This is a genomic window from Orlajensenia leifsoniae, from assembly GCF_004570845.1.
Lineage (GTDB): Bacteria > Actinomycetota > Actinomycetes > Actinomycetales > Microbacteriaceae > Orlajensenia > Orlajensenia leifsoniae.
Genome location: NZ_SPQZ01000002.1, coordinates 739,409 through 796,308, shown reverse-complemented (window position 1 = coordinate 796,308; position 56,900 = coordinate 739,409). Strand labels below are relative to the sequence as shown.

Genomic DNA, 56,900 nt, shown 5'->3' with positions numbered 1-56,900 from the left:
CCGCTGGTCGCCATGGGCTACGTGCTCGTGCGACGGATGCGGGTGCACGTGACCCGCTCCTTCTCCCCGGTGATCGTGCCTGCCGGGTCGGAGGCCGTCGTCTCGCTGGTCGTCCAGAACCTCTCGGTGCGCCCGAGCTACGGCGCGCGCTGGCGCGACCAGGCTGAATCCGGCATCTCGGTGCCGGCGAGCGCCCTCATGCCGAGCCTCGGGCGCCACGGGCGGGTCGACGAGGGCGACACCGCTCGCCTGGAGTACACCCTGACCCCACGCCGCCGCGGAGTGTTCGGCATCGGGCCGCTCATCCTCGACCGGGCCGATCCATTCGGGCTCGCGTCGGGCGAGCAGACGGCCGGGGTTCCGCACGACCTCGTCGTGACACCGCGCGTGAGCCCGCTGCCGGGCAACGCGCTGTCGCTCACCAACGGCGACGGCAGCATGCACGAACTGCTGCGTCATTCGAACCCGAACTCGGACGAGCTGATCGCCCGCGAGTACCGCCCCGGCGACCCGCTGCGCCGCATGAACTGGCCGGCCACGGCACGCCACGGCGAGCTCATGGTGCGTCAGGAGGAGCAGCGCAGCAACCCCGAGGCCCGGCTCATCATCGACACCACCCACTCGGTCGGCGTGCGCGGCGGCTCCACCATCACCCGACCCCGCCTCGACGGCGCCTTCGAGCTCTCGCTCGAGATGGCGGCATCCATCGGCATCCACCTGCTCGATGCGGGGTTCAGGCTCGACGTCATCGAGACCGGGGCGAGCCAGCTCTCGCCCGCCACGGACCGCGTGCGCGGTGGCCTGCGCGGGGACACCCCGACGCCGTACCGGCTTCCTGCCGGCGATCGCGACCTGCTCGAGGGCCTCGCGAACCTCGTGCTGCCTGCCAATGGGGGCGGCCACGACACCCGCGCCGATTCCCCGGGCAGCGCCATCCGGAACCCGGGCAACAGGTTGCCGACCTTCGCCGTCCTGATCGACGTCGACGTGAGGGAGGCGCAGGAGCTCGCGGCGCTCCGGCCCTACTCCGAGCCCGCCATCGCCTTCGTGGTCGACACCGTCGCCCCGGTGGTCGTCGAACAGCTCGAGGACGCCGGCTGGCGGTGCGTGCAGCTCCGCAATGCCCGCGGTATCGCCCAGGCCTGGGAACAGACCGGACGCGAGCGGAGGCCCGTCGATGAGCCGGTCTGAGACCACGCCCCGCTTCGCCGAACGTGGCCGCAACTACTGGCCTCTCACCGGCGCCCTCGTCGTGCTCCTCCTGGTCGCGTCGATGGCGCTCGGCCCGGTTCTGCGTGCATCGAGCTGGTGGTGGGTCATGGCCGCGGTCTCGACCATCACCCTCGTCTCAGCCGGCGCCTTCAGGCACCTGGGCTGGGCGCGGTCGGTCGTGCCGCTCGCCGCAGGCGGGGTGCTGCTGGTCACGCTCACCCTGTTCTTCGGCAACGGCTCGGGTCTGCTCTGGCTCGTACCGACGCCGGGGACCGTCGAGCAGTGGGGCGGACTGGCCGAGGCGGGCATGCTGTCCATCCAGCAACAGGCCGTTCCGGCCGTCGTCTATCCGGGCATCCTGTTCCTGCTCGCCGTCGGTGCCGGCCTGCTCGCGATCGCCCTCGACACCGTCGCGATCACGCTGCGGTTCCCCGCCATCGCCGGTGCCCTCATCCTCATCCCTGTCTCGGTTCCCGCCCTCATCACCAAGTCGGGAACCGACCTCGCGGCCCTCGTCCTCACGGCCTGCGCCTACCTGCTCCTGCTGCGCGTCGACGTGCGCATCCGTCGCCGTAGCGAGGCGGCCACCCGCGACCGCGGTCGCGCAGCTCCCCGCAGCAGCGGTCCGGAACGACGCGGCCCCGGGCCGGTCTGGGGCTCGCTGGGGGTCGGGTCCATCGCCATAGTCTCGGCGCTCGTGCTCTCGGCCGCCACCCCGGCCCTGTCGGATTCCTCGGTCATCTCCAACAAGCAGACCGGAGTGCTGTTCGGGTCGGGAGTGAGCCCGCTGATCGACCTCGGCCAGGACCTGCGCCGGCCCGAGGCGTCCCTGGCGATGCACTACGGCACGACGGCAGAGGACCAGCCCTACTTCAAGCTGCTCACCCTCGACTCGTTCTCGGAGGACCTCGAGTGGGTGGCCGGGCGAGGCGCGACCGACATCACGAACACGATGGACGAGTTCGGAGACCCGGAGGGGCTGACGAATGCCGTCGAGCGCGACGAGATCAGTACCACGGTGCAGATCGACACCGTCATCAGCTCGTGGCTTCCGGTGCCGTACCCGGCGACGAGCATCGATGGGCTCGACGGCGACTGGCAGTGGGACGACGGCGCCCTCACGGTGTCGAGCGACAAGTCGACGACGCAGGGGCAGAGCTACAAGGTCGCCGGCCTCGAGCTGAAGCCGACGGCCGAACAACTGCGGGCCAGCGGCACCGATTACCCCGAAGCCATCAGGCAGTACCTCGAGCTGCCGGAGAACGCTCCGGCCATCATCGGCGAGTTGGCGGCGGAGGAGACCGCGAACGTCGCGAACCCCTATGACGCCGCGATCGCGCTGCAGCGCTACTTCCGGAGCAGCGCCTACGCCTACTCGACCGAGGCCCCGGTCGACGAGGGATACGACGGCGGCAGCCTCGACGTCATCGCGCGCTTCCTCGACGTGAAGAAGGGCTATTGCATCCACTTCGCCTCTGCGATGGCCGTCATGGCGCGCACCCTCGGCATCCCGTCGCGCATCGCCCTCGGCTACCTTCCCGGTGACAGCACCCGCGACACCATGGAGGGCCTGCCGCGCTGGAACGTGACGACCCACGACCTGCACACCTGGCCCGAGCTCTACTTCCCCGGCGTGGGGTGGGTGCCCTTCGAGCCGACGACGGGTCGCGGGTCGATTCCCGACTACGCGCGTGGCGTCGGACAGGCCTCGACGGCCCCGCTCGCGCCGTCGACGAACGACCAGGCGAACCGTGATGCCGCTCTGCAGGACCGGGAGCAGAACTCGGGCGGGGTCGCCACGGCGGCGCAGGTGTCCCTGCTCTGGCTCCAGGTGTCGCTCGTCGTGCTGGGTGCGGTGCTGATCCTGCTGCTCCCGTTCCTCATCCGCACGGTGGGACGCCTGCAGCGCCGCCGACGAGTCGCATCCGGCCGGGCGTCACCGTCATTGCTCTGGCGCGAACTCGTCGACTCCGCCGTCGACCTGGGCCTCGGCGTGCCCGATACCGAGACCGCGCGGCATCTTGCCAGCCGGCTGTCAGCATCCGGTGGTCTGACGGATGCCGTTGCCGCCGCGCTCGAGCGCCTGCGCGACGCCGTCGAACACGAGCGGTACGCCCGGCCCGGCGCGGAGGCCCGGCACCGCAACGAGGCCCTCGTCGACGACCTCGATGTCGTGCTGGCGTCCTTGCGCTCCGGTGTCGACGTGCGAGCTCGTCTGCGGGCAGCGCTCCTGCCACGGTCGCTGCGTCCCGAGGCGTTCGGCCCCGGCCGCGGAAGAAGCGCCGCCGCCGCGTAGAATCGATCCTCGTGAGCAAGTTCGAGAAGACCCCGTACATGGTCAACGTCCGTGACCTCCTGCACCGCCCGGGCGAGATGCGCGAGCACGACCTGACCATCCCACTGACCGAGAACATGGGGGAGGGGCTGGTGGCGGTGCGCGCCGGTCAATCCGTCGATGTCGACGTGCGTCTGGAGTCGGTGCACGAGGGCGTTCTGGTCTCCGCCGACGTGTCCGCGACGGCCGATGGAGAGTGCGGCCGATGCCTCACAGACATCTCCCTGCCTGTCGAAGTCGAGTTTCAGGAGCTTTTCGCGTATTCTTCTGGAGAAGCTTTCGAGTATGAGGTTCAAGACGACCACGTGGATCTTGAATCACTCATCAGGGATGCGGTGGTGCTAGCACTTCCGTTCCAGCCGGTGTGTCGGCCTGATTGCCCCGGTCTCGATCCCGAGACAGGGCTGCGGATCGAAGAACACCCGGAACTCGGTGAACGAGTGCAGCATGACCCGCGATGGGCCGCGCTTGCAGGCCTGGGAGCTTCCTCAGACATCAGCGACAGCTCTCAGGAGCGCGCTGAACAGCAGAAAGAGAGTTGAATCATGGCTGTTCCCAAGCGGAAGAAGTCTCGCAGCAACACCCACTCGCGTCGTTCGCAGTGGAAGGCCGAGGTCCCCACGCTCGTCAAGACCGTCGAGAACGGCAAGGTCACCTACAGCCTTCCGCACCGCGCCAAGGTCGTCGAGGACTCCGCAGGCACCGCCCTGTTCCTCGAGTACAAGGGCCGCAAGGTCGCCGACGTCTGAATCGATCGTCAGGATCGCGGGCTGACGGCAACGTCGGCCCGCGCCTTTCGTTTCGGACTGCGGACATCGCACTCGTGAGTACCTCGGGCAACCCTCCAGAGGACCTGCTCGCTCAGCTCGGCATCGAACTCGATGCCGAGCTCTTCGAGCTTGCCCTGACGCATCGCTCGTATGCCTACGAGCACGGCGGCATCCCGACGAACGAGCGACTCGAATTCCTGGGCGACTCGATCCTCGGGCAGGCCGTCACGGTGATGCTCTACCGCGAGTACCCCACGCTCGAGGAGGGTGAACTCGCCAAGCGGCGAGCGAGTCTCGTGAGCAGCGCCGCCCTCGCCGAGATCGCGCGTCAGAACGACATCGGCAGCTACGTGCGGCTCGGTCGCGGGGAGACCCGGACCGGCGGGCGCGACAAGGCGTCGATCCTCGCCGACACGGTCGAGGCCATCATCGGCGCCGTGTATCTCGATCGCGGCGGCGACGCCGCGACGGCCTTCGTGCTGCGCATGATCGATCCACTGCTCACCGACCCCGATCGGTTCGGTGCGTCGATGGATCCGAAGACGAGCCTGCAGGAGAGCGCCGCCCGCCACGGCAAGTCGGCGCCCGCGTACTCCATCAGCGAGAGCGGCCCGGATCACTCCAAGGTCTTCGTCGCGACCGTCACCGTCGGCGACGTCACGGCGACCGGCGAGGGCACCAGCAAGAAGCACGCCGAGATGGCTGCGGCCCTCGAGGCCTGGGCGTTGCTCGACGGTGTCGCCGCGAAGTCGTCCACTTCGGCGAAGTAGCGCCCGGCGTGCCTGAACTCCCCGAGGTCGAGGTCGTCAGGGCCGGCCTCGAACCCGCTGTGACGGGCGCCGTCATCGCAGGCGTCGAGGTGTTCGAGCCCCGTTCCCTGAAGCGGCACGTCGTCACCAGAGGCCCCTTCGTCGACCTCGTCGAGGGACGACGGATGCTGGCCGCGGTGCGCCGCGGCAAGTTCCTGTGGCTTCCGCTCGACTCGGGCGACGCTCTCGTCACCCACCTCGGCATGAGCGGTCAGGTGCTGTTGCGCGCTCCGGGGTACGAGGAGGCCGGGCTCCTGCGGATCCGTCTGCACCTGGATCATCCGGACCACGGCGAGCTCTGGGTGAACTTCGTCGACCAGCGCATCTTCGGCTCGATGGCCGTCGACGCCATGGTTCCCACCGCCGACGGTGCCGTCGCAGGCTACGGGGGAGCGGCATCCGGAGACTGGGACCGATCCATCCCGAGCCAGGTCGCGCACATCGCGCGGGACCCGCTCGATCCGGCGTTCTCCGACATGGCGTTCCTTGCGGCGCTCGCCCGAACACGTACGGGCATCAAGCGCTCGCTGCTCAACCAGAACCTGGTGAGCGGCATCGGCAACATCTACGCCGACGAGGCCCTCTGGGCCGCGAAGGTGCACTACGACACCCCGTCGGCCGGCCTGTCACGGGTGAAGGCGCGACTGCTGCTGAGCGAGGTGCGGCACGTCCTGGAGAAGGCCCTGGCCGAGGGCGGCACGAGCTTCGACGCGCAGTACGTGAACGTGAACGGCGCGTCGGGTTACTTCTCGCACTCGCTGAACGCCTACGGTCAGCAGGGCAAGCCGTGCCCGCGCTGCGGAACAGCGATCGTGCGCGAGACCTTCATGAACCGCGGCTCGCACTTCTGCCCGCGGTGCCAGCGGAGGCCGCGCGGGGCGGGCTAGCCGGTTCTCATGGTCCATCGGCCGTCTGAGAGAGGGTGGCCGGGGATAGCAGTCGTGTTCGCGGGATTTCCTTGGTTCGGGCTTCCGCCTTTCGCCTGTGCGTCGAGACGCTACGCGTCTCGGCGCCAGGCGCCCTCATACCCGATCGGCACGAACCCCATCGCCTCGTTGACGTCGAGCATGGGCCGGTTCTCCTCGGCGTTGAAGGTGATGATCGACGGACGCCCCGGAAAGGCGACCTCGACGGCCCTCAGATTCGCCAGCTTCACGAGGGTCCCCAGCCGGTGCCCGCGGTGCTCGCGCAGCACGAGCGTGTCGTCCTGAGTGATCGCGCGTGCGCTGTCCGGCGAGACGAACGTGGTCGAGAACGCCACGAGGGCTCCGCTCACCCGGTGCACGGCAGCGGCGGTGACCGGAACGAGATCGGCGGAAGCCCGCGTCGCGTCCTCCGCGTCGATGCGCTCCACGGTCCAGACGTCCTCCGGCTCCTCGAGTCCGGCGGTCGGCGCGTCGGTGCTCATCCGGGTGTGCAGGTGCGCCATGTCGGCGCGGAACTGCGCCGGCGTCGAACCGATCCAGGTGACGGCGTCGTAGTCGGATGCCGCATGCGCGGCCGTGTCCGCCTCGAGACGACTGAGCGCTTCGGGGTCGGCCGGCAGCGCCAGTCGACTGCCGCGATTCAGCTGTTCGAGCCTGTAGCCGCGGGCGAGGAGGAAGCGCACCTCGGTGTTCTCCAGCGGCACCGAACCGAATCCCGTGGGCGCATCGAGGCGCGGGCCCGGCGCATCGGGTGAGGCCGCGTAGACGATGAACGTCGAGCGGCCGTCGTCGTGGGCGAGTTGCTCGATGGCGTCGGCGAGGACAGCGCCGATTCCGAGTCCGCGCGCCTCGGGACGCACGAGCACCTCCAACCAGGCGTGCTTCGACGCCGGGTCGGCGAGGGTGTCGACGACCGCTCGGCCGACGACGGCGTCGTCCATCCGGGCGATGAGGCCGTGCCGCGGCTCGAACTCGGTGTTGATCCACATCGGGAGCCGTTCCTCGGCACGGAGGGCCAGGTCGTCGGTGCCGTAGGCCGCGGCCTCGCAGACATTGCGCACGGCGTTGGCGGCCTCGAAGTCCGACCAGCCGGCGGCACCGGGTGCCTCGGGGATCACGAGCGGTTCGATGGTGAATCGCGTGGGCATGCGATGCCCTCCTTCCGCGCTGCGTTTCCGGGTCGAGAACGGGCAGCCGACCAGCCTAGCCACCTGCCGGGCTGAAGGCCATGTGTCCGGTACCGTTGTGGCAAGCATCCGCCCGGTGGAAAGAGGCACGCGTTGTACCTGAAGAGCCTGACCCTGAAGGGGTTCAAGTCCTTCGCGCAGCCGACCACCTTCGCCTTCGAACCCGGCGTCACCTGCGTGGTCGGCCCGAACGGCTCCGGCAAGTCGAACGTCGTCGACGCCCTCGCCTGGGTGATGGGCGAACAGGGCGCCAAGACCCTCCGCGGCGGCAAGATGGAGGACGTCATCTTCGCGGGCACCTCGACCCGCGGGCCGCTCGGCCGCGCCGAGGTCACACTCACCATCGACAACTCGGACGGCGCGCTGCCGATCGAGTACACCGAGGTCACGATCAGCCGCACGCTGTTCCGCAACGGATCGAGCGAGTACGCGATCAACGGACAGGGTTGCCGCCTGCTCGACGTGCAGGAGCTGCTGAGCGACTCCGGCCTCGGCCGGGAGATGCACGTGATCGTCGGTCAGGGCCAGCTCGACGCCGTGCTGCGCGCCAGCCCCGAGGAGCGCCGCGGCTTCATCGAGGAGGCCGCCGGAATCCTCAAGCACCGTCGCCGCAAAGAGAAGACCGTGCGCAAGCTCGAGGCGATGCAGACCAACCTCACCCGTCTGTCCGACCTCGCCGGCGAGATCCGGCGCCAGCTGAAGCCCCTCGGTCGCCAGGCCGAGATCGCCCGCGAGGCGCAGTCGATCGCGGCCATCGTGCGCGACGCCCGCGCCAGGCTGCTCGCCGACGAGGTGCTCACCCTGCGCACCGCGCTCGACGGCTACACCCGCAGCGAGCACGAACGGCACAGCGAACGCATCGTGCTGCAGGCGCAGCTCGACCAGAAGCAGTTGCGCATCCAGCGCATCGAGCAGGAGCAGGTCGGCGACGCGGTCGACGGCGCACGCCGCACCGCCTTCGGCCTGGAGTCGGTGCAGGAGCGGCTCCGTGGCCTGTACACCCTCGCCAACCAGCGCATCGCCCTGCTCGGAGGCGAGTCCGAGGCTCCGGATGCCGGTCCGTCGGTCAGCTCGCAGATGCTCGACGATGCCGCGGCCGAGATCGTGCGCCTGCAGGAGGTCGTGGTGCTCGCCGAGGCCGCGCTGCAACACGCCCAGCTCGCCACGGCTGCTGCCCGTCACTCGCTCGACGGCGTCGACGAGGAGATCGCCTCCCAGAGTGCTCTCGTGTCCCGGCACGATCTCGAGATCACCAAGCTCACCGGGCAGTCGGATGCCGCGGCCTCCCGCCTCGCCGCCGTGCGCGGCGAGGTGCTGCGCCAGGAGGACGCGCTCGAGGCCGCGCGCGAACGTCACAGCGCCGTCCGGGCCGAGTTCGCCCTGCTCGAGGCTGAGGCCGCGACGGCGGATGTCGGCGAGACCGACCTCGACGAGGCCTACGAACTCGCCCAGGGAGCGCTGTTCGAGGCCGAGGCCGAGATCGAGCGCATCCGCGACGAACTGCACGGCCACGAACGCGAACGCGACGCCCTCGCCGCCAAGACCGGCGCCCTGTCGTCGGCGCTCGACCAGAAGGACGGCTCGGCCGCCCTCGTCGCGGCCAGGCTCGCCGGCGTCCTCGGACTCGTCGCGGAGCATGTGCAGGTGCACCCCGGCTACGAGGCGGCCATCGCCGCAGCCCTCGGAACCCTCGCCGACGCCGTCCTGGCCGACGATCTCGACGCCGCCACGGTCGCCGTCGAGTACGCGATCGCCGAGGAGCTCGGCCGGGTGGAGGTCGTCGTTGCCCGACCAGATCGCGCCGTGACGGCCGCAGCCCCCGGCGACGGCTACGTCGCGGCATCCGGAGTCGTCAACGCCCCCGACGGCGTTCTCAGCCTGCTGGCCAACACCGTGATCGTCGACGACCTCTCCGCCGCTCGTGCGGCCTGGCGCAGCGGCCTCGCGGATGCCGCGACCCCCGTCACCGTCATCACCCGGGCTGGCGACGTTCTCACCACCTTCGTGCTGCGCGGCGGCAGCGGTGCCAAGCGTTCGCGTCTCGAGCTCGTCGCCGAGCGTGACGCCGCGGCGGAGCGCCTGAACGACGTGACCTCGATCATCGAGCGGTCGCGGTTCACGCTCGCGGAGCAGCGAGGCATCCTGCAGGTGTCGAAGGAGCAGTCGGCGTCGGCCCTTGCGGCCCTCCGCGAGTTCGACTCGCAGTTGGCAGCAGCGGCCGAGAAGCTGAACCGTGCGAGAGTGCAGTCCGAGGCGGCCGGCGCCGAGCAGGCCCGCCTCCACGCCGCACTGCAGCTCGCTGCGGAGCGTGTGGCGGAGGCCGAGAGCACCGCCACGGCAGCGCGATCGGCCCTGGACGCAGCCACCTCGAAGCCGCGTCCCATCCTCGACGTCTCGGCCCGCGACAGTCTGCTCGTCGAGCTCGAGTCGGCTCGCGAGCGCGAGGTCGAGGCGCGCCTGTCGCTCGAGACCGCGCGTGAGAGGGTGCGCGCCGAGCAGGCCAGGTCGGCTGCGCTGGTGCGCCAGCGCGAGTCGGAGCGCGCGGCCGCCGAGGAGGCAGCGCGACGTGCCGTCATCCGGCGTCGCCAGGTGGAATCCGCCACGGCCGTGACCGAGGCGCTGCCTGCCGTGCTCACGTCGGTCGACGCATCCGTCGCCCAGGCCAGGCTCGAACTCGCGACGGCCGAGGCCCAGCGCGCCAGCCAGAACGAGGAGCTCGTCGCGCTTCGCCGCGATGAGGCGGCCACCCGGGAACGGTTGAACGCCATCACCGAGAACGTGCACGGGCTCGAGCTGCAGATCTACGAGAAGAAGCTGCACCTGTCGAGCCTGCTGGAGCGGGCAGGATCCGAGCTGGGGCTCGTGGAAGACGTGCTGGTCGCCGAGTACGGCCCAGAGGAGCCGGTGCCTGCCGAGGTCGAGGGTGGAGAGCCGACGGTCTTCGATCGCGCCGAGCAGAAGAAGCGCCTCGAGAAGGCCGAGCGCACCTTCGCCCAGCTCGGTCGGGTGAACCCGCTCGCCCTCGAGGAGTTCGCCGCGTTGGAGCAGCGGCATAAGTTCCTCACGGAGCAGCTCACCGACCTCACGAACACCCGCAAGGATCTGATCACGATCATCGAGGAGATCGACGAGAAGATGCAGGTCATCTTCGCCGCGGCCTTCGACGACACCCAGGCGGCGTTCGGCGAGGTGTTCCCGATCCTGTTCCCGGGCGGAGTCGGCAGCATCACCCTCACGGACCCCGAGAACATGCTCACCACCGGCATCGAGGTGGCGGTGAAGCCGGCCGGCAAGAAGATCGAGCGTCTGTCGCTGCTGTCGGGCGGTGAGCGTTCGCTCGCCGCCGTCGCGCTGCTGATCGCGATCTTCAAGGCGCGGCCCAGCCCGTTCTACATCATGGACGAGGTCGAGGCCGCCCTCGACGACGCCAACCTCGGACGCCTGCTCACGATCTTCCAGGACCTGCGCGAGTCGAGCCAGTTGATCGTGATCACGCACCAGAAGCGCACGATGGAGATCGCGGATGCGCTCTACGGCGTCTCGATGCGCCAGGACGGCGTCTCGGCCGTCGTGGGTCAGCGGGTGGCTGAGGAGCGCGCGAGCGCCTAGCCCTGACCGATCCGGGCTACTCCGGCAGCGCCCGATTGCTGCGGATGAGGCCGCCCGGGTCGACGCGATCCTTCACGGCACGCAGCCGATCGAGCGCGCCCGCGTCGAAGGCATCGGCCAGCCCCGTGCCACTGCCGAGGAAGGTCGGCACCATGCCGGTCGTGGGGTGGGCGGCTGCGAATCGGCGGAGCGGTTCGAGGGCGGCATCCGCCCCGGCAGCCATCTCGGGGGTGAAGGCGAGCACTCCCGAACTGATCAGCGCCTGTGCATCTAGCGCACCGATCGCGGCGTCGTCGACATCGGGATCCGCCGCGATGGCGCCTCCGAGCGGTCGCACGCTCACACGGCTGAGCCCGCCCTCCACGCCCGCGAGGAACGCTCCGACGAACTCCGTGGCCGTGGCGCGATCGAACCCGTCGACGGCTCCGCCCCAGTCGACCGTCGGCATCGGGTCCGTCGGTTCGGCGGCCACCGCGGCAAGTCCGCCGATCGTGAACGAGGTGAGGCCGTCGAGCAGGGGAGTCCCGATGGACCGCAGCCTGTCCACGATCGGAGCGGCGGATGCAGCATCCCCGATGTGCACGAACGCCACCGAGGCTATGGTCTGGCCGCGGAGGGGTGGCGGGAGCTGGGGCATGTCGGGGAACCGGGCCAAGGAGATGTCGAGGCCGAGCGTCGGGTCGACTGCGGCCAGGTCGAAACCGGTGACGATGGCGTCGATGCCGACAGTGATCGGGAAGACGATGCTGCCTCCGAAGAGAGTGTCTGCGGGGTGGAGGGCGAACTCGATCGCAGTGATCACGCCGAACAGTCCACCCCCGCCGCGCAGGGCCCAGAACAGCTCCGGATCACTCGAAGCCGTGACCCGGCGCGCTTCGCCGCCGGCGTCGACCAGCTCGACGGCGGTCACCGACCGCGAGGCGAGCCCGTAGGCGCGGCTGAACATGGAGTGCCCACCGCCGATCGAGTAGCCGACGGTGTTGACCTCGGGATTGCTGCCGGCCAGCGCCACGAGTCCGGTGCCGTCGAGGGCCGTGAGCACGCGCCCCCAGTTCACCCCGGCGCCGACGCGTGCCGTGCGGGTCTCCTGGTCGAGGGTGATCTCGTCGAAGGCCGTCGGCCGGATCAGCACGACCCCCTCCAGCGAGCCGTTGGCCCCGTGTCCGTTGGGCTGCACGGTGACTCCGAGCCCGGATGCCGCGGCCGCAGCGAGCACGGCACGTACCTCGTCGACGTCGGCCGGCGTCACGACGGCGACAGGGCGTTGATCGACGGTGAGGTTCCAGGCCGAGCGGGCGGCGTCGTAGCCGGAGTCGGCCGGGAGGACGACGGCACCGGAGAGGGTGCGCTGCAGATCGGTGATGGCGGGCGGGGTCGACGATGACACAGGGCTACTCCAGACGACGATGGGGTGGAATCTGAGGATGCCTCGAACGATAGCGCCGCCGACCGACACGGGGAAGACCCCGCACGCCAGTACGCTGGACGCATGGCAGAACGCAGTTCCTGGTCGCTCTCCGGCGCCCTCCGCGGCATGTTCGCGAAGAAGACGATCGACGACGAGACCTGGGACGACCTCGAGGACGCCCTCATCACGGCCGACTTCGGTCCCGACCTCACCGAGGCGATCGTCGCCGACCTCCGCACGAAGGTCGCCCGCTACAACACCACCGACCCGAAGGACCTGCAGCGGATGCTCCGCGAGGGCATCGAGGAGAGGCTCGCGCGTTTCGACACCACGTTGAAGCTCAGCGACAGGCCGGCCGTCGTGCTCGTCGTCGGCGTCAACGGCGTCGGAAAGACGACCACGATCGGCAAGTTCGCCAAGTTCCTCGGCAACTACGGCCGCAGCGTGCTCGTCGGAGCTGCCGACACCTTCCGTGCCGCGGCCGTCGACCAGCTCGCGACCTGGGCGGAGCGGGCCGGTGCCTCGATCGTGCGTCCGCAGCAGCAGGGCCAGGATCCGGCATCCGTCGCCTTCCAGACCATCGAACGCGCCAAGCTCGAGGGATTCGAGATCGTGCTGATCGACACCGCGGGGCGGTTGCAGACGAAGGGCGGGCTCATGGACGAGCTCACCAAGATCCGTCGCGTCATCGAGAAGCAGGCTCCGATCGCCGAGGTGCTGCTCGTTCTCGACGCGACCACCGGCCAGAACGGGCTCGCGCAGGCCGAGGCCTTCGTCGAGCACGCGGGCGTCACCGGACTCGTGCTGACCAAGCTCGACGGCTCCGCCAAGGGCGGTTTCGTGCTCAGCGTGCAGGACAAGACCGGCATCCCGATCAAGCTCGTCGGCCAGGGCGAGGGCATCGGCGACCTCACCGGATTCACGCCGCACGTCTTCGCGCAGCAGCTCGTCGGCTGAGGCACGGCACGGCACGGACCCCCGCGCGGCCGGCCTTCCCACCGCACAACGAAAGGATCGCCTGATGTCGATCGAGCACGACTTCTTCGGACTCCTCGACGGCGACGACGGCGAGCTGCACTGGTCTGAGGGCGTCGACGCCGGCGACCAGTACGTCGACGTCGACCTGCGCGCCCCGAGCGAGCAGTCGGTGACGGATGAGGCCCTCGACGTGGCCGCCGCCATGGTGAACTCGCTGGAACAGCTCGATTCTCGCGCCAGGGAGGCCTTCGTCGCCGAGATCGGCCAGGAGGGCTCCAATGCGATGCTCTACCTGACCTCGCAGTTCTCCGAGCTCGATCCCGAGATCCTCGCGGAGTCGCTCGACTACGACTCGGGTGACCGCGACATCGACGTGCTGCGTTCGCTGAAGCTGCTGCGGGTTGGCTTCCACCCACACCACTCGGGCTCCGAGGAGCAGTTCGCCGTCTTCGAGTACGCCCTCGCTCCCGACGAGTCGGACAGCATCCTCAGCGCCTCGTTCGACATGCGGGGCGATGTGGTCTCGACCGACGTCGACGCCTGACCTGGAGAGCTGCGGCGCACCGGTAAACTGGTAGCACCATGGCTACATTCGGAACCCTCTCTGATCGGCTCGCCGATACCTTCAAGAACCTCCGCACGAAGGGCAAGCTCTCGGCGGCCGACGTCGACGGCACCGTGCGCGAGATCCGGCGCGCCCTGCTCGACGCCGACGTCGCGCTCGACGTCGTCAAGGAGTTCACGGGCAAGGTGCGCGAGCGGGCCCTCGGCGACGAGGTCAACAAGGCGCTGAACCCGGCCCAGCAGGTCGTGCAGATTGTCAACGAGGAGCTCGTGCAGATCCTCGGTGGCCAGCAGCGCCGCCTCGAGTTCGCGAAGAAGCCACCGACCGTCATCATGCTGGCCGGCCTCCAGGGTGCCGGTAAGACCACGCTCGCGGGCAAGCTCGCCAAGTGGCTCGTGAAGGACGGCCACACGCCGCTCCTGGTCGCGAGCGACCTGCAGCGCCCCAACGCCGTCACGCAGCTCCAGGTCGTCGGTGAGCAGGCCGGCGTTCCCGTCTTCGCCCCCGAACCCGGCAACGGCGTCGGCAACCCCGTCAAGGTCGCCAAGGACGGCGTGAAGTTCGCCGTCCAGAAGCAGTACGACACCGTCATCGTCGACACCGCTGGTCGTCTCGGCGTCGATGCCGAGCTCATGAAGCAGGCCGGCGACATCCGCAAGGCGATCGACCCCGACGAGGTGCTGTTCGTCATCGACGCGATGATCGGCCAGGACGCCGTCGCCACGGCGAAGGCGTTCCAGGACGGCGTCGACTTCACCGGCGTCGTGCTCTCGAAGCTCGACGGTGACGCGCGCGGTGGTGCTGCGCTCTCGGTCGCCTCCGTCACAGGACGACCCATCATCTTCGCGTCCACGGGTGAGGGCCTCGACGACTTCGAGCCGTTCCACCCCGACCGCATGGCGAGCCGAATCCTCGACCTCGGTGACATCCTCACGCTCATCGAGCAGGCGCAGGGCGCCTTCGACGAGGAGGAGGCCCGCAAGGTCGCCGAGAAGTTCGCGACAGACACCTTCACGCTCGACGACTTCCTCAGCCAGATGCAGCAGCTGCGCAACATGGGCTCCATCAAGAAGATGATGGGCATGCTGCCGGGTGCCGGCGCCATGAAGCAGCAGCTCGACAACTTCGACGAGAAGGAGATCGTGCGCACCGAGGCGATCATCCAGTCGATGACCAAGAAGGAGCGGGTCAACCCCAAGCTCCTCAACGGCTCGCGGCGTCTGCGCATCGCCAAGGGCTCCGGCATGACCGTGACCGACGTCAACCAGCTCGTCAGCCGCTTCGAGCAGGCGGCGAAGATGATGAAGACCGTGGCCAAGGGTGGCGTTCCGAACGTTCCCGGCATGGGTCCGATCCCCGGCGCCGGCTTCACGGGCGGCCGCGGCAAGCAGCAGCCCAAGAAGAAGGGCTCGAAGTCGGGCAACCCGGCCAAGCGGGCCGCAGAGAACGCTGCGCTCGCCTCGGGGACCAAGTCGGCGACGGATGCCGCGGCATCCGGAGGCTCGGGCTTCGGCCTCGGCGGCGGCAAGACGCCTGCCGCCGCTCCGACCGCCGAGGAGATGGCGGCGCTCACCAAGTTCCTGCGCTAGCCGTTCCGGCTGCGGATCTCCCGACGCCCCATCAGGCCGGAAGGCCTGGTGGGGCGTCGTCGTCCTCGCGCACGCGTACGGTGCGGTGGGTGTCGAGGGCGATCACGCCGCCGAGGATCGCCACGGCGAGCGAGATGGAACCCAGGGCATCCGTCGGCCAGTGATACCCGAGGTAGATGCGGCTGATGGACAGCACGGCGATCACCGCCGCCGCGACGACGAAGGCGATCTCGGTGGTCCGGCGGCTTTTCCGACGCGAGAACACCAGATAGGTGGTCAGCAGCACGAAGTCTGCCGCCCCGAGCACGTGGCCCGATGGGAACGAGAACGTGTGGTCGGGGCCGAACAGCATCTCCTCGACCGGCGGTCTAGGTCGCTCGACCAGCGGGGCGATGATCAGCGCGAGGATCACGCCGGTCAACATGCCCCCGGCGAGCAGCAGGGGGCGCCAGGCATGCTTCGCGAGGATGCCCCAGGTGACAGTGGTGATCAGGATGATGATGGGCATGGCGACGGGCCCGAAAGCGACGGCGAGCACGATCATCACCTGCGTCAGGACCGGCGAGCGCTCACCCTTGGCCCACTGGGCGAACGGTTCGTCGATCACGGAGACTCCGCCGCGCAGTTTCACGCTGAGCAGGATGATCGTGAACAGGGCCAGTCCCACGATCACCAGGAGCAGCGCCGTGCGCATCAGTGCGTGGCGGTCGCGAGCCTCGACGTAGCGGACCTCGACGATGAACCTCTCGTGCAGGTCGCGCAGGCGGTTCCGCTGCTTCTCGACCCGCGTGCTCACGGCTGTCCGCCGTCGGGCTCGCGCATGTCCTGTGTGCTCATCATGGTCCTTGCTGCCGGGTGCTGAATCCCACACTGTATCCGCCCGCGAGCGTTGCGCCAGCCCCCTTGCCGACCCGACGCGCCCCCTAGGCTGGTCTGATGACAGCAGCCACAGATGCCAGAGATCGTTCCGTCCGTATCGGTGTCCAGGTGCAGCCGCAGCACGCCCACTACGCGAAGATCCGCGACACCGTGTCGGAGCTCGAGGATCTCGGCGTCGACATCCTGTTCAACTGGGATCACTTCTACCCGCTGAGCGGTGCGGCCGACGGCGAGCACTACGAATCGTGGACCATGCTCGCCGCCTGGGCCGAGCAGACCAGCCGCGTCGAGATCGGCGCCCTCGTCAACTGCAACAGCTACCGCAACGCCGACCTGCAGGCCGACATGGCCCGCACCATCGACAACATCAGCGACGGTCGCTTCATCTTCGGCACGGGCGCCGGCTGGTTCGAGCGCGACTACGACGAGTACGGCTACGAGTTCGGCACCCCGGGCACCCGCATCAAGGCGCTCGGAGAGGCACTCCCTCGCATCGAGGAGCGCTGGACCAAGCTCAACCCGGCGCCGGTGCGCGACATCCCCATCCTGATCGGCGGCGGGGGAGAGAAGAAGACCCTCCGCATCGTCGCCCAGCACGCCGACGTCTGGCACAGCTTCTCCGACCCGGCGACCCTCGAGCACAAACTCGGCGTGCTCGACGAGCACTGCGTCGTGGTCGGTCGCGACCCGCACGAGATCGAGATCTCCATCGAGCTCCGGCGCCAGAGCGACGCCGACGTCGAGGCTCTCCACGGCCTCGGCGCCCGCCTCTTCACCCTCGGTATCAGTGGGCCCGACTACGACCTCGAGCCCGTGCGCCGGTGGCTCGCCTGGCGGGACCGCACGAACGCCTGATCCCCACGAGCGGCATCCGGTGCCGCCTCCCCATGAATCGAAAACCGAGCAACGTTCGCTTACAGACCTGTAAGTCTCTAGAGTGGACAGCACCCACGGCGTCGTGCGCCGTTCGACAAGAAAGTGACCTCCCATGACCACGGGCAACGCCGACTACCGCGACTCCGGCCTCGACTTCCCAGCCGACTTCCTGTTCGGCTCCGCGACGGCCTCGTACCAGATCGAGGGGGCCGCCACCGAAGACGGTCGTGGCCCGTCGATCTGGGACACCTTCAGCCACACCCCCGGCAAGGTCTGGAACGGCGACACCGGTGACGTGGCCGACGACCACTACCACCGCCTCGACGAGGACCTCGACCTCATGAAGAGCCTGGGCCTCGAGGCGTACAGGTTCTCGATCGCGTGGCCGCGCATCCAGCCGACCGGTCGGAGCGAGGCCAACGAGGCCGGCCTGGCGTTCTACGAGCGCCTCGTCGACGGCCTGATCAGCCGCGGCATCCGCCCCATCGCGACTCTCTACCACTGGGACCTGCCGCAGTCCCTCGAGGACGAGGGCGGCTGGACCAACCGAGCCACGGCGTACGCCTTCGCCGACTACGCCCGCATCGTGGGGGAGCGCCTCGGGGATCGCATCGAGGTGTGGACGACGCTCAATGAGCCGTGGTGCTCCGCCTACCTCGGCTACGGATCGGGGGCGCACGCTCCCGGGATCATGGACGGCGAGTCGTCGCTCGCCGCCGTCCACCACCTGAACCTCGCCCACGGCCTCGCGATCACCGCCCTGCAGGACGTCGTCACCAACGACCCCGGCTTCTCGATCACGCTCAACCTGCACGTCATCCGCCCCGTCGGGGAGACCGGCGCCGAGGCGGCCCGCCGCATCGACGGCCTCGCCAATCGCGTCTTCCTCGGCCCGCTCCTGCACGGCGAGTACCCCGCCGACGTCATCGAGGACACGAAGGACGTCACGGACTGGTCCTTCGTGCAGGAGGGCGACACGGCCATCATCAACCAGCCGATCTCGGTGCTGGGCGTCAACTACTACTCCACCGTCACAGTGCAGATGTGGGATGGCGTGAGCGAGCGGGTGAACGCCGACGGCCACAAGGACATGGGCGGCTCGCCCTGGCCCGGCTCGCGCGACGTCGAGTTCCTGGCGCAGGAGGGGCCGTACACCGAGATGGGCTGGAACATCGACCCGTCGGGTCTGGAGGAGCTGCTGGTGTCGCTGCACGACGAGTTCCCCGACCTGCCCCTCATGGTCACCGAGAACGGCGCGGCGTTCGACGACGTCGTCACCGAGGAGGCCGACGGCCCGGCCGTGCACGACATCGACCGCACCGACTACCTGCGTCGCCACTTCACCGCTGCCCACCGTGCCATGCAGCGCGGGGTCGACCTGCGCGGCTACCAGGTCTGGTCGCTCCTGGACAACTTCGAGTGGGGCTACGGCTACTCCAAGCGCTTCGGCATCGTGCGGGTCGACTTCGACACCCTCGAGCGCCTGCCGAAGGACTCGGCGAAGTGGTACTCGGAGCTCATCAGGACCCGCAGACTGCCCGAGACCCCGGGGGCGTACTGAGCAGCAGCAACCGGACACCGAGCCTCGCTACGATGAGCCGAATGACGACGAGCGACCCCGAGACCAGTGACCCCGAGACGAGCGATCCAGCCCTGAGCCTCTCCGTTCCGAAGGATGCCGCCTGGCAGCACCAGTACCCCTACAGCGAGAAGATGTCGCGCCGGGAGTACGAGAAGCAGAAGCGGCGCCTGCAGATCGAACTGTTGAAGCTTCAGGCCTGGGTCAAGGACACCGACCAGAAGATCGTGATCCTGTTCGAGGGTCGTGACGCCGCGGGGAAGGGCGGGTCGATCAAGCGCTTCACCGAGCACCTCAACCCCCGTGGTGCCCGAGTCGTCGCCCTTGCGGTGCCGACCGAGCGTGAGCGGCGGCAGTGGTACTTCCAGCGCTACGTCGAGCACCTGCCCACGGGCGGCGAGATCGTGCTGTTCGACCGCTCCTGGTACAACCGGGCCGGCGTCGAGCATGTGATGGGCTACTGCTCGCCGCAGGAGTACGCGGAGTTCATCCGCTCCACTCCCGAGTTCGAACGGATGCTGGTGCTGAGCGAGGTGAGCCTCATCAAGTTCTGGTTCTCCGTCGGCCGCGAGGAGCAGCGCGTGAGGTTCGCCTCGCGCAGCGACGACGCCGTCAAGCAGTGGAAGCTCTCGCCGACGGACCTCGCGAGCCTCGACAAGTGGGACGACTACTCGGAGGCGAAGGAGGCCATGTTCGCCGCGACGGATACACCGCACGCACCGTGGACCGTGGTCAAGTCCAACGACAAGAAGCGGGCCCGCATCGAGGCGATGCGCTGGGTCCTCTCGCGCTTCGACTACCCGGGCAAGGATGCGGACATCGTCGGAGTTCCCGACCCGCTCGTCATCGGCAGCCCGTCCGTCGTCTACGACGAGGGCGAGACCCCGATCGCGCCGCCCGAGGTGGCCTGAGGGACGTCCCTGTCGTCAACCGACCGGCAGTGGCCGGCCCGCGCGCATCTCGCGCACGAGGTGCTCGACGACCTTCGTCAGGTCGCCACCCGAGGCCTCGGCGACGGCCAGCTGGCGCTGGTAGCTACCGCCCGCATCCAGCACCTCGATCACCTGACCGAGTTCCTCGGTGCAGTCGAGCCGCTCGGCGATCGGCATCAGGGCCTCGACCAGCTCGCGCAGGTCGTCGGTGACCAGCCGCTCGCGGCCCGACGCGTCGAGGATGATCTCGGCGTCGAGGCCGTAGCGGGCCGCACGCCACTTGTTCTCGCGGGTGTACCAGGGCTGCAGCCACGCGAGGGTCTCGCCGTTGTCGAGCCGCTCGCTCATCCACTCCACGAGGCACTGGATGAGCGCCGCGAGGGCGCCGAGCTCCAGCGTCGTCGGCACGCCGTCGCAGGCGCGCGTCTCGAGGGTTCCCCACTTCGGAGAGGGGCGGATGTCGGTGCGCACCTCGCTGTCGTCGTCGATGACGCCGGTGACGACCATGTCGTCGACGAACCGCTCGTAGGCGGCCCAGTCCTCGAACTGCCACGGGAGGCCGGCGGTGGGCAGTTGCTGGAACATCAGCGCGCGGTTCGAGGCGTAGCCCGTGTCGACGCCGGCCCAGAACGGACTCGACGCCGAGAGCGCCTGCAGGTGCGGGATGTAGCTGAGCAGGGCACCGAGGATCGGGATGGCCTTGTCGCGCGACTCGATTCCGACGTGAACGTGCACGCCCCAGATCATCATGTTGCGACCCCAGTACTGCGTGCGGTCGATGAGGCGGTGGTAGCGCTCCTTGTCGGTGACCTGCTGGTCGTACCACTGGCTGAACGGATGCGACCCGGCGCACATGAGATCCGCACCGAACGGCTCGGCTGCAGTGCGCACCTCGTCGACGAGCTCGCCCATCTGCGCGACGGCCCCTCCGATGGTGTCGTGCACGCCCGAGACGATCTCGACGGTGTTGAGCAGCAACTCCGTGGTGATGTGCGGGTGGTGCTCCTCGTCGGCGGGACGCACGGCCTCGAGTACCTGGGGGGCCACGCCGGTGAGTTCACCGCTGCCCTTGTCGACGAGCGCGAGCTCCCACTCGATGCCGACGGTCGAGCGTTCCGATCGGGCGAAACTGATGTGCACGCGTCAGCCGTTCTCTCTTCGGGCCACCGGTGTGGCGAGCCGCCTGTCGGCCATCCTTTCAGTTCGTCGCCCGGACGGGGGCCGTGACACTTCGGCCGCCGCCGAACTGTGCGAGGCATACGCTCGAGACATGGTCACTGACACCGCCGATTCCGGAACGCGCGTCTCGGCGCTCACCCTCGTGGCGATCGCCGTGACGGTGCTGGCATGGGCATCCGCCTTCGTGGTGATCCGAGCCGTCGGAGCGCACTTCTCCCCGGGTGCCCTCACCCTGGGCCGACTGCTGGTCGGATCCATCGTGCTCGGCATCGTCCTGCTCGCCCGGCGCGGCTGGGTGCGCCCGTCAGTGCGTGACTGGCTGCTCCTCATCGGCTGCGGGATCTCCTGGTTCGCCGTGTACAACATCGCGCTCAACGCCGCGGAGCTCGAACTCGACGCCGGCACGACGGCGATGCTGGTGAACGTCGGCCCCATCCTCATCGCCGTGCTGGCCGGAACGGTGCTGCGCGAGGGGATCCCGCCCTGGCTCATCGGTGGTGCGGTGGTGTCCCTCGTCGGTGTGGTGCTCATCTCGATCGGCAGCCAGGGCGTCGCCGTCGGAAGCGGCTGGGGCATCGCGCTCTGCCTCCTCGCCGCCGTGAGCTACGCCATCGGCGTCATCCTGCAGAAGGTCGTGCTGCGACGCCTCCCGGCGCTCCAGGTCACCTGGATCGCGTGCACGGTGGGAGCCGTCGTGTGCCTGCCGTTCCTCGCGCAGCTCGTGGGGGAGACCGTCGCCGCACCCGCCACCTCAGTCTGGGGCGTGGTCTATCTCGGCGCGGTGCCCACGGCTCTCGCATTCACCACCTGGGCGTACGCCCTCAGCCGCATGCCGGCGGGCCGGCTCGGCGTGACGACCTACCTGGTGCCGCCGCTCACGATCGTGATCGCCTGGGCCTTCCTCGCCGAGGTGCCCGCGCCGCTCCAGGTGGTCGGCGGTGTCGTCTGCCTGGTCGGGGTGGCACTCTCACGGATGCCGTCCCGGCGGCGGTCGGTGCCGGCATGACGACCGCCGCGGTAGCCGCAGCCGATGTCGCCGCCGTCGCGTCGCTGCTCGGCGATCCCACCCGCGCGGCGTTCTGCCTCGCCCTGCTCGACGGCCGGGCATGGACGGCGGGGGAGCTGGCGCGCCTCGCAGGCGTGAGCCCGGCGACGGCGAGCGGGCATCTCGATCGACTCGTGCGTGGCGGACTGCTGGCGGAGGAACGGCAGGGGCGCCACCGCTACGTTCGTCTTGCGGGGCCGGATGCTGCTCACGTCGTCGAGGTGCTGGCCTCGAGCACGCGCCCCGCAGCGCCTCGGAACTCCTACGCGGCCGTACGGGCAGGGGCAGGTCTGGCCGCAGCGCGCACGTGCTACGACCACCTGGCCGGACGCCTCGGCGTCGGGGTGCTCGACGCCCTCGACCAGCGCGACTACGTCAGCCGCGCCGACGGCATCGCCATGACGGCGTCCGGAGCCGTCTGGCTGGCGTCGCTGGGGGTCGACGTCGACGGCATCCGTCGCGCCCATCGACCCGTCGTGCGTCTGTGCCTCGACTGGACCGAACGCCGGTCGCACCTGGCCGGGGGAGTCGGTGCCGCGCTGGCCGCGGTCTTCTTCGAGCGCGATTGGATCCGCCGGGCCGACGGACGTGCGATCACGGTGACGGATGCGGGTCGCACGGGCCTGCAACGTGAGCTCGGGCTGGCGATCGGCTGAGCATCCGGAGCCGATTACCCGTTACGGCCGGAATCTGCGAGAATGGTCAATCGAGTTCCTTTTCCGCCCGACCCTCTAATCAGGCCTCTGGAACTCCCCTTGAACCTTTGCCGAGTGTGCACCCCACGCTCACGGCTGTCAGTTCGCCCAACCTCATAGAACACACAGGAGAATTGTGGCTGTCAAGATTCGTCTCAAGCGCCTCGGAAAGATCCGCGCACCCTACTACCGCATCGTCGTCGCCGACTCGCGCACCAAGCGCGATGGTCGCGTGATCGAGGAGATCGGCAAGTACCACCCCACCGAGGAGCCCTCGTTCATCGAGGTCGACTCCGCGCGTGCGCAGTACTGGCTCAGCGTCGGCGCCCAGCCGACCGAGCAGGTCGCCGCGCTCCTCAAGCTCACCGGCGACTGGGGCACCTTCAAGGGTGACAAGAACGCCAAGAGCACCGTCAAGGTGAAGGAGCCCAAGGCTGCCTTCGTCGCCGACGAGAAGAAGAAGCCGGTCCTCAAGCCCAAGGCCGAGAAGCCGGCCGCCAAGGCCGAGGCTCCCGCCGACGAGGCCGTCGAGGCTGCAACGGACGAGCAGGCCTAGTCTTGCTCGCTCCCGCCGTCGAGCACCTGGTCAAGGGGATCGTCGATCACCCTGATGACGTCCAGGTGCTCACCAAGAACACCCCGCGTGGCGAGATCCTCGAGGTTCGTGTGAACCCCGAGGACCTCGGTCGCGTGATCGGTCGTGCCGGTCGTACCGCGAAGGCGGTGCGTACCCTCGTCACCGCCCTCGCGGACGGTCGGCGGGTTCGCGTCGACGTCGTCGACACCGACTCGGCGCGGTGAACGCCGACGCGCAGAAGCGCACGCAACTGAGAGTCGGTCGCCTGCTGAAGGCGCACGGACTCAAGGGCGCGATCAAGCTCGAGCTCTACACGGACGCCCCGGAACGACGCTTCGTTCCGGGCGCCGTGTTCAGCCTGCAGGTGCCGCCCGGAACGCCGTGGCACGGCAAGTCGATCGAGCTCATCGAACTCCGCTGGTACAACCAGCACCCCGTCGGGTTCTTCAAGGACGTGCCCGATCGCACCGCAGCAGAGGCTCTCGCCAAGGCCATCCTCTGGGTCGACCAGGATCCCACTGAACTGACTGGTGAGGAAGACGCCTGGTACGACCACCAGCTCGTCGGCCTCGACGTCGTGCGCGACGGCGTGAAGGTGGGCCTCGTCGCCCGCATCGACCACCTGCCTGCCCAGGACCTCATCATCGTCAAGACCACGACGGGCGAGGTCATGGTGCCCTTCGTCTCGGCCATCGTGCCGTCCGTCGATCTCACGACCGGTGTCGTCACGGTGACTCCTCCGCTCGGCCTCTTCGAGGAGATCCCCGACGACGACGCTCCCGATGCCGCCGCCGCTCCGGATGCCGTGGCCGACGCCGCCGAGTCCGAGGCCGCATCCGACACCGCGTCGCCCGACGCAGCCTCGCCCGACGCAGCTCCCTCCGAGAACTGATCCCTTCCGCGTGAGTCGCGCTCCCGCGGTCGTCCCGGCGTTCGACGCCGTGATCGTCGCGGGTGGGCGCGCCCATCGCCTTCACGGCGCGTCGAAGCCGGCGCTGCTCTGGAACGGGCGCAGCCTCCGTGACCGCAGCCTCGCCGCCGTCGGCTCGGCCCGCGCCATCGTGTGGGTGGGCGACGGCGACGCCGGGCTCGATCCCCGGGTGATCGTCACGCGCGAGCGGCCGCTCTACGGTGGCCCGGCAGCGGCTCTCGCCGCCGGACTCGCCGCGTTGCCGCATCCGCTCGCCCCGATGATCGTGGTGATCGCCGTCGACCTTCCCCGCATCGAGGAGGCCGTCGCGGCGCTGCTCAGCGCTGTCGCGGTCGCCGACGCCGACGTCGACGTCGACGACGGTGACGGCACAGCCCGGAGCCGCGACGGCGTGATCGGCGTCGATGCCGCCGGCTTCCGCCAACCCCTGCTCGCGGCCTACCGCTCCGAGGCGCTGGAGAGCGCCGTGCGCTCTCACGCCGATCCGATCGACGGATCGTCGCTGCGCCGCCTGATCCGCGACCTGCGGCTGCGGGAGATCGCGCTGCCCGACGGCGTCACGGCCGACATCGATACGCCCGAGGATGCCGCGTACCATGGCATCGCCCTGCCGCACGAGACCGAGGAGCACACGCCATGACGAACACCCCCGACGGCCTCGACGACTGGGTGCGCCGTGTCTCCGCCCGCCTCGACGCCGACGGTTCGTCCTTGGGCGACCTCGAGGTGGAGATCCCGGTGCTGCTCGACCTGGCTCGGGATGCCGCCCACGGCGTCGCCCGCCCGGCCGCGCCGGTGACGACCTTCCTGCTCGGTTATGCGGCGGGCCGGACCGGTGCCGACGCCGCCGAGGTGCGCCGACTGGCCACGCTGCTCGCCGAGCTCGCGGGCCCCGGCGAGACCGAGTGAGCTCCTCCTCGCCGAGCTGGCACGAGGCCCGCGCTCGCTCCGTATCCCTCGGGGCGGAGCGGATGCTGCCTTCGCTGCCTGCAGCCATCAGCGACGTCGTCGGCCTCACCTCGGCGGCCGACGCCCTCGCCGTCGTCTCGCTCCCGATCGCCGACATCAGCGCCATGGACGGGTGGGCTATCGCCGGAGACGGACCGTGGCGTGTCGGCGACCCGGTGCGGATGGGCGCGAACTCACCCGGCGACGCGCTCCGACCCGGCCACGCCCGACCCGTGACGACAGGGGCTGTCGTGCCGCCGGGCTCGCGCGCCGTCCTGCGCAGCGAGCACGGAGCCACCGTGCGCGACGCGGCCGGTGCCGAGGCGTTATCGCTGAACGATTCCGGTCGTGCCGCGGGCGACCCGCCCGCCGGCCGCCATATCCGTCGCGCAGGGGAGGAGATCGCTGCGGACGAACTGTTGTGGGCTGCCGGCACCGTCCTCACCCCGGCTCACGTGGCCTTCGGGGCCGTCTCGGGACTCGACACCCTCGAGGTGCGCCGACTCGCCCGCGCCAGGCTCGTCGTGACGGGCGACGAGGTGATCACCGCCGGCGTTCCTCGCCGAGGCGAGGTGCGCGACGCCTACACGCCCGTCTTCTCGAGCCTGCTGCCGATGCTGGGGCTGTCGCTGGACTCCGGTCACCATGCGACGGACTCCCATGCCGCCGTGTCCGATGCGCTGCAGCACTCCGACGAAGCCGATCTCGTCATCACGACCGGGGGCACCTCACGCGGCTCGGGCGACTGGGTGCGCCACGCCGTCGAGGACGCCGGGGGAGTCATCGTCGTCGACGGCGTCCGGATGCGGCCGGGTCATCCCGTGCTCCTGGCGCGCCTGGCCGATGGCCGACCGTTGCTCGCGCTCCCCGGCAACCCGCTCGCAGCGCTGGTGTGCCTGCTGAGCTTCGCGCCCGCGCTCGTCGCCGGCATGACCGGGGGAGCGCTGGCGCAGCTCGAGCCCCTGCTGGAGCTCGACGTGGAGCCGATCGAGCACGACACCCGCATCATCCCGTTCCACCGCGAGAACGGACGGGCGGTCGCTACCTCGTGGCGCGGCTCCGCGATGCTGAGGGGCCTGTCGGAGGCCGATGGCCTCGCCGTCGTCGCCCCGCAGGATGCACCGGCTCCGACAGTGATGCTCCCGCTGCCGTGGGCGCTGGCCGCGCGCCGCTGACGTCCCAGCGCCAGGTGGGCTCAGACCGCGGCCGACGTCGTGCCGCCTGTCGCCTCGAGGTGCACCAGCAGGTCGGCGATTCGACCCTTGCAGCCGCCGCATCCGGTGCCCGCACGGGTGTCCTTGCCGATGCAGGCCACGGTCGTATTGCCGCAGGCGGCCGAATCGGCGATGTGCGCGACGGTGACGCCGTTGCACCAGCACACGGTGGCACCCGGTGCGAAGACGTCGCTGTCGAGCGCCGGGGTGTAGTCGGGGCCGTCGAAGCGCAGCAGCACCGAGCGGTCGGCCGGAAGCTCCGCTCCCCGCTCGTAGAGCAGCGTGAGCTCGGCGGCGGTGCGGGGCATGCCCACGCAGACGAAGGCCGTCAGCACCCCGCTCCGGGTGATGAGCTTCGCGTAGCTGCCGTTCTCGGGATCGGCCCACTGCGCGACACGCTGCGGGCCTCGCGGGTCGTCGAGGTCGTCGGCGTACTGCGGATCCCACGGTTCGGCCGAGACGTCGCCGATGGCGACGACGTCGATGCCCTCGGCCTTGAGCATGACGAGGGCGTCACGTTCAGCCGGCGCGGCCGGGTCGGCGAGCAGGCCCGCAGCCTCGGCCCTCAGCTGCGCCGCCAACCAGGCGGCCTGACGCCAGCCCGAACCGATCAGTCCGGTCGGCGCGCCCGGCAGCACGGCGAGCTCCGCGGCTTCTGCCGTGCGCGGCACGACGTGCGCGCAGTCGCCGATCGCCGAGATGGCCGGGTCGCTCCAGCTGCGGAGGTCCGCGTCGACAACGATGCCGGCCGCCGTTTGGAGACCGGCGAGGGTGGCCAGTTCGGTGCGTGCTCCGACCCCGCAGGAGAGCACGAGCAGGTCGCCGCGGATCTGCTTTCCGTCGGCCGTGATGAGGGCGTCGAAGCTGCGGTCGCCGGTCTCGTGCTCGTGGAAGCTCACGGCCTCGGCCCGGCTGTGCTCGACGACGCTCACCCCGGCTCGACGCAGGGCCGCCTGCAGCACGCGCCCGCCACCCCTGTCGAGGTTGCGCGGCATCGGGATGTCGCCGTGGTGCACGACGCAGGCTTGGGCTCCCGCCTGCGTCGCCGCCAGAGCCAGCTCGAGTCCGAGCACGCCGGCGCCCAGCACCACGATGCGGCCACCGGCCCGCACCGTGCGCGCGATGCGCTCGGCGTCGGCGAGGTCGCGTAACACGGTGATGCCCGTCGGCAGGTCGTCGTCGCGGCCGACGAGTGCCGGCCCGTACTTCTCCAGGTGCGTCAGGTCGCGCTGTGGCTTCGCGACACCGTCGAGCGTCGGGATGTTCGCGCGGGCGCCGGTGGCCAGCACGAGCCTGTCATAGCCGACACGCTCACCGGTGTCGAGGACGACCTGGGCCGCCGCGGTGTCGATGGCGACGGCGGTCGTTCCCGTGAGCACCCTGACGCCGGATGCCGCAGCCCCGCCCCTGTCGGCGACGATGATGCTCTCCAGGTCGGTGTGACCGACGGCGAGCTCTGCCACGAGAACGCGATTGTAGGCATCCGTCGTCTCGGCGCCGATCACGGTCAGCTCGACCGAGCCGTCGCGGACGGACGGGAGCATCTCGTCGACGAAGCGCGACCCGACGGGACCGTAGCCGATCAGCACGACCCTCACAGAGCCACCTCGAGCGTGGCACGGGCGTCGACGGTCTCGAGCACGGGGCGCACGAGCACGGCGCTCTTCTTGAACTCCGGCATGCCGGAGATCGGGTCGACGGCATCGAGGGTGAGTACGTTCGCCGATTCGTCGGCCGGGAAGTGGAACGGCAGGAACACGGTGTCGGGGCGGATGTCGACGCTGAGTCGTGCCCGACAGCGCACGATTCCGCGCCCGTTCACCACCTCGACGACGGCGTCGTCGTCGATGCCGAGGCGGGCTGCCGTCGCCGGGTGCAGCTGCAGCCTGGCGTGCGGCTGGGCCGCGGCGAGCTCGGGCACCCGTCGGGTCTGCGCACCCGATTGGTAGTGCTCGAGCAGCCGGCCTGTGATGAGCGTCAGTCCGCCGTCGACGTTCAGCGGTTCGGCCGGAGGCGTGGGAGCGACGGCGACGATGCGTGCCAGGCCATCGGGATGGCCGAAGCTCTGGGCGAACAGGCGCGGTGTTCCGACCGACCCGCGCGGGTAGGGCCAGAAAGCGGCTTCTCCGGCGTCGAGCAGGGCGTAGTCGATGCCCGAGTAGTCGGCGATGCCGCCCTCCGAGGCCAGCCGCAGCTCCTCGAACACGGCTTCGGGGTCGGTGTGGAAGGTCGACGGGGCGTCGAGTCGATCGGCAAGTTCGTGCAGCACCCACAGTTCGTCGCGCACGCCGGGCGGGGCGGAGACGGCTCGGCGACGGCGCAGTACGCGACCCTCGAGCGAGGTGATGGTCCCCTCCTCCTCGGCCCACTGCGTGACGGGAAGCACGACGTCGGCGAGAGCCGCCGTCTCGGAGAGGAAGAAGTCGCAGACCACGAGGAAGTCGAGGGCGGCGAGGCCTGCCGCCACCCGGGCCGCGTTCGGTGCCGAGACGACCACGTTCGAGCCGTGCACGAGGAAGGCGCGGATGCCGTCGGGCTGCCCGAGCGACTGCAGCAGCTGCACCGCCGGCAGGCCGGGCCCGGGGATGATCGCCGGGTCGACGCCCCAGACGGCGGCGACATGGCGACGGGCCTCCGGGTCGGCGATCTTTCGGTAGCCCGGCAGTTGGTCGGCCTTCTGACCGTGCTCGCGGCCGCCCTGCCCGTTGCCCTGCCCGGTGAGGGTGCCGTAGCCGGAGTGCCGGGACCCCGGGAGCCCCAGCAGCAGGCTCAGGTTGATCGCGGCCGTGGCGGTGTCGGTTCCGTCGACGTGCTGCTCGACTCCGCGCCCGGTGAGGATGTACGTTCCCCGCCCCGAGGCGAGGCGACGGGCGACCTCCCGCAACTGCGGCACGGGAACCCCGGTCTCGGAGGCGACGCGCTCCGGCCACCAGACGCTCACCGACCGACGCAGCTCGGAGAACCCCGTGGTGCGCTCGGCCACGTAGGCCTCGTCCCACAGCCTCTCGGCGATGACGATGTGGATGAGGCCGAGCAGCAGCACCAGGTCGGATCCCGGCGTGGGTTGCACGTGCATGCCCTGGCCATCCTCGGTGAGGCGCACCGTGGCCGTGCGCCTCGGGTCGACGACGATCAGGCCGCCGGCGGCCTGCGCCCCGGTGAGGTGGCCGATGAAGGGCGGCATGGTCTCGGCGACGTTGGTGCCGAGCAGCAGCACGGTCTCGGCGGCGTCGAGGTGCTCGACGGGGAACGGCAGTCCGCGGTCGATGCCGAACGCGCGGGTGCCGGCCGCGGCCGCCGACGACATGCAGAAGCGGCCGTTGTAGTCGATGCGGCTGGTGCCGAGGGCGAGGCGGGCGAACTTGCCGAGGAGGTACGCCTTCTCGTTGGTGAGCCCGCCGCCGCCGAAGACGCCGACCGCATCCGCCCCGTGCAGCCGCCGCGTCTCGCGCAGCCGGTCGGCCACGAGGTCGAGTGCCTCGTCCCACCCGGCCTCCCGGAACGCGCCGTCGGCGCCGCGGATGAGCGGGGCCGTGATGCGGTCGGGGGAGCCGAGCAGGGTCGGAGACGTCCAGCCCTTCGTGCAGAGCCCGCCGCGGTTCGTCGGGAACGCGCGGCCTTCGACGACGGGAACGGCGGGAACGGCATCCGGAGCCGGAACCGTAGTCGGACCCAGAGCCGGAGCTGAAGCCGGCGTCAGCGTCATGGCGCACTGCAGGGCGCAGTACGGGCAGTGCGTCGGGGTGGCCGCGACGGGCAGTGCAGGCATGGAGTCCTCTGGCGTCAGATGCGGTGGGCGGCGAGCGCGGAACCGCGGCGCACGTAGACGGTGTACGTGACGGCGAGCAGCACGACGTAGGCGGCGACGAATCCGTAGAAGGCGTTGGCGTAGCCGCCGGAGGTCGCCTGCGACAGGTTGAGGATCTGCGGCACGAGGAAGCCGCCGTAGGCGCCGATCGCCGAGATCAGGCCCAGGGCCGCCGCAGCCTTGCGCTGCGTCGTGATGCTGGGACCGCCGTGCGCTGCGCCGGCCCGGGCCGCGAACACCGTCGGGATCATCCTGTAGGTGGCACCGTTTCCGACGCCGGTGGCGACGAACAGCAGCAGGAAGCAACCGAGGAAGATCCAGAAGTTGCCGAGGGGCAGCGTCCAGACCACGAGCAGGGCGCCGGCGGCCATGACGGCGAATGCGGTCATCGTGATGCGCGCGCCGCCGAACCTGTCGGCCAGGCGTCCGCCATAGGGCCGGGCGAGCGAGCCGACGAGCGCGCCGAGGAAGGCCAGCGAGATGGCCGCCCCGCCCACGGCGAAGGTCGAGAACTCGGGGAACTGGTCGGCGATGAGCTTCGGGAAGACGCTGGCGAAGCCGATGAACGATCCGAAGGTGCCGATGTAAAGCAACGCCAGCAGCCAGAGGTGCGGTTCGCGGAGGGCCGCGGCCGAACCCGCGAAGTCGGCCTTCGCCGACGACAGGTTGTCCATGTAGCGGTAGGCGCCGAACATCGCGAGCAGGATGAGGGGCACCCACACCCAGCCGGCGAGCGGCAGGTTGAGAGCGGCGCCTGCTCCGATCGTGATGACGATCGGAACGACGAACTGGGCGACGGATGCTCCCAGGTTGCCTCCGGCCGCGTTCAGGCCGAGCGCCCAGCCCTTCTCCCGTTGCGGGTAGAAGTAGGTGATGTTCGACATGGAACTGGCGAAGTTGCCTCCGCCGAATCCGGCGAGGGCCGCGACTCCGAGGAGGACGGCGAAGGGGGTGTCGGGATTGCCGACGACCGTCGCCAGGGCGATGGTCGGCAGCAGCAGGAGACCGGCCGAGATGATGGTCCAGGTGCGGCCGCCCACCTTCGCGACGACGAAGGAGTACGGGAAGCGCAGGGTGGCGCCGACGAGGCTCGGGATCGAGATGAGCCAGAAGATCTCCCCGGTGCTCAGGGTGAAGCCGGCGGCGGGAAGCGCGACGACGACGATGCTCCAGAGCTGCCAGACCACGAAGCCCAGGAACTCGGCGAAGATCGACCACTGCAGGTTGCGGCGCGCGATGGGGCGTCCCGGCCCCGTCCACTGCGCGTCGTCCTCGGGATTCCAGTTGTCGATCCACCGCCCCGGGCGATGGACGAGCTCCGACGACGCGTTGCCGGCGGCGGTACCGGAGTCGATCCCGGTGGGGCTTCCTGTGGGGGCGGTGCCTGTCACTGTGCTCGTCATGGTGATCTCCCGAAGTCTCAAGGCGACGAGGCTCCCCGGCCTCGTGTCTCGACGCTAACGAGCGCGTGTTTCCGCAGGCCGTGCCGGGTGTAAACCCTGCGATACCGGCTTCTCACCGCGCACGGATGCTGCTGTGAGAACTCGATCGGGCGGGAGCACGGGCCGAGCGCCAGGGCCCAGACTCAGACGTCGAGCCTGTACCCGCGCTTCACGACAGTCGCGATGAGTCCCGGCGTCCTCAGCAGCTGACGCAGACGGCTCATGGATACCTCGACGGCGTGCTCGTCGGGAGTGCCCGGCAGCAGCCCGGCGAGGTGGTCGCGTGTCACGACCGACCCGTTCGCGGCGACCAGGGCCCTGAGCAGCACGAGAGCCGTCGGCGCCAGTGGGATGCGGCCGACGGGCAGGTCGACGACGGTGCCGCGGAGCTCCAGCACTCCATGCTGCGTGGTGACGCGCTGGATCCGGTTCTGCTCGAGGTGCTCGCACACCAGCCTGATCAGGGCGCCCATCCTGAATCGGTCGGGCTGGATGGGCTCGATCCCGGCCGCGATCAGCGGCGCGGCAGTCACGGGGCCGACGGCAGCGGCCACGACGGGGCCGCGCAGGGCGTCGACGAGCTGGTCGAGCACGCCCATCTCCTCCGCCCCGTGGAACAGGGCGTTCACCGCCGGCGCGCTGGTGAAGGTGACGCAGTCGAGCTGGGCCGCGCAGACCGCCTCGATGAGCCTCCGCACCCGATCGTCGTTCTGCTCCGGCGGGGTCCAGCGATAGGGGGCGACGGTGAGCACCTCGGCGTGCACGTCGCGCAGGCGCTCGAGTTGGGCGGCGTCGAGGAATCCGTGCATCTGGACGGCGATGGTGAGACCGGTCGGATACTCGTCGAGCACCATGCCGACGAGGGATTCCGTCGTCTCCTGCGGACTCATGCCGGCGTCGTTGAGCCCGGCGGCCCGGATGCCGCCTCGAGCCTTGGGACCGCGCACCAGGATGGCCGTCGACTCGAGTGCCTCGGTGAGCTCGTGTCCGAGACCTGCCGTGTCGGCCACCTCGAACCAGCGACGGATGCCGTACGCCGTCGTCGCCAGCAGCACGTCGGGCTTCGCGGCGATGATGGCGCGGGTGTCTGCGATGACGGGCTCGTCCAGGTGCGCGTTGGTGATCTTGAGCGTCGGGGCGTGGGTGACGACGGCGCCGCGGCGCTCGAGCGCCTCGATGAGGTCGGCCGAGCGGCGATCGCTGGTCACGCCGATGCGGAAGCCCGTCAGCTGGTCCGGGCGGAACCCGGGAACGGCATCCGGGGCATCGGGCATCAGCCGAGCACCGAGAGTCGGCCGGCGCGAGCCATCATCTCCGCAGCGGTCAGGTCACCGGTGTGGGCGAGTCGCACGACCTCTCCCACCACGAGTACCGCGGGGGAGGAGACGCCGGATCGGATGGCCACGCTGACGATGCTACCGAGGTCGGCGATGGTGGTGCGCTGGTCGGGGCTGAAGCCGCGCTCGATGACGGCCACCGGCATCTCGGGGCTCATTCCCTGGCGGAGCAGGCCGGCGCTGAAGTGGGGGAGCGTGTTGACGCCCATGAGCACCACGATGGTGCTGCCGAGGCCGGCGAGGTGGAGCAGTTCGTCGTCGGAGAGCGGTGCGTGGCCGGAGACGACCGTGAACATGCGGCTGACGCCGCGGTGCGTGAGGGGGATGCCCGCCGCCGCAGGCACGGCGATGGCGCTGCTCACGCCCGAGATGACGGTGACCGGGATGCCGGCACGGTGACACGCGAGCACCTCCTCGCTTCCGCGTCCGAAGACGTAGACGTCGCCGCCCTTGAGGCGCACGACGTCGGATCCGGCGAGGGCGTGCTCGACGATGAGCTCCTCGATGCCCGTCTGCGAGACCGGATGATGTCCCGGGGTCTTGCCGACGTCGATGAGCACGGCGTCGGGCGCCAGAGACGCCAGACGGGTGTGGGGAGCGAGCCTGTCGTAGAGCACGACGTCGGCCGTGATCAGGGCCTCGACGGCGCCGACGGTGAGCAGCTCCTCACTGCCGGGACCGCCGCCCACGAGGGTGACGCGGCCGGGTGCGGTTGCGGCATCCGCCATGTCACTCTCCTCGGATCGGAATGCGCGGGCCGCTGAGCACGACCCGTTCCGAGGCTACTTCGTCTGCCCGGGCGGGGCGCGCCTGACCACGTTCCATGACGCGCGCGACGCTCGGGTCGGGGGTGTTCGGCGCGTTCACGAAGCTGCGGAATCGGCGCAGCCTCTCGGGGTCGGCCAGGGTGGCCGCCCACTCGTCCTCGTAGCCGTCGATGTGCTTGGCCATGGCCGCCTCGAGTTCGTCGGCCAGGCCGAGCGAGTCGTTCACGACGACGTCGTAGACGTGCTCGAGTCCGCCCTCGATCTCCTCCATCCAGCGTGCTGTGCGCTGCAGGCGATCGGCGGTGCGGATGTAGTACATCATGTAGCGGTCGATGTACTTGATGAGGGTCTCGTCGTCGAGATCGCTCACGAGCAGCTGGGCGTGAGCGGGCTGGAATCCGCCGTTGCCGCCGACGTACATGTTCCAGCCCTTCTCCGTCGCGATGATGCCGACGTCCTTGCCGCGAGCCTCGGCGCACTCGCGGGCGCAACCCGAGACGCCGAACTTGAACTTGTGCGGGGCGCGGAGGCCCCGGTAGCGCAGTTCGAGCTCGACCGCCATGCCGACGGCGTCCTGCACCCCGTACCGGCACCAGGTCGATCCGACGCAGCTCTTCACGTTGCGCAGGGCCTTGCCGTAGGCCTGACCCGACTCGAAGCCGGCGTCGACGAGCCTGCGCCAGATCTCGGGCAGCTGGTCGAGACGGGCGCCGAACATGTCGATGCGCTGGCCGCCGGTGATCTTCGTGTACAGGCCGTACTCGGTGGCAACAGCTGCGATGACGCCGAGCTTCTCGGGGGTGATCTCGCCGCCCGGGATGCGGGGGACGACCGAGTACGTGCCGTCCTTCTGCATATTGGCCATCGCACGGTCGTTGGTGTCCTGCAGGGTTCCGCGTCCGCCGTCGAGGATGTAGCCGTCGTTCTGGCTGGCCAGGATCGAGCCGACGACGGGCTTGCAGACGTCGCAGCCCCGGCCGGTTCCGAAGCGGCCGATGATCTCGTCGAAGGAGGTGAGCCCGGTGACGCGCACCGACTCGAACAGTTCCTGACGCGAGAGTGCGAAATGCTCGCAGAGGGCGCGGGACACGGCGATGCCCGACTTCGACAGCTCGCTCTCGAGGATCTTCTTGACCAGCGGAACACAGGACCCGCACTGGGTGCCGGCCCGCGAGCAGGCCTTGAGCTCACCCAGGTCGGTGCAGGCGTCGCCGTGCACGCCGTTGACCCAGTCGCGCACGGTCCCGGCTGCGACGTTGTTGCAGGCGCACACGAGGGCCTCGGCGGGCAGCTCGTCGCCGGCCGGCGGTTCCATCCCCGCCGCGGACAGGTAGGCGGCCGGCTCGTTCGACAGCTCGCTGCCGAGCAGGGGGCGCAGCGACGCGTACGGCGATGCGTCTCCGACGAAGATGCCGCCGAGCAGCGTCTTGGCGTCATCCGTCATCACGAGCTTCTGGTACAGCCCTCGGGCCGGATCGGCGTAGACGATCTCGAGGGCGTGCTCGGTGCGGGCGAGAGCGTCGCCGAAGCTCGCGACGTCGACGCCCGAGAGCTTGAGCTTCGTGGCGTCGTCGACGGTGGTGAACTCTGCGGCCCCGCCCAGCAGGCGGTCGGCGACGACCTCGGCCATGGCGTTGGCCGGTGCGACCAGGCCCGTGCAGCGCCCGTCGAACGAGGCGACCTCGCCGATGGCCCAGACCCGCGGATGCGACGAGCGGCAGTCGGTTCCGATGGCCACGCCACCGCGGGGTCCGAGTTCGAGACCGACTGCTGCAGCGAGCTCGTCGCGGGGACTGATGCCGATGGCGAAGATCATGATGTCGACGTCGGCGGACTGCCCACTCGAGAACACCACGCGGGTGACCGCGCCGCTCTCGTCGCTTTCGATGGCGCGCGGGCGCGTACCCAGGTGCAGGGCGATGCCCTGGCTCGAGATGATGCGTCCGAGGGCGCGCCCGGCGCCCTCGTCCAGCTGGGCCGACATGAGCCAGGATCCCGAGTGCACGACGGCGGCATCGGCGCCCCGACGTGCGAGACCACCGGCGGCCTCGAGTCCGAGCAGTCCGCCGCCGGCGACGAGCACTCTCGCCGGGCGGCCGAGGGCCACCGCCAGCCTGTCGACCTCGGCGACCAGCCAGTCGACGTCGTCGATCGTGCGGTAGACCTTGGCCAGCTCGGAGCCCGGGATCTCGGGAACGGGTGCGCTGGAGCCCGTGGCGAAGACGAGGTCGTCCCAGCCGATGGCGCGGCCGGATGCCGTCGTGACGGTTCCGGCTTCGAGATCGATGCTCTCGGCACGCTCGCCGAGAAGCAGCGACACGTGGTCGTCGTCCCAGACGCTCGTCGGCTCCAGCGTGAGGTCGGTCGTTCCGTCGAGCCGCTTGCTCAGCGCCACGCGGTCGTAGGGGAGGTGAGGCTCCTCTGACACGACGGTGACGTGCACCGCGCGCTCGTCGTCTCGGGAGTGCAGGGCGTCGGCCAGACGGTGCGCGGCCGGTCCACCCCCGACGATCACCACTTCGCGCGGCGCGATTGCGTTCTCTGACATGCGGACCTCCCCAGCCTCTGCCGAGAGCCTAGGAAGCCGCCGTTTCCCCGGAACGACCACGATGTAACCGCGAACGAACGTTTCCCGCACCATGATGGAATCGCGGTGTGAGGTCTCTTTCACACAGGGGTAACACCGCGACGAGACTGGGGAAACACAGGGTGCCTAACGTGAGTAGCACCAACCTTTTCGACGGCGGTGGCGCCGGTGGGGATGCGCACCATGAATGCACCGACAGCTCTGGCTGAGCACGAGGCGATCGTGACGGATGTCGGCGCGCCAGGGGCGAGCACGACCGGCCCCTCTTCGACCGACAGCATGACGAGCGTCTGGGAGCCCGCCTGCGCCGTCGCCGACCTGGAGCCGTCGTGGGGTGAGGCCGCCCTGCTGCGGGCCCGCCAGATCGCCCTCTTCCTGGTCTCGGGCGAGGAGATCTACGCCGTCTCCCACCAGGATCCGCACACGGACGCACCCGTCATGGCCCGCGGCATCGTCGGGTCGCGTGGCGAGCGTCCCACCGTGGCGTCGCCCCTGCACAAGGAGGTCTACGACCTCGCGACAGGCGAATGCTTCACCAACCCTGCCCTCGTCCTGCAGACCTTCCGCACGCGGGTGGTCGGCGGCATGATCGAGGTGGAGCTGCCCCTGTGAGCGCGCCGGCCCTTCTCGCCGTGTCTCACGGCACGTCATCGCCCGAGGGCCAGGACGCCGTCGCGCGCCTGGTGGCCGGCGTCGGCGACACGCTGCCCGGTTCGGCCGTGGCCGGCGGGTTCGTCGACGTTCAGCAACCCGACGTTCCCGTATCGCTGTCGTCCCTCGCCGACGGCGTTCCGGCCGTGGTCGTTCCGCTGCTGCTCTCGGCCGGCTACCACGTGCACGTCGACCTCAGACGGGAGATCGCCTCGGATCAGTCCCGCGACACTGTGCTCGCCCCAGCCCTCGGCCCCGACGACAGGCTCGTGGCCGTGCTCGCACAGCGACTGCGCGAGGTCGGCCTGCGGCCGAACGATCGCATCGTGCTCGCGGCGGCGGGCTCCAGCGACGCCCGCGCCGTCGCGGACTGCCGGGAGATGGGACGGCGCCTGGCCGCTGCCCTCGGCCGACCGGTCAACGTCGGCTTCCTGTCGGCCGCGACGCCACGGCTCCCGGATGCCGTCGCCATGGTACGCGCCGTGCATCCGCTCTCACGCGTCGTCGTGAGCACCTACCTGCTGGCCCCCGGCTACTTCGCCGATCTCGTCGGGGACGCCGGCGCCGATGTCGTGACCGCCCCGCTGCTCATCGCAGGGGAGGCGCCGCCCACCGAGCTCGTCGACATCGTGGTCGACCGCTACGACGCCGCCTGCAGGGCAGCGCTCGCGCAGGAGGTCGTCGCGGCCTGAGGCACCGGGACCGACTCGTAGACTCGATCCCATGCGCGTCGACATCGTCACGATCTTCCCGGACTTCTTCGGGGTGCTCGACATCTCGCTGCTGGGCAAGGCCCGCGGCACCGGATTGCTCGACCTGCGCGTGCACGACCTCCGCGACTTCACCCACGATCGGCACCGCACCGTCGACGACACCCCGTACGGCGGCGGGGCCGGCATGGTGATGAAGCCGGAACCGTGGGGCGAGGCCATCGACTCGATCCTGGAGTCGACGGATGCCGCCGACCCGCTGCTCATCGTGCCGTCGCCGGCCGGAACGCGCTTCGTGCAGACCACGGCGCGCGAGCTGGCGGAGGAGGAGCACATCATCTTCGCCTGCGGTCGCTACGAGGGCATCGACCAGCGCGTCGTCGACCACTACTCGGAGCGCATCAGGGTCGAGCTCGTCAGTCTCGGGGACTACGTGCTGAACGGAGGCGAGGTGGCGGTCATGGCCATGGTCGAGGCCGTCGGGCGCCTCATCCCCGGCGTCGTCGGCAATCCGGAGAGCCTCGTCGAGGAGTCGCACGAGGGAGCGCTGCTCGAGTACCCGAGCTACACGAAGCCGTCGGCCTGGCGCGGCCTCGACGTGCCTCCGGTGCTGCTGAGCGGAAACCACGGCGCGATCGAGCGCTGGCGCCACGAGCAGCGCGTCGAGCGCACGCAGCGGGTGCGCCCCGATCTGCTCCCGCCGGCCTGACGCGCTGCCCGCCATCGGGGGCTTCGCGCGCCGTCGGGTGCGGCATCCGGCATCATTCATCAACGCGAAACACACAGGTGCCGTCCGCGAAACACGCTCTGCCTAGTTTCGAGAGCAGGAAGTGCGCGTCTCTCGCGCACACGGCAGTCTCGGGGTGAGTGCGTGGGGGAGTCCGTGGCGCGAGTCGAGGATGATTCCGCCGTGGGCACGGCCGAGACCCTCGTGCTCCTGGCCATCACACACGGAGCCCCATCGCTGGCCAATCGCGCCGGGATCATGCAGCTCGTCGATGCCGTCGCCGAGGCACTCCCGGGACACGACGTCAGCATCGCGTTCCTCGACGTGCAGCACACCGACCTCGCCGAGGCACTCGCCGGTTTCGTGACGGGCGAGCACGCCGTCATCCTGCCGCTCGTGCTCTCCGCGGGCTTCCATATGCGCACGGGCATCGCCAAGGGACTCGAGAGGCTCGAGCGCATCGGCGCCGAGCTGGCAGACGAGCTCGGGCCGGACGACCGCCTGGTGCAGGTTCTGGCCGAGCGGATCGAGGACTCCGGACTCACCGCAGCGGACTCCGTGGTGCTCGCCGCGGCAGGCTCCAGCGACGCGCGTGCTGTGCGCGAATGCTTCGAGACGGGACGCCGTCTCGCCGTGCGACTCGGTCGTCCCGTCACGGTGGGATTCATCGCGGCGGCCATGCCGCGCCTGCACGATGCCATCGACATGGTGCGCGACGTGCATCCGGGAACCCGCGTGGTCGTCGGCACCTACCTGCTGGCGCCGGGCAGCTTCTACGACGCCGCCCTCAACGCCGGCGGCGATGTCGTGGCCGCGCCGCTGCTGCTGCCCGAGCGCGGGGCGCCGGCCGAGCTCGTCGACCTGGTGCTCGACCGCTACAGAGGAGCCACCGAGAGGTGAGGCCGTGGCTCGACGTCGGGTCGAGCAGCCCGCCGAGCCGCCGAGCCTCCGCCCGCGCTGCCGCCGGGCGTCGAGCGTCAGCTGCGTGCTGTGAGGACGACGGGTCCGGCCTCGGTGATCGCCACGGTGTGCTCCATGTGCGCACCGCGCGAGCCGTCGGCGCTGCGCAGTGTCCATCCGTCGGGGTCGGTGAAGATCTTGTCCGTCGTGTGCAGGAACCACGGCTCGATGGCGATGACGAGGCCCGGCTTCAGGGGAAGGCCGCGGCCGGCACGCCCGTTGTTGGGGATGTGCGGGTCGCCGTGCATGGTGCGTCCGACGCCGTGGCCACCGAAGTCGGTGTTGATCGAGAGGCCGTCGGCGAGGGCGACGGCGGCGATGGCGGCCGAGATGTCGCCGAGGCGTCCGCCTGGCTGGGCGGCCGCGATGCCGGCATCCAGAGCCCGGGTCGTCGTGTCGATGAGCCGCAGGTCCTCGTCGCGCGGGGTGCCGACGACCACGGAGATGGCCGAGTCGGTGACCCAGCCGTCGACGGATGCCGCGAAGTCGAGGCTCAGCAGGTCGCCGTCGCGCAGCACGTAGTCGCGGGGGAGCCCGTGCAGTACGGCGTCGTTCACCGAGGTGCAGAGCACCTTTCCGAACGGGCTCGCACCGAACGACGGGTGGTAGTCGATGTAGCACGACTCGGCCCCGGCCCTGCGGATCATGTCATGGGCCAGCTTGTCGAGGGCGAGCAGGTTCACTCCCACCTTCGCTGCGGCGGCCGTCGCCTGCAGCACACTCGCGACGAAGGCTCCTGCGGGGCGCATCTCGTCGATCTCGGTCGGGGTCCTCAGCTCGATCATGGGTCCATTCTTCCCTGTCGGTCAGCCTGAAGCGAACGGCCCTCCTCTTCCCAGCCTCGGAACCGTAGGCTGTGGTCGTGATCCTGCGTCGCGCCTTCTTCTACGCCCTGTTCCCGGCCGCCTTCGTGCTGCCGGCCTGGATGCTCATCGGCTGGGGTATCTACGGCCACGGCGGATGGGGCTTCCTCGGCCTCGTGATCGCCTGTCCGATCGTGTTCATCGCCCTCGTGGTGATCGCGGCCCTGCTCGCAGCACGCCCCGCCGTGCGGCGTGACAAGGCGCTGTCGTGGCGCGATGTCGGCGTGCTCACCGTTCTCTGGGCCTGCATCATCGGCTTCGGGTTCTTCGGCGACACGACCTCCCTGTTCGCCGTGCTGGGTGCTCTCGCCGCGCTCAGCGCCTTCTGGATAGCGCTGTGGGAGCTGTTCACCGATGGCGCCCGCGTGATGCGCGAGACCATGGAGACCTTCGAGGCCCAGGCGGCCCATCCGTCACCGGTCGAGGGTGGCTACTACACGGCCACGCGGTCCGCGCCGGCCGGCAGTGACGACGACGTGATCATCATCCACGAGTCGCGTGAGCGGGACGGCGACTAGCTCGCGACCGAGTGCGGCCCCCGGATGCGCCTGCTCCCGCCGTGCGCGTTTTGGCCTGATCGGGGCATCCGTGGCAGAATAGGAGATCGTGCCGCATCACAGGCTCTGCCTCCGGGGAGTCAGCGCTGCAATCGCAGCCATCGCGGCACACTTCTCATCTTCAATCAACTAGTCCGTGTTCGACCGGTGGCGGGCACAGAGAGCGAATCAGCATGCATATCCTCGACGCCGTCGATGCGGCCAACCTCCGCACCGACATCCCCGCGTTCCGCGCCGGCGACACCGTGAAGGTGCACGTCAACATCATCGAGGGCAGCCGCTCGCGTGTCCAGGTGTTCCAGGGTGTCGTCATCCGCCTCTCCGGCGAGGGCATCCGCGAGACCTTCACGGTCCGCAAGGTCAGCTTCCAGGTCGGCGTCGAGCGCATCTTCCCGCTGCACTCGCCGGTCATCGACCACATCGAGGTCGTCACCCGCGGTGACGTGCGTCGCGCGAAGCTCTACTACCTGCGCGACCTGCGTGGCAAGAAGGCCAAGATCAAGGAGAAGCGCGACAACCACTAGTCGCCGCTTGAACTTCCCTGAGCTCCCCGCCCCGTACAATCGGGTGGGGAGCTCAGACAGTTAAATGACAGAAGAAGACACGGTGCTCGTGAGCACGGAAGACCAGCCAGTCGAACAGCGTCCGCGTCGCAGGAATCGCGGAGCGCTGCTCTTCGTGCGCGACCTGCTCATCATCTTCCTGGCAGCCATCCTCATCTCCTTCCTGGTCAAGACCTTCCTCATCAGGTCGTTCTTCATCCCGTCGGAATCGATGCGCGAGACCCTCCAGGTGCACGACCGCATCATCGTGAACGAGCTCGTTCCCGACCTGGTCCCGATCGAGCGCGGGGACGTCGTCGTCTTCAAGGATCCGGGCGGATGGCTCATGCCGACGCCCCCGATCGAACAGAACCCCGTCGCGGCCGGCGTCGACTGGCTGCTCTCCCTCGTCGGACTCTCCGCCCCCGACAGCAACGACCACCTCATCAAACGGGTCATCGGCCTGCCGGGCGACCACGTCGCCTGCTGCAACGCCCTCGGCCAGGTGAGCGTCAACGACGTGCCCCTCGACGAGCCGTACATCGTCATCCCCGAGGGTGAGACGCGGGCATCGAAGGACGACTTCGAGACGACGGTGCCGGCCGGATCGCTGTGGGTCATGGGCGACAACCGCTACAACTCGAAGGACTCCCGCTACAACGGAGCGACGCCGGGCAAGGGCTACGTGCCGATCGACAACGTCGTGGGCCGCGCCTTCGTGGTGAGCTGGCCCGTCGAGCACTGGGCCTGGCTCGGTGACTATCCCGAAGTCTTCGGCGGAGTGCCCGATCCCGCCTCAGCGCGATCCGACGGCGGCGAATGACCCCCGTCGCAGACCCGACGCTCGAGTTCGAACTCGAGCTCTTCGACTCCGGCCACAGATACGTGATCGGCTGCGATGAGGTCGGGCGCGGTGCCATCGCCGGTCCGGTGGCCGTCGGCATGGCGGTCCTCGAGCGCACGCACATCCTGGTTCCCGAGGGTCTCCGCGACTCCAAGCTCCTCAGCGAGAAGCGGCGTGAGGTGCTCGCTCCCGTCGCCACGGCCTGGGTGCTGCACTCGGCGGTCGGTCTCGCCTCGGCCGAGGAGGTCGATGCCATCGGCATCATCCCGGCGCTGGGCCTCGCCGGCAAGCGCGCCCTCGGGCTGCTGCACGCCTCGGGCGCAGCCATCCTCGAGTCGGCCATCCTGCTCGACGGCAGCCACGATTGGCTGAGCCCGGCGCTCTCGACGCCCCTGCCCGTCGTCACGCGGGTGAAGGCCGACCGCGACTGCGGCTCCGTGGCTGCGGCATCCGTCATCGCCAAGGTGCATCGCGACCGCCTCATGATCGAGGCGCACGAGACCAGCCCGGCCTACGGTTGGGTGGGGAACAAGGGCTACGGATCCGCCGGGCACTACGCTGCGATCGACGAGCACGGACCGTCGGCACTGCACCGGCTCAGCTGGCTGAAGAGCACCGCCGTCCCGGCGTAGGATTGGAGCACCATGGACGAGGATGAATTCGACGACTACGACCGCGAGGTCGAACTGGCGCTCTACCGCGAATACCGCGACATCGTCACGCAGTTCAAGTTCGTCGTCGAGACCGAACGCCGCTTCTACCTCGCCAACGAGGTAGATCTGGTGCGTCGTGACACCGAGCATGACTTCTACTTCGAGCTGAACATGAAGGACGTCTGGGTCTGGGACGTCTACAGGTCCGACCGCTTCGTCAAGTCCGTGCGCGTGCTCACCTTCAAGGACGTCAACGTCGAGGAGCTCGCCGCCAAGGAGTTCGAACTGCCGAAGGAACTCGCGCTCGACGAGTAGGGTCGGCCTATGGCTACTGCTCCTCGTGAGACCCTGATCATCCTCGGAGCGGGCGGTGACCTGACCTCTCGTCTCCTGCTGCCCGGTCTGGCATCGCTCCTGGCGTCGTCCCGAGGCGCCCCCATGGCCCTCATCGGCGTCGATCGCGAGCCGATGACGGATGCGGCCTGGCAGAAGAAGGTGCGCATCGCCTTCGCCGACGCCCCGTCGTCGATCGGCACCTCCGTCGTGGAGACGAGCCGTTATCTGCAGGGTGATGCGACCTCGGCCGATGACCTGCAACGGGTGATCGACGCCGCCCACGGCCGGATCGTGCTCTACTTCGCCGTGCCCCCGGCGATCGCCGCTGCGGCGTGCACCGCGCTCGCATCCGTCACTCTCCCTCCCGGTCTCGTGCTCGCCCTGGAGAAGCCGTTCGGAACGGATCTCGCCAGCGCCCGCTCGCTCAACCGGTTGCTCGAGACGCTCGTGCCCGAGGAGCAGGTGTTCAGGGTCGACCACTTCCTCGGCAAGTCGACCGTGCTGGGGGTGCTCGGGCTGCGCTTCGCGAACCGCCTGTTCGAACCGTTGATGTCGGCAGAGCACATCGAACGAGTCGAGGTCGTTTTCGAGGAGCGTCTCGGCCTGGAAGGACGCGCCGGCTACTACGACAAGGCCGGCGCCCTGACTGACATGGTGCAGAGCCACCTGCTCCTGGTGCTCGCGCTCGTGGCCATGGAGGTGCCGTCCGATCTCAGCGCGGAGGTGCTCCGCGGTGACATGGTGCAGCTGTTGCGCGCCGTGCGACCGTGGAAGCACGACGGCACGGCCAGCCGCCGCGCCCGGTACACCGCCGGAGACGTCGACGGACGCGAGTTGCCGTCGTACCTGCACGAGCCCGGTGTGGACCGCACACGCGGCACCGAGACCCTCGGCGAGATGGCCGTAGCGATCGACAACTGGCGCTGGGCCGGAGTCCCGTTCATCCTGCGGTCGGGCAAGGCCATCGGCAGTCCCCGTCAGGAGATCGTCATCACGTTGAAGCCCGTTCCCCACCTGCCGAACGGCTTCACCGGGCCGAAGCGGGACGCCCGGATCAGGATCGGACTCAACCCGCCGGTGCTCGACGTCGACCTCGCCGTCAACGGGGGAGCCGATCCGTTCGAGCTGGTGTGGGACACCATGTCGGCCGACTTCGAGCGGAGTGAGCTGAGCGCATACGGAGAGGTGCTGGCGGAGCTTCTCGAAGGCGACCCCACCCTCTCGGTGCGCGGCGATGTCGCCGAGCAGTGCTGGCGGATCGTGGCGCCGGTGCTCGCCGCGTGGCGCCGCGACGCCGTCGAGCTCGACACGTACCAGGCCGGGTCGGCGAACCCACGCGGGTGGAGTCGTCCGCTGGCCTGATTCCCCGGTCGCTGGGGCACTGCTCGCTGAGGGCCGAGCGCAGCGATCGCCCGAGCGCTCGCGCCCCCGGTCCGCCCTCCTCCCCACCGGGCACGCTTCAGCGCTCCCTCGCACTGATCGATCGGCCTCGATCCGCACCTGTTCCCTGCGCGCCAGAGTCGTCTCCATGGGCGACAGGATCGAACTCGGACGACGCGGCGAGCAACTCGCCGCCGACTACCTGACCGCGCGCGGGTACCGCGTCATCGGGCGCAACTGGCGCTGCCGCGAGGGTGAGATCGACGTGATCGCCGAGCACGGCGGCGAGACCGTCTTCGTCGAGGTGAAGACCCGTTCGAGCACCGACTTCGGGCATCCGTTCGAGGCCATCACCCTCGGCAAGATGGCGCGGATGCGGCGACTCGCGGCGGCCTGGTGCGAGGCGAGCAGCACCGGGACGCGACGGCGCATCCGCATCGACGCCATCGCGATCATCGCGCCGCGCACCGGCAGCCCGAGCATCGAGCACCTGCAGCGGCTGTCATGAAGCTCGGACGCACCAGCTCCGTCGCCCTCCTCGGCATGACCGGAACCCTCGTCGAGGTGGAGGCGAACATCTCCAGCCAGCTTCCCGGGCTCGTCATCATCGGGCTGCCCGACACGGCCCTGTCGCAGGCGAGCCATCGCGTGCGTGCGGCGGCGAGCAACTCGGGCATGCCGTTGTCGGCTCATCACATCACCGTGAACCTGTCGCCCGCTTCGCTGCCGAAGCACGGCTGCGGCTTCGACCTGGCCGTGGCGCTGGCCTGTCTCGCCGCTGCGGGCGGAATCGAGCAGGAGTCGCTCGAACGGGTCGTGCATCTCGGCGAACTCGCGCTCGACGGCAGGCTCCGCCCCATCGCCGGAGTGCTTCCCGCCGTGGCCGCCGCTCGCGCCGCAGGCCGCTCCCGGGTGATGGTGCCCACCGCCTGCGTCGAGGAGGCGGAGCTCGTCCCGGGTATGCATGTGATCGGGGTGGCGAGCCTGCGCGATGCGGCGATCTGGCACGGCGGGAAGTTCGATCCGGAACCCGTCGACGCCATCGCGGGGCCGGTCGCACCGGTCCGGGAGGACGACGACGCCGGAGACCTGGCGGACGTCATCGGCCAGGATGCGGCCGTGATGGCGCTGCAGGTCGCCGCGGCCGGTGGGCATCACCTGCTGATGCTCGGACCGCCCGGCGCCGGAAAGACGATGCTGGCCGCCCGATTGGCCGGCATCCTGCCCGACCTCGACGACGACGCGGCTCTCGAGGTGAGCGCAGTGCGTTCTCTCGGGGGTGGGCTGCCGGTCGGCGCCGGACTGTCGCGCCGCCCGCCGATCGAGGCCCCGCATCACACGGCCACGGCCGCCGCCATGGTCGGGGGAGGCAGCGGCATCATCAAGCCGGGCGCCGCCGTGCGCGCGGCCCACGGGGTGCTGTTCCTCGACGAGGCTCCCGAGTTCCCGGCCGCCGTGCTCGATGCGCTCCGCCAGCCTCTCGAGTCGGGCCGCATCACCATCCACCGCGCCAACGCCGTCGCAGCCTTTCCCGCCCGATTCCAGCTGGTCCTGGCGGCCAACCCCTGCCCGTGCGGGTTGTTCGGCGTGGCGCGCGAGTCGTGCACCTGCCCGCCCAACCTGCGCCGGCGTTACCTGGCGAGGCTCTCGGGCCCCCTGCTCGACCGCATCGACATCCACTTCCGTGTCGACAGGGTGAGCGCCGCCCAGCTCCGCCTCGCCCCAGACAAGCCTCGCCTCACGACGGCACAGGCTCGCGAGCGCATCGTCGAGGCGCGCAGCGTGGCTCGCGCTCGCCTCGCCCGCACACCGTGGCGCATGAACGCCGAGGTGCCGGGGCGATGGCTGCGCAGCGACGGCGTTCGTCCATCGTCGTCCTCCCTCGCCGCGCTCGATCGTGCGCTGGAGCGCGGCGTCATCACGATGCGCGGCTACGACCGCATTCTCCGCGTCGCCTGGTCGATCGCCGACCTCGACGGCGCCTCCGCTCCCTCGGCCGAGCATCTCGGGCAGGCCATCTTCCTGCGGAAGGGATCGAGCTGATGACCCGTTTCGGAATCGCGGATGCCGAGATCGCCCGACTCGTCAGCACGGTGCGTCCCGACGCGCCACCCGACCAGGATGCGGCCGACCACGCCTTCGCCCGGGCGGCGTGGTCCCTGCTGGCCGAGCCCGGAGACCGAGCGGCGGGCGTGCTCATCACGGCTCTCGGTGCCGATGACGCCCTCGAGTCGCTGCTCCGCGAGGAGAGCCCGGAGTCCCTTGCTCGACGGCTGGACCCGGCCGGTGCGGCCGATCGAACCCGCTTGACCAAGGAGCTCGGCGACGGATGCAGCCGCTGGCGTCCGCGGCTGCGCTCCGGCGACGTCGTGCAGGCCCTCGTCGCCGCGGCCGCCAGCCGCACCCGGCTCCTGCTGCCCGACGATGCGCACTGGCCCGACGGTGTCGACGACCTCGGAGTGCACGCCCCGATCGCGTTGTGGATGCGGGGGGTCGATCACGCGCTGCATGGACTGAAGCGCTCGATCGCGCTGGTCGGGGCGCGCGCCGCCTCGCTCTACGGTGAGCAGATCGCCTCCGATACCGCGTCGGGCCTGGCCGACCGCGGGCTGACCATCGTCTCGGGCGCGGCCTATGGCATCGACGGCATGGCCCACCGGTCCGCGCTCGCGAGTGGCGGCCTCACCGTCGCCTTCCTGGCCGGCGGCGTCGACCGCTTCTACCCGGCAGGGCACGACGATCTCCTGTCACGGATCGCCACGGTCGGTGCGGTGATCTCGGAGCTTCCCTGCGGATCCCAGCCCACAAAATGGCGTTTCCTGCAGCGCAACAGGTTGATCGCGGCGTCGAGCCAGGCCACGGTCGTGCTCGAAGCCGGCTGGCGATCGGGCTCGCTCAACACGGCTGGTCACGCCGCCGCGCTCGGCCGCCCGCTCGGAGCCGTCCCCGGGCCCATCACCAGCGTCACGAGCGCCGGCTGCCATCGCCTCATCCGCGACTACGACGCCGTCTGCGTCACGAGCGTCGAGGAGATGCTCGAACTGCTGCCGGATGCCGACCCGACGGCATCCGGTCCCGCCGCCTCGGGCGGTTCCACCACAGGTGCCCCTGCCGCCGGAGCCGCCGGAGCCGCCGGAAGAGCCGGCGCCGAACCGACCAGCGACGAACTGCGGGTACTCGACGCCCTCAGCAGCCGCACCTCCCGAAGCGTCGACGAGATCGCGCGCCGCTCCGGACTCGCCGTGGCCGTCGTCGTCGGAGTACTGGGCACCCTCGACCTCGACGAGCGGGCCCTGCCCAGGGGCTCCGGGTGGATCAGGCGAAGGTGAGCGAGCGTCGAGGCGCCGGTGCGCCGAACCCGGCGGCGTCGGTGCCGCGCCCTATCGTGGTGAACAGGATCCACGGAAGGCGCACTCATGGTCGACGCAGCACTGCCCCCGCAGTTCGGGCAGTATCCGGCGCCCCGGTACGTGATCGCACACCTCAGCGACACGCATTTCCTCGCTGACGGGCCGCTCTACGGCACCGTCGACACCGACACGGGGCTGGCCGCGGCGCTGCATCGTCTCGAGGCCTCAGGGATCCACCTCGACGCCTTCGTCTTCACCGGCGACATCACCGATCGCGGCGAGCCCGACGCGTACGCCCGGGTGCGAGCGGTGGTCGAGCCGGCCGCTGAACGGATCGGCGCCGAGGTCATCTGGGTGATGGGCAATCACGACGAGCGGATGCCGTTCCGTCGAGAACTACTGGGCGCCGGCGTCGTCGACGGCGTCGCGGCCGCGGGGACCGGTACGGTTGCCGCTGACCGAGCGGAGTCCGCGGATGCTGGCCGAGCCGAGTCCGCGGATGCTAGCCGAGCCGATTCCGCTGATGCCGAGAACACCGTCGATTCCACTGCCCCCGTCGACACCGTGACGATGGTGCACGGCCTCCGTGTCATCGCCCTCGACACCAGCGTGCCCGGCTACCACCACGGCGCCCTCGACGACGCCCAGCTGGAGTGGGTGGCCGAGGTGCTCTCCGAACCTGCGGAGCACGGTTCGCTGCTCGCCCTGCACCACCCGCCGATCCCGACTCCGATCGGGGCCATGCAGATCCTCGAGCTGGAACGCCAGGAGCGGCTCGCCGCAGTCATCGCCGGCAGCGACATCCGCGCCATCCTCGGCGGCCATCTGCACTACGCCTCCACCAGCCTGTTCGCCGGAATCCCGGTATCCGTCGCTGCGGCCACCTGCTACACCATGGATCTCGCCGCACCCGTCGATGAACTCATCGGCTCCGATGCGGGGCAGTCCCTCAATCTCGTGCACGTCTACGACGATCGTGTCGTGCACTCCGTCGTTCCGCTCACGACCGCGCGCACGGTCACCCGCTTCGGCGCCGACTTCACGGCGCGGATGCGTGAACTCGACGCGGAGGGGCGTCGCGATGCCTTCTCGCGGCAGCGACCGACCGATGGCTGAGACCACCGACACCCAGCTCGACGACACCGAGCTCGACGACACCGAGCACGGCGACATCGAGCGCGGTGACACCCAAGCCGCACACACCGCCACCGCGGACTCCGCTGCTGAAGCCAGCTCCGAGTCCGCCGTTCCGAGTGAGCTCGACAGCGCGCTCGACGACTACGCCCGCCAGCTCCGCATCGAACGGGGATTCTCGCCGCACACGGTGCGCGCCTATCGCACCGACATCGCCGAGCTCATCGACTTCGCCGAGGTGAACGGCGTCACCACCCTCGACGGCATCACCCTTCCGCTGCTGCGCGACTGGCTGTGGGCCGGCACCGAACGCGACCTCGCCCGTTCCACGATCGCCCGCCACGCCGCATCCGCTCGCGGCTTCACGGCCTGGCTCGCGCGCACCGGCGAGATCCCCGACGACCCGGGGGTGCGCCTGCGCTCCCCGAAGCCGCTCCGCAGCCTGCCCCGCGTGATCACTCGCGGCCAGATGGACGCCCTCATCGGCGCCCTCGTCGATGCATCGGCCGGGGGAGACCCCGTCGCACGCCGCGACCTCGCGATCGTGGAGGTGCTCTACGCCTCGGCCCTCCGCGTCTCCGAGGTCGTCGGACTCGACGTCGACGACGTCGATCTCGACCGCCTCACCGTGCGGGTCACGGGCAAGGGAGGAAAGCAGCGGGTCGTGCCCTTCGGCCCGCCCGCACAGAACGCGATCGTGGACTACCTCCGCATCGGTCGGGCCTCCCTACTGGCACGGGCGAGCGGCTCGTCGCCGGATGCGGCGGCCCTCTTCCTCGGCGCGCGCGGCGCCCGAGTCGGCACGCGCAGCGTGTACAGGCTCGTCGCCGGCCTGCTCGTCGATCTGCCAGGCGGCGGACCATCGGGGCCTCACGCCCTACGGCACACCGCGGCCACACACCTGCTCGACGGCGGGGCCGACCTTCGAGCCGTGCAGGAGATGCTCGGCCACGCCAGTCTCGGCACCACGCAGATCTACACCCACGTGTCGACCGATCGCCTGCGCGAGAGCTATAAGACGGCCCACCCGCGCGCCTGAGCCGCGTGCCCGGGTCGGCGTGCCAGCGCCCGAGCGGGCCCCGCCGGCATCACCGCCCCATGCGCCCCAGTCATCGCCCCAGGGGAAGCAGCACGGCCCGGGGCAGCCCGGTGATGAACACCAGCGGCGAGACGTACTCGCCGTACACCCGCACCCCGAGGTGGAGGCATCCGTCGGCGCAGTGCCCGCCGGCAGCGACCGAACCGATCGGCTGCCCTCGCGCCACGGGCTCGCCCTCAGCGGCTGTCGCCAGCACCGGCTCGAGACTGACCAGCACTCCGTCTCCGTGGTCGATCGTCACGAGCGGGCGATCCACCACCGTTCCTGCGAACGAGACCACGCCGTCGGTCGGCGCCAGCACCGGGGTTCCGGATGCCGCGACCAGGTCGATGCCCCGGTGCCCGGCGCTGTAGCGCGTTGCGGGCGCCAGGAACGGCGCAGCGACATTCACCGGCGGGGCGAGCGGCCACCGCCACCCCGGGTCGGGCGCCACCTCGGTGCTGCTGGCGCCGCCGGCAGCGGACGAGGCGCCGAACCCGAGAACGCCCACGGCGGCGCACAACGCGAGCAGTCGCAGACCGCGGCCGAGACGGGAAATCATGCCTCCAGCATCCGTTCCCCGAAGCCGTCGGTACGAACGTCGAGCCACCCGGTGGGAGTCGCCGGCGCAGGTCGCAGATGTGGGGGAGTTGCGCATCCATGAACTGCTAGACTGATCCGAGCAGCGCCTTCGAGCGCTGACTACGCGTGCCGTATCGGCCGACACACCCACTCAGTCTGCACCTCTCGCGAGGGGCAGCGGGCGTGCGCCGGGCACCAGGGCGTCCGATCATCCGATCGGAGGCATAACTGAGAAGAAGGAGTACGGCCATGGCCGTCGTCACCATTCGCCAGCTGCTCGACAGCGGCGTTCACTTCGGGCACCAGACCCGCCGTTGGAACCCGAAGATGAAGCGATTCATCCTCGCCGAGCGCTCGGGTAGCCACATCATCGACCTGCAGCAGTCGCTTGCCTTCATCGACAAGACCTACGACTACGTGAAGGAGACCGTCGCTCACGGCGGCACCATCCTCTTCGTCGGAACGAAGAAGCAGGCTCAGGGATCCATCGCCGAGCAGGCGCTCCGCGTCGGCCAGCCCTACGTCAACCAGCGCTGGCTCGGTGGACTCCTCACCAACTTCCAGACGGTCTCCAAGCGCCTCGCTCGCATGAAGGAGCTCGAGGAGGTCGACTTCGACGACACGAGCCGTGGATACACCAAGAAGGAACTGCTCATCCAGAAGCGCGAGCTCATCAAGCTTCAGAAGAGCCTCGGTGGAATCCGCAACCTCACGAAGACGCCGTCCGCGATCTGGATCGTCGACACCAAGAAGGAGCACCTCGCGATCGACGAGGCGCACAAGCTGGGCATCCCTGTCATCGCCATCCTCGACACCAACTGCGACCCGGACGACGTCCAGTACCCGATCCCGGGCAACGATGACGCCATCCGCTCCGTCGCACTGCTGACCCGCATCGTCGCCGATGCTGCGGCCGAGGGCCTCGTCCAGCGTCACCAGAAGCCGGAAGAGGGCCAGGAGCCTGCTGAGCCGCTCGCCGAGTGGGAGGCCGAGCTTCTCCAGGCCGGTTCCGAGAGCACCCCGGCGCAGGCTTCGGCCGAGACCGAGAAGGTCGCCGACGCCGCTGAGGCCGACGTCGCCGTCGAGGTCGCAGACGCTGAGACGCCCCTCGAGGTCGTCGAGGCCGAGGCTCCCGTCGAGGCACCGGTCGAGGCTGCCGCAGCTTCCGCCGACGCCAAGTAACCACGATACGAAAGAGAAGCTCTATGGCTAACTTCAACATCGCCGACCTCAAGGCTCTGCGCGAGCAGCTCGGTACCGGAATGTCCGACACCAAGGCTGCGCTCGTCGAGGCCGAGGGTGACGTCGAGAAGGCAACCGAGATCCTCCGTCTCAAGGGTGCGAAGGGCAACGCGAAGCGTGCCGACCGTTCCACCTCGGAGGGCCTCGTCGCCGCCGTCGAGAACGGCAACGGAACCGCCACGCTGATCGAGCTCGCCTGCGAGACCGACTTCGTCGCCAAGGGCGACAAGTTCGTCGCGCTGTCCGAGAAGGTCCTCGCCGCTGTCGCCGCGTCTGGTGCCTCATCCGTCGAGGAGGGCCTCGCTGCCCCCGCCGCCGGTGGCACCGTGGCCGACCTCATCGACGGAGAGGCCGCCATCCTCGGCGAGAAGATCGAGCTGCGCCGCGTCGCTCTCGTCTCCGGTGAGAACTTCGCGATCTACCTGCACAAGACGTCGAAGGACCTGCCCCCGCAGGTCGGCGTCGTCGTCGGCTACGCCGGTGCAGACGCTGAGACCGCTCGGTCGATCGCGCAGCACATCTCGTTCGCCAACCCCGAGTACCTGACCCGCGAGGATGTCCCGGCTGACGCCGTCGACAAGGAGCGCGCCATCGTCGAGCAGATCTCCCGCGAGGAGGGCAAGCCCGAGGCCGCCCTCCCGAAGATCATCGAGGGTCGCGTCGGCGCCTACTTCAAGCAGGTCGCCCTGCTCGAGCAGGACTACGCGAAGGACAACAAGCTGTCCGTCGCCAAGGTCGTCTCGGATGCCGGACTCACGATCTCGGGCTTCGCCCGTTTCAAGGTCGGCGCGTAACACGCACAGTGAAAGGAGCTCGGATCATCAACGATCCGGGCTCCTTTTTCTCTGCCATCGCGCGTGCGGTGGCACGCCCCGCAGTCGGGGCACAGTAGGTTGAACACAGTCGACGAAAAGGATGCGTCCAGCATGAACGGAACCCACACGAGGCGGCGCGTGCTCCTCAAGCTCTCGGGAGAGGCCTTCGGCGGCGGATCCCTCGGCGTCAACCCCGATGTCGTCAGTGCACTGGCGCGGGAGATCGCGGATGCCGCCACCCAGGTCGAGATCGCCATCGTCGTCGGCGGCGGCAACTTCTTCCGTGGGGCCGAGCTCTCCCAGCGCGGCATGGACCGTGGACGCGCGGACTACATGGGCATGCTCGGCACCGTCATGAACGCCCTCGCCCTCCAGGACTTCCTCGAGCAGGCCGGTCTCGAGACGCGCGTGCAGTCAGCGATCTCGATGACCCAGGTCGCCGAGCCCTACATCCCCCGCAAGGCGGAGCGACACCTCGAGAAGGGTCGTGTCGTCATCTTCGGGGCCGGAGCAGGCCTGCCGTACTTCTCGACCGACACCGTCGCAGCTCAGCGTGCGCTCGAGATCGAGGCCGATGTCGTGCTCGTGGCGAAGAACGGCGTCGACGGCGTCTACGACGACGACCCGCGCACCAACCCCGACGCGAAGAAGATCGACAGGATCACATACCAGGAGGCGCTCCAGCAGGGCCTCAAGGTCGTCGACTCCACGGCCTTCAGCCTCTGCATGGACAACGACATGCCCATGCAGGTCTTCGGCATGGAGCCGGCGGGCAACGTGACCGCCGCCATTCTCGGTGCCGACCTCGGCACCGTCGTCAGCAACTAAGCTTTCCCTCAAGAACCTTCCAGAAGGAGTCACCGTGATCGCGGATGTCCTGTCCGATGCCGCTGCCCGCATGAGCAAGGCGGTCGAAGTCGCCAAAGACGACTTCTCCTCCGTGCGTACCGGGCGCGCGAACCCCCAGCTCTTCCAGAAGATCATGGTGAGCTACTACGGCACGCCGACGCCGCTGGCTCAGCTCGCCTCGCTGGCGAACCCCGAGGCCCGCACCCTCGTCGTGACGCCCTACGACAAGAGCGCCCTGCGCGACATCGAGCAGGCCATCCGCGACACCCCCAACCTCGGTGCGAACCCGTCGAACGACGGCAACATCATCCGGGTGACCCTTCCCGAGCTCACGGCGGACCGCCGCAAGGAGTTCGTCAAGATCGTCAGGAGCAAGGGCGAGGACGCGAAGGTGTCCGTGCGCAACATCCGCCGCAAGGCCAAGGACGAGCTCGACGCCCTGAAGAGCGAAGTCGGCGACGACGAGGTGTCCCGCGGCGAGAAGGAACTCGAGCAGGTGACCAAGACGCACGTCGACGCCATCGACGACGCACTGAAGCGCAAGGAAGCCGAACTCCTCGAGGTCTAGGGCTGATGTCCGCTCCTGATGAACCCGCGCCGGAAACCCGGGATCCTCGCCGCAAGCGCGATGGGAAGCGTGACGACGTCCGAGCCCAGGTGAAGGCGACCCGCGCCGACATCGAGCGCCAGCTCGAGTCGACGCGCGCGGACATCGAGCGTCAGTTCGAGGCGACACGCGGCAAGATCGAGGCGACGAGCGAGAAGATCCAGGCCCGCACGGGTCGCAATCTGATCCTCGCGATCCTCATCGGCCTCGCGCTCGGCTTCGCCATGCTCTTCAGCCTCATCGTGGTGAAGGAACTGTTCCTCCTCTTCGGAGCGTTCATCGTCTTCTTCACCGTCTACGAGCTGAGCCAGGGCCTGCGGCGGTCGGGCCGGATGGTGCCGGTCATCCCCGTCATCTTCGCCACCGTCGCGATGATCCCCCTGACGTGGTTCTGGTCGGGCGCCGGCCAGTGGCTCGGTCTCGTCGGCGGCATCGCCCTCGTCACGCTGTGGCGACTCATCGAGACGTTGCTGCCCGGGCGGCGGGTGGACGGCAGCTCGCTGCTGCGCGACGTCGGCTCCGCGATCTTCGTCCTCATATACGTGGCGCTGTTCATGAGCTTCACCGTGCTTCTCCTCGCGCGCGAGGGCGGCGAGTACTGGATCCTCGCGTTCCTGATCCTCGTGATCGCCGTGGACACCGGCGCGTACGCCAGCGGCCTCTCCTTCGGGCGGCATCCGATGGCCCCGCGCATCAGCCCGAAGAAGACCTGGGAGGGCTTCGCGGGCGCCGTGGCTGCGAGCCTCGTCGGGGGAGTACTCCTCGCCGTGCTGATGCTGCAGATGCCCTGGTGGTTCGGCCTGGTGTTCGGCGTGGCCATCGTGCTCTCGGCGACCATCGGCGACCTCGCCGAATCGCTGCTGAAGCGCGACCTCGGCATCAAGGACATGAGCTCCTGGCTCCCCGGACACGGTGGATTCCTCGACAGGCTCGACTCGATCCTGCCGTCGGCCGTGATCACCTACGCGTTGTTCCTCATCTTCGCCTGATCTGTTTGGCAGAATGTTCCCGTGAGTACCACCTTCCCCCGCGCCGGTAGAGGCAAGCCCGGCTACAACGTCGACCAGGTCGAGGCGTTCCTCGCGGAGGCGCGCGTCGCCTACGACTCCGACCCCACGACGGCGACCATGGTGGCGGACGACATCCGTCGCACGGCATTCTCGATGCAGAAGGGCGGCTACTCGACGCAGCACGTCGACGCGGCGCTCGAGCGTCTCGAGGACGCCTTCGCCGCCCGTGAACGTGATCGGGCACTGCAGGGTGCCGGGAACGAGGAGTGGTACCGCGAGGCCCGCCAGACCGCCCAGGTCATCCTCAACCGGCTCGATCGGGAGAAGGGCCATCGCTTCCAGCGCACCAGCATCCTCACCGAGGGCTACAGCGTCGCGGACGTCGACAAGTTCGCCGCCAAGCTCACCCGCTACTTCCAGGACGGCTACGCGCTCACCGTCGACGACGTGCGCACGGCTGTCTTCCGTCCTCAGCGCGGCGGGTACCGCGAGGCTCAGGTCGACATCGTGCTCGACAGCGTCGTCGACGTGATGTTGGCCGTTCGGTGAGCCACGCGGTGCGAAGGTGGTCGTCGGCGGGCCTTCTGGGCTAGCATCGAGGAATCGTGGGTAGGCATTCCGGAGTACTCGTCCCCGTCAAGACCGCTGTCGCGGTCGCGACACCGATGAAGCGACCCGCCCCGGTGCGTCGCCGGTCCCGGTCTCACGCGGCACTGTTCGCCTTCGCGTTCGCCGCCAGTGCCGCCTTCATCCTCGTGAACGTCGTCGACCCGTACTCGGGCGCGACAGCCTCTCCCTACTTCCGCGTTCCGCAGGCGTACGACCCCGCCGACGTGCAGGCTCTCGACGTCGCCGGCGAGTACGAGGTGACGATCCAGCGCGACGGCTACGACGTGATGGCCAAGCCCGAACCCGAGCCCGTGATCATCGAGCCCGCCGCCGTCGAGGAGGAGGAGAGCTCAGGCTGGGCACCGCCCGCCGGCAACCCCGACCCCGGGACGGCCCAGGCGATAGCCCTCGACATGGTGCACGCACGGGGATGGGGCGACGGCGAGTTCAGCTGCCTGGTGGCACTGTGGGACCGCGAATCGGGCTGGAACGTCTACGCCAGCAACAGTTCGAGCGGAGCCTACGGAATCCCGCAGGCCCTCCCCGGTTCCAAGATGGGCAGCGCCGGCGGAGACTGGGAGACCAACCCCGCCACCCAGATCGCGTGGGGGCTCGGCTACATCGGCGACCGCTACGGAAGCCCCTGCGGTGCGTGGGCGCACTCCGAGGACGCCGGCTGGTACTGAGCCGCCGCGCTTAGACTGGACCCATGCCCCGATCCAACCGTCCGCCGCAGCGCGGGCGCGGCCGGGGCGGCGACGAGCCCGACGACGACCTGACCCGCCTCATGGCCGGATGGCGTCGCACCGAGGCGAAGCGCGACGGCAGCTGGAACGTGCAGCCCGTGTCGAGCCTGCAGGCCGTCAAGAGCTACGTGTGCCCCGGATGCTCCCTGGCAATCGACCCGGGCATCGCCCACGTCGTGGCCTGGCGCGCCGACGCCCTGCTCGGCGATGCCGCCGCATTGGCCGATCGTCGCCACTGGCACAACCACTGCTGGCGCATCCGGTGACGGATGCCGCACGAGATGAGGATCCGTTGACCGACACGGCCACGCAGGAGATCCGCGGAGGCATCGACCTCCCGGCCGTCCGAGAGGACATCGAGCTGCGCACGAGCGACGGGTTGACGCTCGTCGGAGAGCTCGCTCTGCCCGCCGACCGGCCGCCGGTGGCGACGCTCGTGACGCTGCATCCGCTGCCCACCCACGGCGGTTT

At 69.6% G+C, this 56,900-nt stretch carries 57 protein-coding genes (2 of these 57 running past the window's edge); 45 read left to right on the top strand and 12 right to left on the bottom strand.

The genetic code is table 11. The features are described 5' to 3' along the window. From E4M00_RS07820 to mutM, 6 genes are all read left to right on the top strand, one after another. On the top strand, nt 1–1,191 hold the 3' portion of the coding sequence (locus tag E4M00_RS07820) for a DUF58 domain-containing protein (RefSeq protein ID WP_135119914.1). 153 nt of this gene lie to the left of the window's left edge; 1,191 of the gene's 1,344 nt are visible here — the last part of the coding sequence; the start codon falls outside the window, past its left edge; its stop codon occupies nt 1,189–1,191. After that, a complete protein-coding gene (locus E4M00_RS07815) occupies nt 1,178–3,508 on the top strand; it encodes a transglutaminase TgpA family protein (protein WP_167756846.1) in 2,331 nt (776 codons plus the stop codon). Before E4M00_RS07820 ends, E4M00_RS07815 begins: the two co-directional genes overlap by 14 nt. A 38-nt stretch (nt 3,509–3,546) precedes the next feature. Further along, nucleotides 3,547–4,089 carry a YceD family protein gene (locus E4M00_RS07810; RefSeq protein ID WP_056164781.1) on the top strand — a complete coding sequence of 181 codons (543 nt, stop codon included), beginning with the start codon at nt 3,547–3,549 and terminating at the stop codon, nt 4,087–4,089. Nucleotides 4,090–4,092: 3 nt separating this feature from the next. After that, nucleotides 4,093–4,296, top strand: coding sequence for a 50S ribosomal protein L32 (gene rpmF, locus E4M00_RS07805; RefSeq protein WP_055819283.1), 204 nt, complete (start codon nt 4,093–4,095; stop codon nt 4,294–4,296). A gap of 104 nt (nt 4,297–4,400) precedes the next feature. Continuing rightward, a complete protein-coding gene (gene rnc, locus E4M00_RS07800) occupies nt 4,401–5,087 on the top strand; it encodes a ribonuclease III (protein WP_420813425.1) in 687 nt (228 codons plus the stop codon). Between the two features lie 8 nt (nt 5,088–5,095). Continuing rightward, nucleotides 5,096–6,013 (top strand): bifunctional DNA-formamidopyrimidine glycosylase/DNA-(apurinic or apyrimidinic site) lyase, encoded by a 918-nt coding sequence (gene mutM, locus E4M00_RS07795; protein WP_135119911.1) that lies wholly within the window; start codon nt 5,096–5,098, stop codon nt 6,011–6,013. A gap of 110 nt (nt 6,014–6,123) precedes the next feature. On the opposite strand, the gene E4M00_RS07790 is transcribed toward mutM, so the two are convergent. Then, entirely contained in the window at nt 6,124–7,200 is a 1,077-nt protein-coding gene (locus E4M00_RS07790) for a GNAT family N-acetyltransferase (RefSeq protein ID WP_167756845.1), read from the bottom strand. Between the two features lie 132 nt (nt 7,201–7,332). Here E4M00_RS07790 and smc point away from each other — a divergent pair, with 132 nt between their 5' ends. Beyond that, complete coding sequence (gene smc / locus E4M00_RS07785; protein WP_135119909.1) at nt 7,333–10,848, top strand: chromosome segregation protein SMC; 3,516 nt, start codon at nt 7,333–7,335, stop codon at nt 10,846–10,848. 16 nt (nt 10,849–10,864) lie between these two features. Here the strand turns inward: smc and E4M00_RS07780 are convergent, their stop codons facing one another. Continuing rightward, nucleotides 10,865–12,235, bottom strand: a complete 1,371-nt coding sequence (locus E4M00_RS07780) for an FAD-binding oxidoreductase (protein WP_167756844.1) — start codon at nt 12,233–12,235, stop codon at nt 10,865–10,867. 102 nt (nt 12,236–12,337) lie between these two features. On the opposite strand from E4M00_RS07780, the gene ftsY reads away from it, so the two are divergent. From ftsY to ffh, 3 genes are all read left to right on the top strand, one after another. Next, nucleotides 12,338–13,213 carry a signal recognition particle-docking protein FtsY gene (ftsY, locus tag E4M00_RS07775; protein ID WP_135119908.1) on the top strand — a complete coding sequence of 292 codons (876 nt, stop codon included), beginning with the start codon at nt 12,338–12,340 and terminating at the stop codon, nt 13,211–13,213. A gap of 64 nt (nt 13,214–13,277) precedes the next feature. Next, entirely contained in the window at nt 13,278–13,778 is a 501-nt protein-coding gene (locus tag E4M00_RS07770) for a DUF2004 domain-containing protein (RefSeq protein ID WP_135119907.1), read from the top strand. A 38-nt stretch (nt 13,779–13,816) separates the two neighbouring features. Next, nucleotides 13,817–15,388 (top strand): signal recognition particle protein, encoded by a 1,572-nt coding sequence (ffh, locus tag E4M00_RS07765; protein ID WP_056162149.1) that lies wholly within the window; start codon nt 13,817–13,819, stop codon nt 15,386–15,388. A 31-nt stretch (nt 15,389–15,419) separates the two neighbouring features. Here ffh and E4M00_RS07760 read toward each other — a convergent pair whose 3' ends face one another. Further along, nucleotides 15,420–16,184, bottom strand: a complete 765-nt coding sequence (locus E4M00_RS07760) for a phosphatase PAP2 family protein (protein ID WP_240036912.1) — start codon at nt 16,182–16,184, stop codon at nt 15,420–15,422. Between the two features lie 140 nt (nt 16,185–16,324). Between E4M00_RS07760 and E4M00_RS07755 the strand changes: the two genes are divergently transcribed. The 3 genes from E4M00_RS07755 (at nt 16,325) to ppk2 (ending at nt 19,633) form a co-directional block, all read left to right on the top strand. Then, complete coding sequence (locus E4M00_RS07755) at nt 16,325–17,122, top strand: LLM class F420-dependent oxidoreductase (RefSeq protein ID WP_135119906.1); 798 nt, start codon at nt 16,325–16,327, stop codon at nt 17,120–17,122. A 133-nt stretch (nt 17,123–17,255) separates the two neighbouring features. Then, complete coding sequence (locus E4M00_RS07750) at nt 17,256–18,704, top strand: GH1 family beta-glucosidase (protein WP_135119905.1); 1,449 nt, start codon at nt 17,256–17,258, stop codon at nt 18,702–18,704. Between the two features lie 32 nt (nt 18,705–18,736). Then, nucleotides 18,737–19,633, top strand: coding sequence for a polyphosphate kinase 2 (gene ppk2 / locus E4M00_RS07745; protein ID WP_135119904.1), 897 nt, complete (start codon nt 18,737–18,739; stop codon nt 19,631–19,633). A gap of 15 nt (nt 19,634–19,648) precedes the next feature. Here the strand turns inward: ppk2 and E4M00_RS07740 are convergent, their stop codons facing one another. Then, nucleotides 19,649–20,794 (bottom strand): glutamate--cysteine ligase, encoded by a 1,146-nt coding sequence (locus E4M00_RS07740; protein WP_135119903.1) that lies wholly within the window; start codon nt 20,792–20,794, stop codon nt 19,649–19,651. A 130-nt stretch (nt 20,795–20,924) separates the two neighbouring features. Between E4M00_RS07740 and E4M00_RS07735 the strand changes: the two genes are divergently transcribed. From E4M00_RS07735 to E4M00_RS07700, 8 genes are all read left to right on the top strand, one after another. Then, the gene (locus E4M00_RS07735; protein WP_135119902.1) at nt 20,925–21,839 is read left to right on the top strand and encodes a DMT family transporter; all 915 of its coding nucleotides are present in this window, start codon (nt 20,925–20,927) and stop codon (nt 21,837–21,839) included. Continuing rightward, on the top strand, nt 21,836–22,534 hold the full coding sequence (locus E4M00_RS07730; protein ID WP_135119901.1) for an ArsR/SmtB family transcription factor: 699 nt from the start codon (nt 21,836–21,838) through the stop codon (nt 22,532–22,534). The genes E4M00_RS07735 and E4M00_RS07730 overlap by 4 nt, the downstream gene beginning before the upstream one ends. Before the next feature lie 175 nt (nt 22,535–22,709). Next, on the top strand, nt 22,710–23,129 hold the full coding sequence (gene rpsP / locus E4M00_RS07725) for a 30S ribosomal protein S16 (protein ID WP_056162166.1): 420 nt from the start codon (nt 22,710–22,712) through the stop codon (nt 23,127–23,129). Between the two features lie 2 nt (nt 23,130–23,131). Then, the gene (locus E4M00_RS07720; protein ID WP_055819239.1) at nt 23,132–23,374 is read left to right on the top strand and encodes an RNA-binding protein; all 243 of its coding nucleotides are present in this window, start codon (nt 23,132–23,134) and stop codon (nt 23,372–23,374) included. After that, a complete protein-coding gene (rimM, locus tag E4M00_RS07715; protein WP_240036910.1) occupies nt 23,371–24,042 on the top strand; it encodes a ribosome maturation factor RimM in 672 nt (223 codons plus the stop codon). Before E4M00_RS07720 ends, rimM begins: the two co-directional genes overlap by 4 nt. 10 nt (nt 24,043–24,052) lie before the next feature. After that, nucleotides 24,053–24,721: a molybdenum cofactor guanylyltransferase gene (mobA, locus tag E4M00_RS07710; RefSeq protein ID WP_167756843.1), complete on the top strand. Its 669-nt coding sequence runs from the start codon at nt 24,053–24,055 to the stop codon at nt 24,719–24,721. Next, nucleotides 24,718–24,990, top strand: coding sequence for a DUF6457 domain-containing protein (locus E4M00_RS07705; protein ID WP_135119899.1), 273 nt, complete (start codon nt 24,718–24,720; stop codon nt 24,988–24,990). The genes mobA and E4M00_RS07705 overlap by 4 nt, the downstream gene beginning before the upstream one ends. A gap of 62 nt (nt 24,991–25,052) precedes the next feature. Then, on the top strand, nt 25,053–26,204 hold the full coding sequence (locus E4M00_RS07700; RefSeq protein WP_135119898.1) for a molybdopterin molybdotransferase MoeA: 1,152 nt from the start codon (nt 25,053–25,055) through the stop codon (nt 26,202–26,204). 20 nt (nt 26,205–26,224) lie between these two features. On the opposite strand, the gene E4M00_RS07695 is transcribed toward E4M00_RS07700, so the two are convergent. From E4M00_RS07695 to nirB, 6 genes are all read right to left on the bottom strand, one after another. Then, a complete protein-coding gene (locus tag E4M00_RS07695; RefSeq protein WP_275668171.1) occupies nt 26,225–27,841 on the bottom strand; it encodes an FAD-dependent oxidoreductase in 1,617 nt (538 codons plus the stop codon). Further along, nucleotides 27,838–30,012: a molybdopterin oxidoreductase family protein gene (locus E4M00_RS07690; RefSeq protein WP_135119897.1), complete on the bottom strand. Its 2,175-nt coding sequence runs from the start codon at nt 30,010–30,012 to the stop codon at nt 27,838–27,840. Before E4M00_RS07690 ends, E4M00_RS07695 begins: the two co-directional genes overlap by 4 nt. Before the next feature lie 14 nt (nt 30,013–30,026). After that, on the bottom strand, nt 30,027–31,454 hold the full coding sequence (locus E4M00_RS07685; protein ID WP_135119896.1) for an MFS transporter: 1,428 nt from the start codon (nt 31,452–31,454) through the stop codon (nt 30,027–30,029). A gap of 182 nt (nt 31,455–31,636) precedes the next feature. Next, nucleotides 31,637–32,767: a uroporphyrinogen-III synthase gene (locus E4M00_RS07680; RefSeq protein WP_135119895.1), complete on the bottom strand. Its 1,131-nt coding sequence runs from the start codon at nt 32,765–32,767 to the stop codon at nt 31,637–31,639. Further along, nucleotides 32,767–33,558 (bottom strand): uroporphyrinogen-III C-methyltransferase, encoded by a 792-nt coding sequence (cobA, locus tag E4M00_RS07675; RefSeq protein WP_135119894.1) that lies wholly within the window; start codon nt 33,556–33,558, stop codon nt 32,767–32,769. Before cobA ends, E4M00_RS07680 begins: the two co-directional genes overlap by 1 nt. Nucleotide 33,559: 1 nt before the next feature. Further along, on the bottom strand, nt 33,560–36,145 hold the full coding sequence (nirB, locus tag E4M00_RS07670; RefSeq protein WP_135119892.1) for a nitrite reductase large subunit NirB: 2,586 nt from the start codon (nt 36,143–36,145) through the stop codon (nt 33,560–33,562). Nucleotides 36,146–36,463: 318 nt separating this feature from the next. Between nirB and nirD the strand changes: the two genes are divergently transcribed. The 4 genes from nirD (at nt 36,464) to E4M00_RS07650 (ending at nt 39,172) form a co-directional block, all read left to right on the top strand. Beyond that, nucleotides 36,464–36,796: a nitrite reductase small subunit NirD gene (gene nirD / locus E4M00_RS07665; RefSeq protein WP_135119982.1), complete on the top strand. Its 333-nt coding sequence runs from the start codon at nt 36,464–36,466 to the stop codon at nt 36,794–36,796. Next, the gene (locus E4M00_RS07660; protein ID WP_135119890.1) at nt 36,793–37,527 is read left to right on the top strand and encodes a sirohydrochlorin chelatase; all 735 of its coding nucleotides are present in this window, start codon (nt 36,793–36,795) and stop codon (nt 37,525–37,527) included. The genes nirD and E4M00_RS07660 overlap by 4 nt, the downstream gene beginning before the upstream one ends. A gap of 31 nt (nt 37,528–37,558) precedes the next feature. Then, the gene (trmD, locus tag E4M00_RS07655) at nt 37,559–38,254 is read left to right on the top strand and encodes a tRNA (guanosine(37)-N1)-methyltransferase TrmD (RefSeq protein WP_056162195.1); all 696 of its coding nucleotides are present in this window, start codon (nt 37,559–37,561) and stop codon (nt 38,252–38,254) included. 201 nt (nt 38,255–38,455) lie between these two features. Beyond that, nucleotides 38,456–39,172, top strand: a complete 717-nt coding sequence (locus E4M00_RS07650) for a sirohydrochlorin chelatase (RefSeq protein ID WP_240036909.1) — start codon at nt 38,456–38,458, stop codon at nt 39,170–39,172. Nucleotides 39,173–39,249: 77 nt separating this feature from the next. Here E4M00_RS07650 and map read toward each other — a convergent pair whose 3' ends face one another. After that, nucleotides 39,250–40,017: a type I methionyl aminopeptidase gene (map, locus tag E4M00_RS07645; protein ID WP_135119888.1), complete on the bottom strand. Its 768-nt coding sequence runs from the start codon at nt 40,015–40,017 to the stop codon at nt 39,250–39,252. Between the two features lie 77 nt (nt 40,018–40,094). Here map and E4M00_RS07640 point away from each other — a divergent pair, with 77 nt between their 5' ends. From E4M00_RS07640 to E4M00_RS07590, 11 genes are all read left to right on the top strand, one after another. Beyond that, nucleotides 40,095–40,613, top strand: a complete 519-nt coding sequence (locus E4M00_RS07640; protein ID WP_135119885.1) for a hypothetical protein — start codon at nt 40,095–40,097, stop codon at nt 40,611–40,613. Between the two features lie 212 nt (nt 40,614–40,825). Further along, the gene (rplS, locus tag E4M00_RS07635) at nt 40,826–41,176 is read left to right on the top strand and encodes a 50S ribosomal protein L19 (protein ID WP_055819197.1); all 351 of its coding nucleotides are present in this window, start codon (nt 40,826–40,828) and stop codon (nt 41,174–41,176) included. Between the two features lie 64 nt (nt 41,177–41,240). Beyond that, entirely contained in the window at nt 41,241–42,017 is a 777-nt protein-coding gene (lepB, locus tag E4M00_RS07630; protein WP_135119883.1) for a signal peptidase I, read from the top strand. Continuing rightward, entirely contained in the window at nt 42,014–42,670 is a 657-nt protein-coding gene (gene rnhB, locus E4M00_RS07625; protein ID WP_135119881.1) for a ribonuclease HII, read from the top strand. Before lepB ends, rnhB begins: the two co-directional genes overlap by 4 nt. A 12-nt stretch (nt 42,671–42,682) precedes the next feature. Further along, complete coding sequence (locus tag E4M00_RS07620; RefSeq protein WP_055819192.1) at nt 42,683–43,006, top strand: DUF2469 family protein; 324 nt, start codon at nt 42,683–42,685, stop codon at nt 43,004–43,006. 9 nt (nt 43,007–43,015) lie between these two features. After that, on the top strand, nt 43,016–44,389 hold the full coding sequence (locus tag E4M00_RS07615; RefSeq protein ID WP_135119879.1) for a glucose-6-phosphate dehydrogenase: 1,374 nt from the start codon (nt 43,016–43,018) through the stop codon (nt 44,387–44,389). Nucleotides 44,390–44,555: 166 nt separating this feature from the next. Next, nucleotides 44,556–44,915: a YraN family protein gene (locus E4M00_RS07610; protein WP_135119877.1), complete on the top strand. Its 360-nt coding sequence runs from the start codon at nt 44,556–44,558 to the stop codon at nt 44,913–44,915. Next, nucleotides 44,912–46,450, top strand: coding sequence for a YifB family Mg chelatase-like AAA ATPase (locus E4M00_RS07605; protein ID WP_135119875.1), 1,539 nt, complete (start codon nt 44,912–44,914; stop codon nt 46,448–46,450). The genes E4M00_RS07610 and E4M00_RS07605 overlap by 4 nt, the downstream gene beginning before the upstream one ends. Beyond that, nucleotides 46,450–47,736 carry a DNA-processing protein DprA gene (gene dprA / locus E4M00_RS07600; protein ID WP_135119873.1) on the top strand — a complete coding sequence of 429 codons (1,287 nt, stop codon included), beginning with the start codon at nt 46,450–46,452 and terminating at the stop codon, nt 47,734–47,736. Before E4M00_RS07605 ends, dprA begins: the two co-directional genes overlap by 1 nt. An 87-nt stretch (nt 47,737–47,823) precedes the next feature. Further along, a complete protein-coding gene (locus E4M00_RS07595; protein WP_135119871.1) occupies nt 47,824–48,873 on the top strand; it encodes a metallophosphoesterase in 1,050 nt (349 codons plus the stop codon). Further along, nucleotides 48,866–49,930, top strand: coding sequence for a tyrosine recombinase XerC (locus E4M00_RS07590; protein ID WP_135119869.1), 1,065 nt, complete (start codon nt 48,866–48,868; stop codon nt 49,928–49,930). The genes E4M00_RS07595 and E4M00_RS07590 overlap by 8 nt, the downstream gene beginning before the upstream one ends. Nucleotides 49,931–50,000: 70 nt before the next feature. On the opposite strand, the gene E4M00_RS07585 is transcribed toward E4M00_RS07590, so the two are convergent. Then, complete coding sequence (locus E4M00_RS07585) at nt 50,001–50,531, bottom strand: M23 family metallopeptidase (RefSeq protein WP_135119867.1); 531 nt, start codon at nt 50,529–50,531, stop codon at nt 50,001–50,003. Nucleotides 50,532–50,800: 269 nt separating this feature from the next. Here E4M00_RS07585 and rpsB point away from each other — a divergent pair, with 269 nt between their 5' ends. The 9 genes from rpsB to E4M00_RS07540 all read left to right on the top strand — a co-directional run. Further along, nucleotides 50,801–51,733: a 30S ribosomal protein S2 gene (rpsB, locus tag E4M00_RS07580; protein ID WP_135119865.1), complete on the top strand. Its 933-nt coding sequence runs from the start codon at nt 50,801–50,803 to the stop codon at nt 51,731–51,733. Nucleotides 51,734–51,756: 23 nt separating this feature from the next. Continuing rightward, the gene (gene tsf / locus E4M00_RS07575) at nt 51,757–52,587 is read left to right on the top strand and encodes a translation elongation factor Ts (protein ID WP_135119863.1); all 831 of its coding nucleotides are present in this window, start codon (nt 51,757–51,759) and stop codon (nt 52,585–52,587) included. A 132-nt stretch (nt 52,588–52,719) separates the two neighbouring features. After that, a complete protein-coding gene (gene pyrH, locus E4M00_RS07570; protein ID WP_056162230.1) occupies nt 52,720–53,436 on the top strand; it encodes a UMP kinase in 717 nt (238 codons plus the stop codon). A gap of 34 nt (nt 53,437–53,470) precedes the next feature. Continuing rightward, nucleotides 53,471–54,025 carry a ribosome recycling factor gene (gene frr / locus E4M00_RS07565; protein WP_056162232.1) on the top strand — a complete coding sequence of 185 codons (555 nt, stop codon included), beginning with the start codon at nt 53,471–53,473 and terminating at the stop codon, nt 54,023–54,025. Nucleotides 54,026–54,030: 5 nt separating this feature from the next. Further along, nucleotides 54,031–55,053, top strand: a complete 1,023-nt coding sequence (locus tag E4M00_RS07560; protein ID WP_193555555.1) for a phosphatidate cytidylyltransferase — start codon at nt 54,031–54,033, stop codon at nt 55,051–55,053. A 21-nt stretch (nt 55,054–55,074) separates the two neighbouring features. Next, nucleotides 55,075–55,623, top strand: coding sequence for a DivIVA domain-containing protein (locus tag E4M00_RS07555; protein ID WP_135119861.1), 549 nt, complete (start codon nt 55,075–55,077; stop codon nt 55,621–55,623). A 56-nt stretch (nt 55,624–55,679) separates the two neighbouring features. Beyond that, nucleotides 55,680–56,369, top strand: a complete 690-nt coding sequence (locus E4M00_RS18050) for an aggregation-promoting factor C-terminal-like domain-containing protein (RefSeq protein WP_240036907.1) — start codon at nt 55,680–55,682, stop codon at nt 56,367–56,369. Nucleotides 56,370–56,392: 23 nt separating this feature from the next. After that, on the top strand, nt 56,393–56,695 hold the full coding sequence (locus E4M00_RS07545) for an Rv1322 family protein (RefSeq protein WP_193555554.1): 303 nt from the start codon (nt 56,393–56,395) through the stop codon (nt 56,693–56,695). 26 nt (nt 56,696–56,721) lie between these two features. Then, nucleotides 56,722–56,900, top strand: partial view of an alpha/beta hydrolase gene (locus tag E4M00_RS07540; RefSeq protein WP_135119859.1) — the beginning only. Its footprint extends 553 nt past the window's final position; the window shows 179 of its 732 coding nt (coding positions 1–179); it begins with the start codon at nt 56,722–56,724; its stop codon lies off the right edge, out of view.

Coding starts and splice junctions, on each gene's coding strand:
- E4M00_RS07560 (WP_193555555.1), top strand. CDS start 54,031: ATGTCCGCTCCTGATGAACCCGCGCCGGAAACCCGGGATCCTCGCCGC.
- E4M00_RS07585 (WP_135119867.1), bottom strand. CDS start 50,531: ATGATTTCCCGTCTCGGCCGCGGTCTGCGACTGCTCGCGTTGTGCGCC.
- E4M00_RS07705 (WP_135119899.1), top strand. CDS start 24,718: ATGACGAACACCCCCGACGGCCTCGACGACTGGGTGCGCCGTGTCTCC.
- ffh (WP_056162149.1), top strand. CDS start 13,817: ATGGCTACATTCGGAACCCTCTCTGATCGGCTCGCCGATACCTTCAAG.
- E4M00_RS07615 (WP_135119879.1), top strand. CDS start 43,016: ATGGCTACTGCTCCTCGTGAGACCCTGATCATCCTCGGAGCGGGCGGT.
- E4M00_RS07685 (WP_135119896.1), bottom strand. CDS start 31,454: ATGACGAGCACAGTGACAGGCACCGCCCCCACAGGAAGCCCCACCGGG.
- E4M00_RS07735 (WP_135119902.1), top strand. CDS start 20,925: ATGGTCACTGACACCGCCGATTCCGGAACGCGCGTCTCGGCGCTCACC.
- E4M00_RS07810 (WP_056164781.1), top strand. CDS start 3,547: ATGGTCAACGTCCGTGACCTCCTGCACCGCCCGGGCGAGATGCGCGAG.
- rnhB (WP_135119881.1), top strand. CDS start 42,014: ATGACCCCCGTCGCAGACCCGACGCTCGAGTTCGAACTCGAGCTCTTC.
- E4M00_RS07595 (WP_135119871.1), top strand. CDS start 47,824: ATGGTCGACGCAGCACTGCCCCCGCAGTTCGGGCAGTATCCGGCGCCC.
- rpmF (WP_055819283.1), top strand. CDS start 4,093: ATGGCTGTTCCCAAGCGGAAGAAGTCTCGCAGCAACACCCACTCGCGT.
- E4M00_RS07605 (WP_135119875.1), top strand. CDS start 44,912: ATGAAGCTCGGACGCACCAGCTCCGTCGCCCTCCTCGGCATGACCGGA.
- map (WP_135119888.1), bottom strand. CDS start 40,017: ATGATCGAGCTGAGGACCCCGACCGAGATCGACGAGATGCGCCCCGCA.
- rplS (WP_055819197.1), top strand. CDS start 40,826: ATGCATATCCTCGACGCCGTCGATGCGGCCAACCTCCGCACCGACATC.
- E4M00_RS07680 (WP_135119895.1), bottom strand. CDS start 32,767: ATGCCCGATGCCCCGGATGCCGTTCCCGGGTTCCGCCCGGACCAGCTG.
- E4M00_RS07545 (WP_193555554.1), top strand. CDS start 56,393: ATGCCCCGATCCAACCGTCCGCCGCAGCGCGGGCGCGGCCGGGGCGGC.
- E4M00_RS07755 (WP_135119906.1), top strand. CDS start 16,325: ATGACAGCAGCCACAGATGCCAGAGATCGTTCCGTCCGTATCGGTGTC.
- cobA (WP_135119894.1), bottom strand. CDS start 33,558: ATGGCGGATGCCGCAACCGCACCCGGCCGCGTCACCCTCGTGGGCGGC.
- trmD (WP_056162195.1), top strand. CDS start 37,559: ATGCGCGTCGACATCGTCACGATCTTCCCGGACTTCTTCGGGGTGCTC.
- E4M00_RS07590 (WP_135119869.1), top strand. CDS start 48,866: ATGGCTGAGACCACCGACACCCAGCTCGACGACACCGAGCTCGACGAC.
- E4M00_RS07790 (WP_167756845.1), bottom strand. CDS start 7,200: ATGCCCACGCGATTCACCATCGAACCGCTCGTGATCCCCGAGGCACCC.
- E4M00_RS07770 (WP_135119907.1), top strand. CDS start 13,278: ATGTCGATCGAGCACGACTTCTTCGGACTCCTCGACGGCGACGACGGC.
- dprA (WP_135119873.1), top strand. CDS start 46,450: ATGACCCGTTTCGGAATCGCGGATGCCGAGATCGCCCGACTCGTCAGC.
- rpsB (WP_135119865.1), top strand. CDS start 50,801: ATGGCCGTCGTCACCATTCGCCAGCTGCTCGACAGCGGCGTTCACTTC.
- E4M00_RS07690 (WP_135119897.1), bottom strand. CDS start 30,012: ATGCCTGCACTGCCCGTCGCGGCCACCCCGACGCACTGCCCGTACTGC.
- nirD (WP_135119982.1), top strand. CDS start 36,464: ATGACGAGCGTCTGGGAGCCCGCCTGCGCCGTCGCCGACCTGGAGCCG.
- E4M00_RS07730 (WP_135119901.1), top strand. CDS start 21,836: ATGACGACCGCCGCGGTAGCCGCAGCCGATGTCGCCGCCGTCGCGTCG.
- pyrH (WP_056162230.1), top strand. CDS start 52,720: ATGAACGGAACCCACACGAGGCGGCGCGTGCTCCTCAAGCTCTCGGGA.
- nirB (WP_135119892.1), bottom strand. CDS start 36,145: ATGTCAGAGAACGCAATCGCGCCGCGCGAAGTGGTGATCGTCGGGGGT.
- E4M00_RS07815 (WP_167756846.1), top strand. CDS start 1,178: ATGAGCCGGTCTGAGACCACGCCCCGCTTCGCCGAACGTGGCCGCAAC.
- E4M00_RS07750 (WP_135119905.1), top strand. CDS start 17,256: ATGACCACGGGCAACGCCGACTACCGCGACTCCGGCCTCGACTTCCCA.
- E4M00_RS07610 (WP_135119877.1), top strand. CDS start 44,556: ATGGGCGACAGGATCGAACTCGGACGACGCGGCGAGCAACTCGCCGCC.
- tsf (WP_135119863.1), top strand. CDS start 51,757: ATGGCTAACTTCAACATCGCCGACCTCAAGGCTCTGCGCGAGCAGCTC.
- ppk2 (WP_135119904.1), top strand. CDS start 18,737: ATGAGCCGAATGACGACGAGCGACCCCGAGACCAGTGACCCCGAGACG.
- E4M00_RS07700 (WP_135119898.1), top strand. CDS start 25,053: ATGCTGCCTTCGCTGCCTGCAGCCATCAGCGACGTCGTCGGCCTCACC.
- lepB (WP_135119883.1), top strand. CDS start 41,241: ATGACAGAAGAAGACACGGTGCTCGTGAGCACGGAAGACCAGCCAGTC.
- E4M00_RS07620 (WP_055819192.1), top strand. CDS start 42,683: ATGGACGAGGATGAATTCGACGACTACGACCGCGAGGTCGAACTGGCG.
- ftsY (WP_135119908.1), top strand. CDS start 12,338: ATGGCAGAACGCAGTTCCTGGTCGCTCTCCGGCGCCCTCCGCGGCATG.